At 65.8% G+C, this 53788-nt stretch carries 58 protein-coding genes, 1 tRNA gene, 1 other RNA gene and 2 pseudogenes (2 of these 62 only partly in view); 33 read left to right on the forward strand and 29 right to left on the reverse strand.

What is annotated here, in order from left to right; genetic code table 11:
* A protein-coding gene (locus ABRP28_RS18560) for an NAD(P)/FAD-dependent oxidoreductase (protein ID WP_350000884.1) crosses the window boundary here: on the reverse strand, positions 1–132 show its 5' portion. 846 nt of this gene lie to the left of the window's left edge; the window shows 132 of its 978 coding nt (coding positions 1–132); it begins with the start codon at positions 130–132; its stop codon lies beyond the left edge, outside the window.
* A 91-nt stretch (positions 133–223) separates the two neighbouring features.
* Between ABRP28_RS18560 and ABRP28_RS18565 the strand changes: the two genes are divergently transcribed.
* Both ABRP28_RS18565 and ABRP28_RS18570 read left to right on the forward strand, forming a co-directional pair.
* Positions 224–799, forward strand: a complete 576-nt coding sequence (locus ABRP28_RS18565; protein WP_374152988.1) for a helix-turn-helix domain-containing protein — start codon at positions 224–226, stop codon at positions 797–799.
* A gap of 73 nt (positions 800–872) precedes the next feature.
* A complete protein-coding gene (locus ABRP28_RS18570; protein ID WP_350000880.1) occupies positions 873–1526 on the forward strand; it encodes a DedA family protein in 654 nt (217 codons plus the stop codon).
* Positions 1527–1559: 33 nt separating this feature from the next.
* Here the strand turns inward: ABRP28_RS18570 and ABRP28_RS18575 are convergent, their stop codons facing one another.
* Positions 1560–2066 (reverse strand): MarR family transcriptional regulator, encoded by a 507-nt coding sequence (locus ABRP28_RS18575; RefSeq protein ID WP_350000879.1) that lies wholly within the window; start codon positions 2064–2066, stop codon positions 1560–1562.
* Between the two features lie 91 nt (positions 2067–2157).
* Here ABRP28_RS18575 and ABRP28_RS18580 point away from each other — a divergent pair, with 91 nt between their 5' ends.
* Positions 2158–3348 (forward strand): acyl-CoA dehydrogenase family protein, encoded by a 1191-nt coding sequence (locus tag ABRP28_RS18580; protein WP_350000877.1) that lies wholly within the window; start codon positions 2158–2160, stop codon positions 3346–3348.
* Here ABRP28_RS18580 and ABRP28_RS18585 read toward each other — a convergent pair.
* From ABRP28_RS18585 to ABRP28_RS18605, 5 genes are all read right to left on the reverse strand, one after another.
* On the reverse strand, positions 3345–4130 hold the full coding sequence (locus ABRP28_RS18585; RefSeq protein ID WP_350000876.1) for a MerR family transcriptional regulator: 786 nt from the start codon (positions 4128–4130) through the stop codon (positions 3345–3347). The genes ABRP28_RS18580 and ABRP28_RS18585 overlap by 4 nt on opposite strands.
* Positions 4131–4163: 33 nt before the next feature.
* Entirely contained in the window at positions 4164–4517 is a 354-nt protein-coding gene (locus ABRP28_RS18590; RefSeq protein WP_350000875.1) for a hypothetical protein, read from the reverse strand.
* Positions 4518–4662: 145 nt separating this feature from the next.
* A complete protein-coding gene (locus ABRP28_RS18595) occupies positions 4663–4866 on the reverse strand; it encodes a cold-shock protein (protein ID WP_013599688.1) in 204 nt (67 codons plus the stop codon).
* A 133-nt stretch (positions 4867–4999) separates the two neighbouring features.
* Positions 5000–5626, reverse strand: coding sequence for a response regulator transcription factor (locus tag ABRP28_RS18600; protein WP_350000873.1), 627 nt, complete (start codon positions 5624–5626; stop codon positions 5000–5002).
* Positions 5623–6879, reverse strand: coding sequence for a histidine kinase (locus ABRP28_RS18605; protein ID WP_350000872.1), 1257 nt, complete (start codon positions 6877–6879; stop codon positions 5623–5625). Before ABRP28_RS18605 ends, ABRP28_RS18600 begins: the two co-directional genes overlap by 4 nt.
* Positions 6880–7074: 195 nt before the next feature.
* Here ABRP28_RS18605 and ABRP28_RS18610 point away from each other — a divergent pair, with 195 nt between their 5' ends.
* Together ABRP28_RS18610 and ABRP28_RS18615 are read left to right on the forward strand one after the other, a co-directional pair.
* Positions 7075–7644: a heme-binding protein gene (locus tag ABRP28_RS18610; RefSeq protein ID WP_350000870.1), complete on the forward strand. Its 570-nt coding sequence runs from the start codon at positions 7075–7077 to the stop codon at positions 7642–7644.
* A gap of 9 nt (positions 7645–7653) precedes the next feature.
* Positions 7654–8328 carry an ankyrin repeat domain-containing protein gene (locus tag ABRP28_RS18615; RefSeq protein ID WP_350000868.1) on the forward strand — a complete coding sequence of 225 codons (675 nt, stop codon included), beginning with the start codon at positions 7654–7656 and terminating at the stop codon, positions 8326–8328.
* 68 nt (positions 8329–8396) lie between these two features.
* Here the strand turns inward: ABRP28_RS18615 and ABRP28_RS18620 are convergent, their stop codons facing one another.
* Genes ABRP28_RS18620 through ABRP28_RS18630 form a run of 3 tightly spaced genes read right to left on the reverse strand, consistent with a single transcriptional unit; the run spans position 8397 to position 11046 of the window.
* The gene (locus ABRP28_RS18620; protein ID WP_350000866.1) at positions 8397–9587 is read right to left on the reverse strand and encodes an acetyl-CoA acetyltransferase; all 1191 of its coding nucleotides are present in this window, start codon (positions 9585–9587) and stop codon (positions 8397–8399) included.
* On the reverse strand, positions 9584–10282 hold the full coding sequence (locus tag ABRP28_RS18625) for a CoA transferase subunit B (RefSeq protein ID WP_350000864.1): 699 nt from the start codon (positions 10280–10282) through the stop codon (positions 9584–9586). Before ABRP28_RS18625 ends, ABRP28_RS18620 begins: the two co-directional genes overlap by 4 nt.
* Before the next feature lie 32 nt (positions 10283–10314).
* On the reverse strand, positions 10315–11046 hold the full coding sequence (locus tag ABRP28_RS18630; RefSeq protein WP_350000862.1) for a CoA transferase subunit A: 732 nt from the start codon (positions 11044–11046) through the stop codon (positions 10315–10317).
* Positions 11047–11222: 176 nt separating this feature from the next.
* Here ABRP28_RS18630 and ABRP28_RS18635 point away from each other — a divergent pair, with 176 nt between their 5' ends.
* Complete coding sequence (locus ABRP28_RS18635) at positions 11223–12017, forward strand: IclR family transcriptional regulator (protein ID WP_350000860.1); 795 nt, start codon at positions 11223–11225, stop codon at positions 12015–12017.
* A gap of 106 nt (positions 12018–12123) precedes the next feature.
* Here the strand turns inward: ABRP28_RS18635 and nadE are convergent, their stop codons facing one another.
* On the reverse strand, positions 12124–12978 hold the full coding sequence (nadE, locus tag ABRP28_RS18640) for an ammonia-dependent NAD(+) synthetase (protein ID WP_231456935.1): 855 nt from the start codon (positions 12976–12978) through the stop codon (positions 12124–12126).
* Positions 12979–13052: 74 nt separating this feature from the next.
* On the opposite strand from nadE, the gene pyrE reads away from it, so the two are divergent.
* The 4 genes from pyrE to ABRP28_RS18660 all read left to right on the forward strand — a co-directional run bounded on the left by pyrE (position 13053) and on the right by ABRP28_RS18660 (position 16385).
* A complete protein-coding gene (gene pyrE / locus ABRP28_RS18645) occupies positions 13053–13637 on the forward strand; it encodes an orotate phosphoribosyltransferase (RefSeq protein ID WP_350000858.1) in 585 nt (194 codons plus the stop codon).
* 125 nt (positions 13638–13762) lie between these two features.
* A complete protein-coding gene (locus ABRP28_RS18650; RefSeq protein WP_350000856.1) occupies positions 13763–14530 on the forward strand; it encodes a GAF and ANTAR domain-containing protein in 768 nt (255 codons plus the stop codon).
* A 111-nt stretch (positions 14531–14641) separates the two neighbouring features.
* Positions 14642–15262, forward strand: coding sequence for a hypothetical protein (locus ABRP28_RS18655; protein ID WP_350000854.1), 621 nt, complete (start codon positions 14642–14644; stop codon positions 15260–15262).
* 82 nt (positions 15263–15344) lie between these two features.
* On the forward strand, positions 15345–16385 hold the full coding sequence (locus ABRP28_RS18660) for an alpha/beta fold hydrolase (RefSeq protein ID WP_350000852.1): 1041 nt from the start codon (positions 15345–15347) through the stop codon (positions 16383–16385).
* An 8-nt stretch (positions 16386–16393) separates the two neighbouring features.
* On the opposite strand, the gene ABRP28_RS18665 is transcribed toward ABRP28_RS18660, so the two are convergent.
* The gene (locus tag ABRP28_RS18665; RefSeq protein ID WP_350000850.1) at positions 16394–17224 is read right to left on the reverse strand and encodes an HAD-IIA family hydrolase; all 831 of its coding nucleotides are present in this window, start codon (positions 17222–17224) and stop codon (positions 16394–16396) included.
* Between the two features lie 52 nt (positions 17225–17276).
* On the opposite strand from ABRP28_RS18665, the gene ABRP28_RS18670 reads away from it, so the two are divergent.
* The 4 genes from ABRP28_RS18670 (at position 17277) to ABRP28_RS18685 (ending at position 20625) form a co-directional block, all read left to right on the forward strand.
* Entirely contained in the window at positions 17277–17951 is a 675-nt protein-coding gene (locus ABRP28_RS18670; protein ID WP_350000848.1) for a TrmH family RNA methyltransferase, read from the forward strand.
* A 129-nt stretch (positions 17952–18080) separates the two neighbouring features.
* Positions 18081–19049, forward strand: coding sequence for a hypothetical protein (locus tag ABRP28_RS18675; protein ID WP_350000846.1), 969 nt, complete (start codon positions 18081–18083; stop codon positions 19047–19049).
* Between the two features lie 133 nt (positions 19050–19182).
* Positions 19183–20202: a class II fructose-bisphosphate aldolase gene (gene fbaA, locus ABRP28_RS18680; RefSeq protein WP_350000845.1), complete on the forward strand. Its 1020-nt coding sequence runs from the start codon at positions 19183–19185 to the stop codon at positions 20200–20202.
* Complete coding sequence (locus ABRP28_RS18685) at positions 20203–20625, forward strand: DUF3151 domain-containing protein (RefSeq protein ID WP_350000844.1); 423 nt, start codon at positions 20203–20205, stop codon at positions 20623–20625.
* Between the two features lie 150 nt (positions 20626–20775).
* On the opposite strand, the gene ABRP28_RS18690 is transcribed toward ABRP28_RS18685, so the two are convergent.
* On the reverse strand, positions 20776–21408 hold the full coding sequence (locus tag ABRP28_RS18690) for a uracil-DNA glycosylase (protein ID WP_350000842.1): 633 nt from the start codon (positions 21406–21408) through the stop codon (positions 20776–20778).
* Between the two features lie 329 nt (positions 21409–21737).
* Here ABRP28_RS18690 and ABRP28_RS18695 point away from each other — a divergent pair, with 329 nt between their 5' ends.
* From ABRP28_RS18695 to ABRP28_RS18720, 6 genes are all read left to right on the forward strand, one after another.
* The gene (locus ABRP28_RS18695; RefSeq protein WP_350000840.1) at positions 21738–22799 is read left to right on the forward strand and encodes a M14 family zinc carboxypeptidase; all 1062 of its coding nucleotides are present in this window, start codon (positions 21738–21740) and stop codon (positions 22797–22799) included.
* 258 nt (positions 22800–23057) lie between these two features.
* Entirely contained in the window at positions 23058–24347 is a 1290-nt protein-coding gene (locus tag ABRP28_RS18700; protein WP_231455490.1) for an adenylosuccinate synthase, read from the forward strand.
* A 203-nt stretch (positions 24348–24550) separates the two neighbouring features.
* The gene (locus ABRP28_RS18705) at positions 24551–24913 is read left to right on the forward strand and encodes a DUF1508 domain-containing protein (protein ID WP_350000838.1); all 363 of its coding nucleotides are present in this window, start codon (positions 24551–24553) and stop codon (positions 24911–24913) included.
* Positions 24914–25205: 292 nt separating this feature from the next.
* A complete protein-coding gene (locus tag ABRP28_RS18710) occupies positions 25206–25754 on the forward strand; it encodes a sigma-70 family RNA polymerase sigma factor (RefSeq protein ID WP_350001573.1) in 549 nt (182 codons plus the stop codon).
* Entirely contained in the window at positions 25751–26626 is an 876-nt protein-coding gene (locus ABRP28_RS18715; protein ID WP_350000836.1) for a hypothetical protein, read from the forward strand. The genes ABRP28_RS18710 and ABRP28_RS18715 overlap by 4 nt, the downstream gene beginning before the upstream one ends.
* Before the next feature lie 65 nt (positions 26627–26691).
* Complete coding sequence (locus ABRP28_RS18720) at positions 26692–27117, forward strand: CoA-binding protein (protein ID WP_350000834.1); 426 nt, start codon at positions 26692–26694, stop codon at positions 27115–27117.
* A gap of 12 nt (positions 27118–27129) precedes the next feature.
* Here ABRP28_RS18720 and ABRP28_RS18725 read toward each other — a convergent pair.
* A pseudogene (locus tag ABRP28_RS18725) lies at positions 27130–28150 on the reverse strand (isopenicillin N synthase family dioxygenase).
* A 45-nt stretch (positions 28151–28195) separates the two neighbouring features.
* Here ABRP28_RS18725 and ABRP28_RS18730 point away from each other — a divergent pair.
* Genes ABRP28_RS18730 through ABRP28_RS18745 form a run of 4 tightly spaced genes read left to right on the forward strand, consistent with a single transcriptional unit; the run spans position 28196 to position 29787 of the window.
* Positions 28196–28603: an MmcQ/YjbR family DNA-binding protein gene (locus ABRP28_RS18730; protein ID WP_350000833.1), complete on the forward strand. Its 408-nt coding sequence runs from the start codon at positions 28196–28198 to the stop codon at positions 28601–28603.
* Positions 28596–29150 carry a DUF1990 domain-containing protein gene (locus ABRP28_RS18735; RefSeq protein ID WP_350000832.1) on the forward strand — a complete coding sequence of 185 codons (555 nt, stop codon included), beginning with the start codon at positions 28596–28598 and terminating at the stop codon, positions 29148–29150. The genes ABRP28_RS18730 and ABRP28_RS18735 overlap by 8 nt, the downstream gene beginning before the upstream one ends.
* Positions 29147–29464, forward strand: a complete 318-nt coding sequence (locus ABRP28_RS18740) for a putative quinol monooxygenase (RefSeq protein ID WP_231455482.1) — start codon at positions 29147–29149, stop codon at positions 29462–29464. The genes ABRP28_RS18735 and ABRP28_RS18740 overlap by 4 nt, the downstream gene beginning before the upstream one ends.
* A 29-nt stretch (positions 29465–29493) precedes the next feature.
* Positions 29494–29787, forward strand: coding sequence for a DUF503 domain-containing protein (locus ABRP28_RS18745; protein ID WP_350000830.1), 294 nt, complete (start codon positions 29494–29496; stop codon positions 29785–29787).
* Between the two features lie 95 nt (positions 29788–29882).
* Here the strand turns inward: ABRP28_RS18745 and purL are convergent, their stop codons facing one another.
* From purL to purS, 3 genes are read right to left on the reverse strand one after another with little or no spacing between them, the layout of a single operon-like run.
* Positions 29883–32192 carry a phosphoribosylformylglycinamidine synthase subunit PurL gene (purL, locus tag ABRP28_RS18750; RefSeq protein WP_350000828.1) on the reverse strand — a complete coding sequence of 770 codons (2310 nt, stop codon included), beginning with the start codon at positions 32190–32192 and terminating at the stop codon, positions 29883–29885.
* Entirely contained in the window at positions 32189–32962 is a 774-nt protein-coding gene (gene purQ, locus ABRP28_RS18755) for a phosphoribosylformylglycinamidine synthase subunit PurQ (protein WP_350000827.1), read from the reverse strand. The genes purL and purQ overlap by 4 nt, the downstream gene beginning before the upstream one ends.
* A 1-nt stretch (position 32963) precedes the next feature.
* Positions 32964–33215 carry a phosphoribosylformylglycinamidine synthase subunit PurS gene (purS, locus tag ABRP28_RS18760; protein WP_045730009.1) on the reverse strand — a complete coding sequence of 84 codons (252 nt, stop codon included), beginning with the start codon at positions 33213–33215 and terminating at the stop codon, positions 32964–32966.
* A 302-nt stretch (positions 33216–33517) separates the two neighbouring features.
* Between purS and ABRP28_RS18765 the strand changes: the two genes are divergently transcribed.
* Positions 33518–33703, forward strand: a complete 186-nt coding sequence (locus tag ABRP28_RS18765; RefSeq protein WP_231455478.1) for a hypothetical protein — start codon at positions 33518–33520, stop codon at positions 33701–33703.
* A gap of 367 nt (positions 33704–34070) precedes the next feature.
* A complete protein-coding gene (locus tag ABRP28_RS18770) occupies positions 34071–37109 on the forward strand; it encodes a S8 family serine peptidase (RefSeq protein ID WP_374152989.1) in 3039 nt (1012 codons plus the stop codon).
* 77 nt (positions 37110–37186) lie between these two features.
* On the opposite strand, the gene ABRP28_RS18775 is transcribed toward ABRP28_RS18770, so the two are convergent.
* From ABRP28_RS18775 to ABRP28_RS18790, 4 genes are read right to left on the reverse strand one after another with little or no spacing between them, the layout of a single operon-like run.
* Complete coding sequence (locus ABRP28_RS18775; RefSeq protein ID WP_350000823.1) at positions 37187–37534, reverse strand: serine protease inhibitor; 348 nt, start codon at positions 37532–37534, stop codon at positions 37187–37189.
* Complete coding sequence (locus ABRP28_RS18780; protein ID WP_350000822.1) at positions 37531–38469, reverse strand: 3-methyladenine DNA glycosylase; 939 nt, start codon at positions 38467–38469, stop codon at positions 37531–37533. The genes ABRP28_RS18775 and ABRP28_RS18780 overlap by 4 nt, the downstream gene beginning before the upstream one ends.
* Entirely contained in the window at positions 38441–39013 is a 573-nt protein-coding gene (locus ABRP28_RS18785; RefSeq protein WP_350000820.1) for an SSI family serine proteinase inhibitor, read from the reverse strand. Before ABRP28_RS18785 ends, ABRP28_RS18780 begins: the two co-directional genes overlap by 29 nt.
* A 4-nt stretch (positions 39014–39017) precedes the next feature.
* Positions 39018–39506: a MarR family transcriptional regulator gene (locus tag ABRP28_RS18790; protein ID WP_350000818.1), complete on the reverse strand. Its 489-nt coding sequence runs from the start codon at positions 39504–39506 to the stop codon at positions 39018–39020.
* A gap of 77 nt (positions 39507–39583) precedes the next feature.
* Between ABRP28_RS18790 and ABRP28_RS18795 the strand changes: the two genes are divergently transcribed.
* Together ABRP28_RS18795 and ABRP28_RS18800 are read left to right on the forward strand one after the other, a co-directional pair.
* Positions 39584–39826 (forward strand): hypothetical protein, encoded by a 243-nt coding sequence (locus ABRP28_RS18795; protein WP_350000817.1) that lies wholly within the window; start codon positions 39584–39586, stop codon positions 39824–39826.
* Between the two features lie 121 nt (positions 39827–39947).
* Entirely contained in the window at positions 39948–40163 is a 216-nt protein-coding gene (locus ABRP28_RS18800; protein ID WP_350000815.1) for a hypothetical protein, read from the forward strand.
* Between the two features lie 96 nt (positions 40164–40259).
* Here ABRP28_RS18800 and ABRP28_RS18805 read toward each other — a convergent pair whose 3' ends face one another.
* The 5 genes from ABRP28_RS18805 to ABRP28_RS18825 all read right to left on the reverse strand — a co-directional run bounded on the left by ABRP28_RS18805 (position 40260) and on the right by ABRP28_RS18825 (position 46746).
* Entirely contained in the window at positions 40260–41618 is a 1359-nt protein-coding gene (locus tag ABRP28_RS18805) for an aspartate kinase (protein WP_350000813.1), read from the reverse strand.
* 256 nt (positions 41619–41874) lie between these two features.
* On the reverse strand, positions 41875–42474 hold the full coding sequence (recR, locus tag ABRP28_RS18810) for a recombination mediator RecR (protein WP_066273645.1): 600 nt from the start codon (positions 42472–42474) through the stop codon (positions 41875–41877).
* Between the two features lie 100 nt (positions 42475–42574).
* The gene (locus tag ABRP28_RS18815; protein WP_350000811.1) at positions 42575–46228 is read right to left on the reverse strand and encodes a DNA polymerase III subunit gamma and tau; all 3654 of its coding nucleotides are present in this window, start codon (positions 46226–46228) and stop codon (positions 42575–42577) included.
* A 51-nt stretch (positions 46229–46279) separates the two neighbouring features.
* An RNA gene (gene ffs / locus ABRP28_RS18820) (signal recognition particle sRNA small type) lies at positions 46280–46376 on the reverse strand.
* A gap of 40 nt (positions 46377–46416) precedes the next feature.
* Positions 46417–46746 (reverse strand): hypothetical protein, encoded by a 330-nt coding sequence (locus ABRP28_RS18825; protein WP_350000809.1) that lies wholly within the window; start codon positions 46744–46746, stop codon positions 46417–46419.
* A gap of 336 nt (positions 46747–47082) precedes the next feature.
* Here ABRP28_RS18825 and ABRP28_RS18830 point away from each other — a divergent pair.
* A tRNA-Ser gene (locus ABRP28_RS18830) sits at positions 47083–47167 on the forward strand.
* Between the two features lie 61 nt (positions 47168–47228).
* Here ABRP28_RS18830 and ABRP28_RS18835 read toward each other — a convergent pair.
* Positions 47229–48149 carry an oxygenase MpaB family protein gene (locus tag ABRP28_RS18835; protein WP_350000806.1) on the reverse strand — a complete coding sequence of 307 codons (921 nt, stop codon included), beginning with the start codon at positions 48147–48149 and terminating at the stop codon, positions 47229–47231.
* A gap of 648 nt (positions 48150–48797) precedes the next feature.
* Here ABRP28_RS18835 and ABRP28_RS18840 point away from each other — a divergent pair.
* The 4 genes and pseudogenes from ABRP28_RS18840 to ABRP28_RS18855 all read left to right on the forward strand — a co-directional run.
* A pseudogene (locus ABRP28_RS18840) lies at positions 48798–49151 on the forward strand (M23 family metallopeptidase); the annotation flags it as partial.
* 200 nt (positions 49152–49351) lie between these two features.
* On the forward strand, positions 49352–49729 hold the full coding sequence (locus ABRP28_RS18845) for a hypothetical protein (protein ID WP_350001610.1): 378 nt from the start codon (positions 49352–49354) through the stop codon (positions 49727–49729).
* 415 nt (positions 49730–50144) lie between these two features.
* Positions 50145–50630, forward strand: coding sequence for a glutathione peroxidase (locus ABRP28_RS18850; RefSeq protein ID WP_350000805.1), 486 nt, complete (start codon positions 50145–50147; stop codon positions 50628–50630).
* Between the two features lie 164 nt (positions 50631–50794).
* A complete protein-coding gene (locus ABRP28_RS18855) occupies positions 50795–51724 on the forward strand; it encodes a phosphodiesterase (RefSeq protein ID WP_350000803.1) in 930 nt (309 codons plus the stop codon).
* An 85-nt stretch (positions 51725–51809) separates the two neighbouring features.
* Here ABRP28_RS18855 and ABRP28_RS18860 read toward each other — a convergent pair whose 3' ends face one another.
* Both ABRP28_RS18860 and ABRP28_RS18865 read right to left on the reverse strand, forming a co-directional pair.
* A complete protein-coding gene (locus ABRP28_RS18860; RefSeq protein ID WP_350000801.1) occupies positions 51810–53447 on the reverse strand; it encodes a stealth family protein in 1638 nt (545 codons plus the stop codon).
* Positions 53448–53508: 61 nt separating this feature from the next.
* On the reverse strand, positions 53509–53788 hold the end of the coding sequence (locus tag ABRP28_RS18865; protein ID WP_350000797.1) for a hypothetical protein. 650 nt of this gene lie beyond the right edge of the window; 280 of the gene's 930 nt are visible here — the last part of the coding sequence; its start codon lies off the right edge, out of view — the gene reads right to left on this strand; its stop codon occupies positions 53509–53511.

A 53788-nucleotide genomic window follows, 5' to 3' on the forward strand; every position in this document is an offset into this window, starting at 1 on the left:
ATTGCGTGGTTCCCCGCTGTCCACCACGGCTACGGAACGGCGGCTGCGGCCCAGCATCTGGGCGGCGCTCAGCCCGGCGGCGCCGCCGCCAATAATCAGGACGTCCTGAAGTGTCTCTATGTTTTCAGTCATGCCTCCAATGCTGTTGGGCTGGCTTCCTAGCTGGCAAACTTATTTGCTGGAGTGGCAAACTGGATCCATGGATATCGGAGCCGAAAACGTCATGGATGCGGGAACAGACGCGGTGCTCGCATCAGTGGGGCCGCGCCTCAAGGCGCTCCGGCTGGCCCGGGGCATCACCCTGTCCGCGCTGGCCGGCGCCACGGGCATCTCAGTGAGCACCCTGTCCAGGCTGGAGTCCGGGCAGCGCCGGCCAAACCTTGAGCTGCTGCTGCCCCTGGCGAAGGCCTACCACGTCCCGCTTGATGAGCTGGTGGGCGCGCCGGAAACGGGAGATCCCCGCGTGCACCTGCGGCCCATCACCGCGCGGGGGATGACCATCATTCCGCTCACCCGGAAGCCGGGCGGCATCCAGGCCTACAAGCACATCCTGCCGGCAGGGCCCCTGCAGCAGCCCAATCCGCAGGTGCACGAAGGCTATGAGTGGCTGTATGTCCTGAACGGAAAGCTCCGGATGGTGCTGGGCAGCCAGGACCTGGTCCTTGGGGCGGGGGAAGCCGCCGAGTTCGATACCCGCGTGCCGCACTGGTTCGGCCGCGCGGATGGAAGGCCCGTTGAATTCCTCAGCCTTTTCGGGACCCAGGGCGAGCGGGTGCACATCCGTTCCAAGCCATCCTGACCTGAGCTCCAGCTTTTTCCCAGCTGCGTAAGGTAGACAGGGCGGGACAGCCGGAAGCGGATGGGGGAGCACAATGTTGGGAATGGCGTCAGACGCTGGCGGCTCGACAGATAATTTGACCGGCCTGGTGGGCGTGGCTGCGCGGACCATCGAGCAAATGGGCGAGTGGGGCGTGGGTGCTTTTACCCTCGCCGAAACCGTGGTGCCGCCCATCCCCAGTGAAGTGATTTTGCCCTTGGCCGGCTACCTTGCCAAGCAGGGCTCCCTGCAACTGATCCTCGTATTTATCACCAGCACCCTCGGGGCATATCTCGGCGCGCTCTTCCTCTACTGGCTGGGCGCCAAACTGGGCCTTCAGCGTTCCATCCGCGGGCTGTCCAGGCTCCCCCTGGTGGACCAGGAGGACTTTGAGAAGGCCGCGGGATGGTTCCGCCGCCACGGCAGGTCCTCCATCTTCTTTGGCCGGCTGCTTCCGGGTGTCCGCAGCCTCATCTCCCTCCCGGCCGGAGCATCCGGAATGCCCCTGGCCACATTCAGCGTGTACACCCTGGCGGGCAGCGGACTGTGGAACGGGGCCCTGATCGGCCTGGGATACCTGCTGGGCACCCAATACCAGTTGATCGAGCAGTACTCCAGGTTCCTGAACTACGCGGTTTACGCTGCGCTGGGCGTGACGGTCCTCCTGCTCGTGGTGCGGCGGCTCAAGCGGGAGAAAGTCCGGCGCTGACCGGCCAAACCCCAAGGCGCCCCCACGCCTCCGTCACCCGTCAAAGTCGCCGGCGTTCCGGCGGAATGCGCCAAGGATGCGGATCAGGTGGTCCACGTCGCCGGGATCAAACCCCGGGGCGCTGAACACCTCGGCGTTGAGCGCCGCCGTCGAGCGCTTTGCCAGCGTGCGTCCCGCGGTGGTGAGCTCAATCAGCGTGGTCCTGCCGTCAGTGGGGTGCGGGGACCGGTCCACCAGGCCCGCACGCTCAAGCCGGTCCACGGCATTGGTGATGGACGTGGGGTGGACCTGGAGCAGTGCGCTCGCCTTGTTCATTGGCAGGGAGCCCTTTCTGGCGAAACTCAGCAGGGCCAGGAGTTCGTAGCGGGCAAACGTCAGTCCGAACGGCTTGAGCGTGGATTCGATCCTGGCCAGCAGGATCTGCTGCGTCCGCATAATGGCTGTGATGGCAGCCATGGGAGCGGCGACATCCGCCCAGCCCTGTTCCTCCCAGTTCCGCCGTGCTTCAGCAATGGGATCGCGGGGCAATGGGGTACCCATCGAACACCTTTCTTCCACGTGACGCGCATCACTCATGTACCAGCTGTGTGAATATACTAGGACATCCAATGGTTGGGCGACGCGGAGGTGGATGCCGGTGGGTCCCGAAGGACGCGATGAAGCACTCCCCTTTCCCGACGCCGACCTCATGTACGTCGCGGACCTCCTGGCGGGACCCGAGCGCCAGCGCTACCTCCGCATCCGTGAGTTCCTGCAGGACCACGTGCGCGGGCCCTCCATTCCATACTGGAACCGCGAAGCGTTCCCTTTTGGCCTCCTGGCCGAAATGGGCGGCTACGGCCTGGGGGCCCTCCAGGTGGACGGCAGTTCCACCCTGCTCAAGGGCCTGATCTACGTGGAGCTGGCCAGGGCGGACGTGTCCCTTTCTGCCCTCGCCGGCATCCACAATGAGCTGATCGTCGGCACCATCAACGAGCTGGGATCCCAGGAACAAAAGCACCGCTGGCTGCCGGGCCTGAAAGCCTTTGCCAGCCTGGGGGCGTTCGCGCTGACGGAACCGGACCATGGCTCCGATATCTCCGGAGGGCTGGAGACCTCCGCCAGGCTGGACGGAGGCGAGTGGGTCCTGAACGGGGCCAAGCGCTGGATCGGGGCCGGCACCATCGCCGACTTCGCCCTGGTCTGGGCACGCGATGCGGCGGACCGGCAGGTCAAGGCCTTCATTGTGGAGACGGACCGGCCAGGCTACGCTGCTGCCAAAATCTGCAACAAGATCGGCCTGCGGATCATGCAGAACGCGGACATCACGCTGCAGGACGTGCGGATTCCGGCGGCCAACCTGCTTCCCGGTGCTACGTCCTTCAGCCAGGCCAACGATTTATTGCGGGACTCCCGGGCCTGGGTGGGCTGGCAGGCTGCCGGAATCCAGCTCGCCGCGTTCGATATAGCCCGCGCCTACTCGCTGGCACGCCGGCAGTTCGGCAAGGAACTGGCGCAGTTCCAGCTGGTCCAGCAGCAGCTTGCGGACATCCTGGGAAACGCCACGGCCTCCCTGGCGCTGATGGTGCAGCTGGCGCGGATCCAGGAGGAGGGGAAGCTGGAAATGGCGCAGGCAGCCCTGGCCAAAGCCACCACCACCAGGCTGGCCCGTGCGTCGGTGGCGATGGGGCGGTCCCTCCTGGGCGGCAACGGTATCAGTGCTGACTTCGAAATGGGCAAGCTGTTTGGCGACGCTGAAATCCTGTACACCTACGAAGGCAGCTACGAGATCAACTCCCTCATCGTGGGGCGGGCCGTAACCGGAAAGTCCGCGTTCGCCTAGAGGTGCTCTTCCGCGTAGGCCAGCAGCGCGTCCCGCACAAAGCATGCGCCCGGTCCGCCGCCGTAATTGGCCGCAAACCGGGCATCGGCGACGTACATTTCCGCCAGGCCCACAACGTACCCCTTGATGGCCCCGCTATCCTCAGCCGCCGGAGTGCCGGGGATGGACTCCAGCCACTCAACGTGGCGCCGTGCAAGGTCCTGCGCATCGGCGGACACGGGGGAAACGCCGGAAGCAGCCGCGGCAATCCAGTCACTGCCCAGTTTCGCGGCGCCGGACTTCCACTCCTGCTGCCCCGCCGCACCCAACCCACGCCACCACGCATCGCTTTTCGCGTAGGCGTCCTTGCCCCAGCGCCCTTCCACCTCGTCTTTGTACTGCGTGTGGTCGAACCCGTCGAACATCTTTTCAGCCACCATGTCGCCGCCGCCTTTCACTGTTTCGATTGTTTGCCGGACGGATGCCATTTGCCGCGTGAGCCGTTCCTGCTCCTGCGCCAGCCACTCGAGATGCCGGGCCAAGGCCTGCACTGCATCTGTCTGCTGGCGGAAGACCTCGGCAATCGCCGGCAGGCCCAGGCCAAGCTCCCGAAGCAGGAGGATTCGCTGCAGCTGCAGGAGGGTGGCGCCGTCGTAATAGCGGTAGCCGTTGCTGCCCACACGGCTGGGCTTCAGCAGCCCAATCTCGTCGTAATGCCGCAGAGTGCGGCTCGTGGTGCCGGCAAACCGGGCCACGTCCTGGATGGACCAGTCAGGGGCCGGCGTCGCATCTGTTGCATCCATGATCCGAGCGTAGGGCTTGACGCTGCGTCAAGGTCAAGCAGGTTTTTCCGGGAAGCCGTGACCCTGTGGACGGCGGTGTCCGGACCGGTTCCGGGCCTGCGCCACGAGGCGCCTGAAGGCGAAAATGAACACTGCCTCGATGGCCAGCATCAGGCCCACGAGCAGCCACTGCCCCCGGGCAGCGAAGACAATGCATCCGGTCACCGCCAGGACAGTTCCCAGCGCAAGCGTGTAAACGGCAAAGCCGACGGCGACGCGCGCGCTGCGGACGCCGGTCCGGAACCCGAAGCCCAGGGGTTCACCGCCGGGGTGCCCGGGAACCCGGTCGGGCGCGCCCGGCCCCAGTCTGTCGAACTCTTCCCAAGGGTCCTGGTCCTGTCCCGTCACCCTCCAATTGTCCCAAATCCGGAACCGCAAGGGTTGGTGGTCAGGGGATACGGGCAATAAAACAGCGGCCCCTCCAGCAAAATGCTGGAGAAGCCGCTGCAGGATACGGGGTTCCGCCGGCGCAGGGCCGGCGGTCACCTAAGCCTTAGAGCGGGCGGATGTTCTCCGCCTGCGGGCCCTTGGGGCCCTGGGTCACATCGAATTCAACCTTCTGGTTCTCATCGAGTGAGCGGTATCCGCTGCTGGCGATTGCGGAGTAGTGGGCGAAAACGTCAGCGGACCCGTCATCGGGGGCAATGAAGCCAAAACCCTTTTCGGCGTTGAACCATTTAACTGTGCCTGTTGCCATGGCTGCATTCCTTCGTGTGACTCTGATTCTCTCCCCGTGCCATCGGCCCGGAGTGCGAGGAGAACGTCCCCCGCAGTCCCCAACGTACGGGGCGCAGGCCGTGCTTGCAAGGGTTAGGCAACATTTGGCGAGGTCAGCGCATCCCTTCGCGGCGGATTGCGGTTGCTATTGCGGCTGCCCTGGTCTCAACCCCGAGCTTGGCGTAGATGTGGGCAAGATGCGTTTTTACGGTGGCTTCGGAGATGAAAAGGCGCCGGCCCAGTTCGCGGTTGCTAAGCCCTTCGGTGAGGAGGCTCAACAGTTCTGCCTCGCGCGGAGTGAGGATTTCTTCGGGATTGCGCAGTTGCTGGAACAACCGCGATGCCACTGGCGGGCTCATGACGCTCTTGCCTTGTACGGCACCGCGGATGGCGGAAAAAATCTCCTCGGGCGCGGCATCCTTCAAGAGGTATCCCATGGCGCCGGCATCCACCGCCCGCACGATGTCCGCGTCCGAGTCGTACGTTGTGAAGACCAGGATCGCCTGGCCCCCGTTGCGCTCGCGGATTCTGCGGATTGCCTCGATTCCGTCCATCCCCGCACCCATGGCGAGGTCCATGACCACCACGTGGGGGGAATGCTCCTGGACCCGGTCCATGGCTTCTTCCCCGGATGCGGCCTCGGCAATGACGTGGAGGTCCGGCTGCGTTCCCAGCAGGGCCCGCAGCCCGCTTCTCACCACCAGGTGGTCGTCCACCAGCAGCACCGTGATCGAGCTCATGCCGGTGTTCCCTGTGCGCGGTGCCCGTCGGAGGGCACCGGCAGCTGTGCTGCGACGATGGTCCCTTCCCCGGGTGCGCTTTGCACGGAGAAGGTGCCGCCCAGCTGCTCCACGCGCTGCCGCATGGCGCGCAGCCCATAGCCGCCGGCGTCCGACGGCGCTGCTGCCGCCGCCGGATCGAAGCCCGCGCCGTCGTCGTAAATATCCAGGGTGACCGCCTCCGGAAGGAATCCGATTGTCACGGCGGCTGCGGCTGCGGAGGCGTGCAGCCTGATGTTGGAGGCAGCGCTCTGCACCACCCGCAGCAGGGCGTGCCGGAGTTCGGCGGGGACGGGCCGGGGCTCCCCGGTCACCAGGAGCCGGGCTTCGGGGACGTACTGCCGGGCCGCGAGGAGCAGCGCGTCAGGAAGCGGGGAGCCCTCCAGCCCGGGAGAGGCAAGCTCGTGCACCAGGGCGCGGGTTTCGGCCAGGTTGTTCCGCAGCAGCGCAGTGGCTTCAAGGAGGCCGGCCCGCGCTGAATCGTGCGGCCATGACCGCCCTGACGCTTCGAGCAGCAGCAGGCTGCTGGCAAGGCCCTGGGTCACGGTGTCGTGGATTTCCCGGGAGACCCGCTCCCGTTCGGCAATGGTGCCGGCGCGGCGTTCACTGGCGGCCAGCTGTCCCTGCGCCAGGGAAACCTCGGCGTGCAGGCGGCGCTGCTCCCCGGCGTCGTGCTGGATCCGGTCATAGATCAGCGTCAGCATGACGCCCACTGCCAGGGGCCCGAGGAGCATCGCCAGGTCCGTGCCATTGCTCATCCGGAACAGCCCGGCAGCAGTGGCTGCGGCCGTGACCCCGGCTGCGGTGTAGGCCGCCGCGCCTGCCAGGGCACTCCGGCTGAGGAAGAAGAGCGCAAACGAGCACCAGGCAAAGCTCGGCGCTGCGACCACCAGGACAGCCCAGACCGCCACCAGGGCAACCATCCACGGCACCCCTGGCCGCCCCCGCCGGGCCAGCACCGCCACGACGGCGTACAGCAGGCAGGCGGCTGCGGCCAGTCCGAGGACCATGAGGTTGTCAGCGGGGCTGTGCCGCATGACGTACCGGACCAGCGAGGCCACCAGGAGCACGGCGAACCCAAGATGTACGGCTATGTCGATGCCGGCCAAGGGGGCACGGCCCGGAGCCGTAGGGGCGGAGTCCGTGCCGGGGGATGGGGCCGGGCCCTCCACGATGGCGTCGTCAGGGGTTCGGGCGGAGGCTCGGGTAGGCATGGGATTTCCGGTTCAGGTGGGGGAAGGCTATCCACAATGCTATTGCGCCCGCCTTCCCGCGTCTCTCAGCCTTTTGGCTGATACGGCTGGCCTTGTGGCGCAGGACGTAACAGCCAAACGCCCGATGGCAGGGCTGGCCGGCGCCGGAAGGATGGAACCGTACCCGAACCGAACATTGCCCATGAAGGAAACACCATGAAGAAGTCCACAAAAGCCCTTGCCGCCGCAGCTGCCGGTGCGCTTGCCCTCACCGCCGGCGTGACGGCCGCCGCGAATGCCGGGCCCGGTCCAGCTGCGGCAGCAGTCCCTGCGGCAGACATCCAGCCCGTGCCGGAAAACGTCGTGCAGCAAAACCGCATATCGGCAGGCGCCTCTGCCCGGGCCGTGCAGGCGGCCCTTGCCAAATGCCAGGCGGACAAGCTGCCGTTCGTCACGGTGGCGCTGGTGAACCGTTTCGGGACAGTGCAGGCGCTGCTGCGCGGGGACAACGCCGCCGAACACACTATCGAGGCCGCCCGGCAGAAGGCCTACACTGCTGCGGCCTTCGGAACCCGCACCAGCGAGCTTGCCAAAAGGATCAACGGAACCGGCCCCAGCATTGCCGACCTTCCCGGCACGCTCTTCCTTGCGGGCGGCGTCCCCCTCAAGGTCAACGGGGCTTCAGTGGCCGGCATCGGCGTCGGCGGCGCTCCCGATGGGGCCTTGGATGAGGCCTGTGCTGCGGCCGGCGCGGATGCCATCACGGTGCCCGGCGCAGCCCAGTAGGCTGGGCTGATGCGGTGGTTCCTGGCCCTGTGCGTGGCCTCCTGCCTTGCCGTGTCAGTAGCGGCGTGCCAGGCGGCGCCGGGGGAGGGGCAGCAGCCGCCGGCTCCTCCGCCGTCGGCCGTTGCCGGTCCTGAAATCCCGCCGCCAGCGGTGCCGGCTCCCGCTGCACCATTGCTGTCCGCAGCGGAACAGGCGCAGATTGACCAGGAACTCGTCACGGCCGCCAAAGCCAACAATGAACTTCTGGTTGCTGAGCTGATAGGCCGTGGCGGTGACGTGAATGCCAAGGACGCCATCCAGGACTCGGCGTTCCTCTACGCAGGAGCGGAAGGTTACAACGAGGTGCTGCAGTTGACCCTGGAGGCGGGGGCGGACGTCGCCAGTACCAACCGGTACGGCGGCACCGCGCTGATACCTGCCAGCGAACACGGCCACGTAGAGACGGTGCGGATCCTGATCGACGCCGGAGTGCCGGTCAACCACGTCAACAGCCTGGGCTGGACGGCCATGCAGGAAGCCATCCTGTTGAACAGCGGCGGCCCGCGGCAGCAGGAGGTGGTCCGGCTGCTCCTCGACGCAGGCGCAGACCCGGATATCCGCGATCCCGAAGGCAGGACCGCCCTGCAGAATGCGGAACGCCTGGGTTTCGCGGAAATCGCAGCCCTGATCCGCTCCCGCGGCTAGAGTTTTTGTCCAGATATGGCGGGTTCCAGGGCGTTCAAGTCGCCATATCTGGACAAAAACTCTTCGGCCTAGACGGCTTCGAGGATGCTTACGTAGTTGGCGATGCCCACGCCGCCCATGTTCTGGACGGCGGCGCGGCGGGGGTTGGCAAGCTGCATGTCACCGGCGGTTCCGGTGAGCTGCATCGCGGAGATGACGTGCTGCGATACTCCCGTGGCGCCAACCGGATGGCCCTTGGCCTTCAGCCCGCCTGAGACGTTGACCGGCAGCTTGCCGTCCTTGTATACCCAGCCTTCTTCGATGGCCCGGGCGCCCTGGCCTGGCCCGGTCAGGCCCATAGCCTCGTACATGAGCAGTTCCGCGATAGTGAAGCAGTCGTGAACCTCGGCGAAGTCCAGATCCGACAGACTGACGCCGGCCATCGTCAATGCGCGCTGCCAGGAGACGCGGGTAGCTTCGAACGCCACGGGGTCCCGCCGGGCCGCCGGGAAGAAGTCGTTTGCCTGGCCAAAGCCGGCCAGGCGCACGGGTGCGGCGGCCCCGTTGCTGGCGGAGGTGGACAGTACGACGGCGGCCGCCCCGTCCGAGACAAGGGAACAGTCCGTGCGGCGCAGGGGGTCGGCCACCATGGGGTTCTTGTCCGAGACCGTGCGGCAGAACTCCTCGCCGAGGTCCTTGCGGAGCTGGGCGTAGGGGTTGTCCACCCCGTTGCGGTGGTTCTTCGCGGCGATGGAACCCAGGACATCCCCCAGGTTCGCATCGCCGTACCGCTTCCCGTAGTGCTTGGCCACCTCGGCGAAGAGCCCGGTGAAGCCGGTGGTGGAGGGTTTGCCAGCCATGTCGTAGTCCGCGCCCAGCAGCCCTGCCCCCACAACCTCGGCCCCGGCGTGGGTCATCTTCTCGGCGCCGATCACCAGCACCGTTTTCGCCGTGCCCGCGAGCAGCGATTTGGTGCCCTGCTGGAACGCGGCGGAGCCTGAGGCGCAGGCGTTCTCCACCCGCGTTGCTGGCACGTTGGCAAGGTGGGGCGAGACCTGCAGCGCCAGCGACGACGGGAACGCCAGCGGCATCATGCCGGAATTGAACTGGCCCAAGTAGATTTCGTCGATCTGGCCCGGCTCGATCCCGGCATTCGCGATGGCCTCGGTGGCCACGTGGACGATCAGGGACTCAAGGGTTTCGTCCGCCAGTTTGCCGAAGCGGCTGTGCCCCCAGCCGGTCAGCAGGACATCCTTGCCGAACTGTTCCTGCAGGCTCATGCCGGTGATCCTTCCAAGGCTTGTTCCGCCAGCGCCACCCTGAATTCCGCCTCCGTCTTCTCCCGGATTTCCTCAACGGTGACTCCGGGTGCAAGGCGGGTGAGCATGAGCTGTCGCCCGGCTGTTTCCTGGCCGCTGTCCGCCCCGCCCTGGACCAGGTCAAACACCGCCAAGTCGCTGATGATCCGGTCCACCACCCCGAGCCCGGTCAGGGGAAGAGTGCATTCCCGCACGATCTTGGCACTGCCGTCTTTGGCGTTGTGTTCGGTGAGGACCACCACGCGGGGCGTCCCGGCCACGAGGTCCATGGCTCCGCCCATGCCCTTGACCATCTTGCCGGGGATGGTCCAGTTGGCCAGGTCGCCGCTGCCCGAAACCTGCATGGCCCCGAGGATGGCCACCTTGACGTGGCCACCGCGGATCATGCCGAAGGACGTGGCGGAATCGAAGATACTGCCGCCGGGCAGCACGGTGACGGTCTGCTTGCCGGCGTTGATCAGGTCGGCGTCCTCCTCGCCCTCATAGGGGAAGGGCCCCATGCCCAGCAGGCCGTTCTCGCTCTGCAGCACCACCCGCACGCCGTCCGGCAGGTTATTGGCCACCAGCGTGGGAATGCCGATCCCCAGGTTCACGTAGTCGCCGTCGTTCAGTTCTTCGGCCGCGATGGCAGCCATTTCATCCCTGGTCCAGGCCATGGGGGTTCTCCTTCGGGTAAGTAGGGTAGCGGTCAGGCCGGTACGGCTTCGGGCGCGGGGCGGCCTGCGGCCGGACGCACCGTACGCTGCTCGATGTCCTTGACGCGGCCGCTGGCCTGCACCAGGCGTTGCACGTAAACGCCGGGGGTAACGACGTGGTTGGGATCCAGTTGGCCCGGTTCCACAACCACCTCGGCTTCGGCGATGGTCAGGAGGCCGGCGGTGGCAACAACGGGGTTGAAGTTCCGGGCGGTGTAGCGGTAAACGAGGTTTCCGTCCGTGTCTGCGGTGTGCGCATGGACAAGCGCGACGTCGGCACGGATGGCGCGTTCGCGGACGTACGTTTCGCCGTCGAACACCTCGTGCGGCTTGCCTTCGGCAACCAGCGTGCCCACCCCGGTCCTGGTGTAGAAGGCGGGGATACCGGCACCGCCTGCGCGGAGCCGTTCGGCGAGGGTGCCCTGCGGCGTGAACTCCACCTCCAGCCTGCCGGCCAGGTACTGCTCTGCAAACAGCTTGTTCTCGCCAACATAGCTGGCAATGACCTTCCGCACCCGGCCCGCATCGATCAGGATGCCCAGGCCTTTGCCGTCCACGCCCATGTTGTTCGAGACCACCGTCAGGTCCTTTACCCCCGAGCCGCGGACGGCCTCAATCAGGTCCGCGGGGATCCCGCTCAGGCCGAACCCGCCCACCGCGAGGGTCATGCCGTCCTGCAGCACGCCTTCCAGTGCAGCGGCGGCAGTGGATTGAAGCTTTGTCATGAAGTCTCCTCATCGAGCATCCGGGGTCATCCACTTTGTGGACAAGGGTTCTGGAAGTGGACACTATGAGGGATCCCCAAGGCTGTCAAGGAGCGGATTTATCGTTTGGAAACGCACATTTCATACTGTGGACGGTAGGATACAGCCTATCCATAATGTGGACGTCAAGGGAGAATATGAACACGTCGCCGGTACAGGGAGCCCAAGTTGTGAGCCGGATAGCAGGTCTGTTACGGCTTGTGGGCCGGAGTGCAGAGGGCATGTCCCTCGCCGGCCTCGTCAAGGAATCCGGCCTTACCCGGCCAACCGTTCACCGCCTCCTGTCGTCACTGGCGTCGGAGGGGCTGCTGGACCACGACCCCATTTCCGGCAACTGGGTGCTGGGTCCGGAGATCCTCCTGATGGGGTCGGTTGCATCGGCGCGGTTTCCCCTTGAGGAGATCGCCCGGCCCAGCCTCCGCCGGCTTGCCGAAGCCACCGGCGAGAGTGCCTTCTTTTCCATCCGCCGTGGTTCCGAAACCGTGTGCCTGCTGCGCGAGGAGGGCAGCTTCCCGGTCCGGTCCTTCGTCCTGCACGAGGGGGTGCGGTTCCCGCTGGGTGTCGCCTCGGCGGGCACCGCGATCCTGGCCTTCCTGCCGGAAACTGAGCAGGAAGAGCTGCTGGGGAACTGGCAAGGGCACGCAGGTGCTTTCGCTGCCTCACACACCAGGGAACTGGTCCGGGCCAACCTCGCCCAAACCCGGATGTCCGGCTACTCCGTGAATCCGGGCCTTGTCCTTGAAGGGAGCTGGGGAATGGGCGCGGCGGTCTTTGATGCCTCCGGCAGGCCCGCCTGGGCGCTTTCCCTGACCGGCATCGAGCCGCGTTTCAAGCCCGAACGGCAGGAGGAACTGGGCGGCCTGCTGATGGCCGAGGCACACCGCATCACCCAGCAGCTTGGCGGCGAAGGAAAGGGGGCGCGGCCCCGCTGAGCCTCCCCGCCTCTGCCGGGAAAGCACGACGGCGCGCCCACCTTTATGGTGCGGCGCGCCGTCGTACGTCCCCAGAGGCGGGAATTCAGCGGTGCTTCAACTGGTCCTACAGCCCGGTCCGCGGTTCCTCCGGTCCTTCGTGCTTCCACCAGGTGTCAAAAATGCTGACGGGGACGGTGCGCTTGTGGCGTGTCCGCAGGTATTTCTCCTCGATGGACGCAGCCACGGATTCAGGCACGTCCCGGCCTTCGAGGTAATCGTCGATCTGGTCGTAACTCAGGCCCAGCTCATCCTCATCGGTGCGTCCCGGCCTGTCGTCCAGGAGGTCCGCCGTGGGCACCTTCTCCCACACGCGGGCGGGGGCTCCCAGTTCGGCCAGCAGCGCACGGTTCTGCCGCTTGTTCAGGCCGAACAGCGGAAGGATGTCCGCGCCGCCGTCGCCGTACTTTGTGAAGAAGCCCGTCACGGACTCTGCGCCATGATCCGTGCCGATAACCAGGTAGTTGTGTTCTCCCGCCAACGCATACTGGGCGATCATGCGGGTCCGTGCCTTGGTGTTGCCTTTGTGGAAATCGGAGATTTCCGTGCCCACGGTCTTCTCGAACTCATCCTCGAAACCGTCCACCGCGGCGGAGATGTTGAAGGTCCACTCCGTCTTGGGCTTGATGAAGTCGAGGGCTGCCTGGGCGTCTTCCTCGTCATGCTGGACGCCGTAGGGCAAGCGCACCGCCACGAAATTGGCTTCCACTCCTTCGGCCTCAAGCTCCTCGACAGCCAGCTGGGCCAGCTTTCCGGCGAGGGACGAGTCGAGGCCTCCCGAGATGCCCAGGACGAAGCCCTTGGTGTGGGTGGCCTTGAGGTAGTCCTTCAGGAATGTGACGCGCTTGCGCACCTCCCCGGCGGGGTCGATCCGGGGCTGAACGCCCATTTCTTCAATGATCTTTGCCTGGAGTTCGCGCATGAGGTCCAGACTAGCCAGCTGCAGCGACAGGCCTCAAGCATCCACACCGGTCCGCCCGCACTAAACTGGAGACCATGACTTCCCCCAGTGACACTGCAGTGGATACTGCAGCCGCCCGCGCCCGACTGCTGGAACTGATCAAGGAACTCGCCGTGGTCCGCGGCAAGGTAATCCTCTCCAGCGGAGCCGAGGCTGACTACTACATCGACCTCCGCCGGATCACGCTGCACCACGAGGCTTCAAAGCTGGTGGGCCAGGTGATGCTGGCCCTGGCGGACGACGCCGGCATCGACTTTGAGTGCGCCGGCGGGCTCACCATGGGCGCGGACCCGGTAGGTACCGCGGTCATGCACGCCGCCGTGGACGCCGGGCGGGCCGTCGATGCGTTTGTGGTCCGCAAAGCCCAGAAGTCCTACGGCATGGGCCGCCAGGTGGAGGGCCCGTCCGTGGAGGGCCGCAATGTCCTGGTCCTGGAGGACACGTCCACCACCGGAGGTTCTGCGCTGACGGCCGTGGAAGGCGTCCGGAAAGCCGGAGGAAACGTGGCGGCTGTTGCCGTCATCGTGGACCGTGACACAGGCGCGAAGGAAAAGATCGAAGCGGAAACCGGTGTGCCCTACCTGTTCGCGTTCGGCAAGGACGAGCTCGGCCTGTCCTGAGCCGCTTTCGCCGCCACGGCACCCAGGTCCCGCAGGCCCGCCCCCGCAGCCGGCCTGTTGGACCGTAACGCGGGGCTGTTCTATCATGTGCGATAACCCCTTTTCCCGTACGGAGAACGTGCACCATGCTCCCCCCTGAACAACCGTTGAGCACAACCGACCAGGTCCAGAACCTCATCTTGGAAAGTGCCGACTTCGAGGACTTCCTTAACGAACTGGCACGTTTTTCCGCGCACCAGATGGCCGGCGACGGCGACGACGCCCTGTGCGGCATCACCCTGCTCCGCGACCGCAAGGCCGCGACCATTGGCTGGAGCAGCGATTCGGCCCGGGAAGTGGACGAGATCCAGTACTCCCTCTCGCAAGGACCTTGCCTCACAGCGGCCAAGGAGGAACGCGAAGTCAACGTTCCGGACCTCTTTGACGAGAACCGCTGGGGCCCTGACTACGCTGCAGCGGTGGCCTCCCACGGGCTGCGCTCGGTACTGTCCCTGCCCTTCAACCTCCAGGGGGAGGCAAAGGCGGCGCTCAACCTGTACTCCGACGCCCCGCACAAGTTCGATGAACGTGCCGTTGCCCGGGCCCGCGAATTCACCCGCGAGATCTCACAGGCGCTCCGCTTGGCGGTACGCTTTTCGCTCCACACCGACAGCGCCGCCAACCTCCGCGCCACCCTGGAGTCCCGGACCATCATCGACCTCGCCATAGGAATCGTGATGGCCCAGAACAGGTGCAGCCAAGAGGCGGCAGTTGCCATCCTCACCGAGGCCTCAAGCAACACCAACACCAAGCTCAGGGATATCGCCAAATCCCTGGTGGACTCGGTGGGAGGCGTTGGGAGCCGCACCCACTTCCAGGAGCCGGGAAAGCGGCAGGCTGACCAGAGCGCCTAGCGGGCAACCAGGACACCTCGTTGTTACTGGCGGGTTGTGCCCGGCTTCCGTAGGGGGTTACGCTTACCAAGGTTGAGCCGTCGGCCATAGACACCCTCTTTTGGAGTACCTATGGACCGCGCCTTAAATGCCTTCGTTAACCTAAATGTCCCCGCCGACGTCGTCCTGATCGACATCCGGGGAACCTTGAACCAAAGCTCCCGCCCTGAACTCGTGCACATCGTCCGGCGCGTCCGGCGGATGGGCATCCGCTCCCACATCCGCGTTGACCTCTCAGGGGCTGGGAAAGTGGAGTCTTCTGCCCTTGCCGGCCTCCGGAGCGACCTCAACGCCATCGACAGCGATACGCTGCCGGGAATTTATGGCAACGGGGTTTCATTGGCCTTTTCCCCAAGCGCCGATGTTTGGGCCACTCAGCCGAACCCAACCCAGCCGCCGCTGGCACTCATCGACGTCCTCACCGACCTGACGGAGGACGGAGAGGATTTTTCCGACGGCTACCCGCTGGTGCCCACGGGACGCCTGGAAGAGTTGTGCGGCCGTGCACTGGAGGAATACTCGGACGCTGAACTGCTGACTGCCAGCGACTGGATTTTCGGCCTGCTGGACACCCCCAGTGCCTTTGCCGGCCCGGACCTGCTGGGCCGTTACAACGATATTGGACTGGAGTTCCGGAGGCGCCGGCAGCAGGCAGCACCCCTTCCCGCCTCGGAGGACCAGGCCGCCAGCTGAGGGGCCTGCCGGTCCCGGCGTCACTCAATGGTTACACCCGGATTCTTGCGGCAGCGTCTTCGGGTGTGCCTACGGTAGAGCCGTGCCGTATGAGGGGGAGGTAAGTCCACAGGGCCGGCCCGGGGTCCCGGGTGCCCGGCTGCTGGCAGAAGGTGCTGCCCTCAAACAGTTCTCGCGGCGCGGTTTCCTGGCGGGGACCGGTGCGGCCGGCCTGCTCGCGGCAGACATGCTGCTGACCCGGCAGGTGCAGGCCCAGCGCCGCACGGACCGGATCCTCCCCGTCGCCGACGACTTCGCCGATGCCTACTACCCGGATGCCAGCTGGTTCCTGTTCCCCGGATACAAGACCAGCTGGGAGGAAGCGCAGTGGATCCTCAATTCCCTTCGGGGCGCCCTCAACAAGCGGGCACGGCTGGCGGCCGTGGGGTACTCCAACCAGGGCCTGGACATTGACAGCATCGTTATTGCTGTCATCGAGTATGTCCGTGCCCAGAAACTTACCAAGCTGTTCTTTTACGGCCACAGTTTCGGCGGGATGGTGGCCACCCAGGTTGCCGCGCGGCTCCTGGAAATCCACGGTGTGGAGGTCCAGTTCATCGTGCTGGACTCTAGCCCCTACAGCAAGCACGATGTCCTGGACCAGAGCTGGTTCGACGGCGTGGTGTTCCTCTACGAGCGGGGCTTCCGGTTCCCGTCCACCCTGCGCGGAGGGTACGAACTGGGGGAGCGGGTCATCCACAAGGACGAAAGGAGCTGGCGCCAGATCCTTGACCAGACCCTCGAGCAGCTTTCCCCGATTGCACCCTCAAGCCTGCTGATCCAGTCCGAATCTGCCTATATCTACTACTTCGACGGCAGCAGGTTCGCCGGCAGGCTGGCTGGCGCCAAGATGGCCTACATCGGCAACCCCCGGGACCGCACAGTCCGGTACCAGACGGCAGTGGAGGCATGGGCCGTGGCGTTCAAGGCCAACATGGTCTCGAGCAGCCTTCACACCGAAGGCGCCAGGCCGGCCCACGCAAGTCCCGGATGGAACCCCAACGTGTACCGGCCGGTCCTTGAACAGCTGCTGGACGAGCACTTCCCGCTTCCCCGCGGCGGATCCCGGGTAACGGTCTTCTAAGGCTCCTGCTAGATCTGGTTTTTCAGGTCCGCCACGGAGTTCAGCACCTGGTTGGGCCGGAACGGATACGCGGCGATGTCGTCTTTGTGTGTGATGCCGCTGAGGACCAGGACGGTGTGCAGCCCCGCCTCCATGCCGGCGATGATGTCTGTGTCCATCCGGTCGCCAATCATCGCGGTGGTCTCGGAGTGCGCGTCAATCTGGTTCATGGCCGAGCGGAACATCATGGGATTCGGCTTGCCCACAATGTAGGGCTCGCGGCCGGTGGCTTTGGTGATCAGGGCCGCGATGGCTCCGGTGGCCGGCATGGGGCCATCCTTCGAGGGGCCGGTGGCATCCGGGTTGGTGGCGATGAACCGTGCGCCGGCGAGGATGAGGCGGATGGCCATGGTGATCGCCTCGAAGGAATAGGTGCGCGTTTCGCCGAGCACCACAAAGTCGGGGTTCTGGTCGGTAAGGATGAAGCCTGCCTCGTGCAGCGCCGTCGTCAGCCCTGCCTCGCCGATGGTGTAGGCGCGGTTTCCGGATTCCGAACCACGGACCTGGTCCTTGAGGAACTGCGCGGTGGCCAGGGCGGAAGTCCAGATGTTCTCCTCCGGGATTTCCAGGCCCGAGGAGCGCAGCCGTGCAGCAAGGTCGCGCGGCGTGAAGATGGAGTTGTTGGTCAGCACCAGGAACCGCTTGGAGGTGTCCACCCACCGCTGTATGAGTTCCGCTGCGCCGGGGATCGGCTGGTTCTCATGGACCAGCACGCCATCCATGTCCGTCAGCCAGCACTCAATCTCCTGGCCGCTGCGGTAAACCGCGGGGTTTCCTGCTACCTGGTCTGCTTCTGCCACGTCTACCTCCACCGGTGATGAATGCTCCAGTGGTCCAGTCTAGTGTTGAGGGGTGAACCAAGCGCCCGGCCTCCCAGACGAACCCAGCCCCCAGCCTGAGGAGGCCGGCCATGAAAAGGCGGAGGTCGGCGTCGGGCCCTGGGAAGGTGAACTTCCGGAAGGGGACCACTGGGATCCCGATCTCCTCGCCGACGGCGACCGCCGCAACGTGCTGGACAAGTACCGGTACTGGAAGCACGAGGCGATCGTGGCGGAACTCGATTCGCGGCGCCACAACTTCCATGTCGCCATCGAAAACTGGCAGCACGACCTGAACATCGGCACGGTGGTGCGGACCGCCAACGCGTTCCTGGCCAAGGAAGTGCACATCATCGGACGACGCCGGTGGAACCGGCGGGGCGCCATGGTCACCGACCGCTACCAGCACGTCCGCCACCACCCCACGGTTGAGGACTTCGTGGCCTGGGCGGAGGGGGAGGGGCTGGCGATCATCGGGATCGATATCTTCCCGGATTCGGTTCCGCTGGAAACCTATGAACTGCCCAGGGACTGCGTCCTGGTGTTCGGCCAGGAAGGGCCCGGGCTGACGCCGGAGGTCCATGAGGCCGCCGTGGCCACCCTGTCCATCGAGCAGTTCGGCTCCACCCGGTCCATCAATGCGGCCTCCGCCGCCGCCATCGCCATGCATGCCTGGGTCCGCCGGCACGTGTTCAACCAGCACGTGTAGCTCCGCGAGATGGCACTTAACGGCAGTCCGGGCGGCCCGCACTGCCGTTAAGTGCCATCTCGCGCAGGGCGAGGAGGCCCAGGCTGTGGATAACTCAAACCGTGCACCACGGACGAGCCAGAATGAGGGATGCGCAGGGCCATCCTTCCGGACCATTTGAACAGTGGTTCGTTCTCCCTCCGGGCCTCGGACAAGGCTGGAGTCACACGTACCCGGACGGCGGCAAAGGACCTGGTGACCGTCTCGCGGGGGATCCGGGTGCCCGTGCAATCCGGCGCCACGGGATCAGCAGCCCTGCGTGCGTACACGGACCTTGACGACACCTCCATCCTCACGTCATTGTCGGCGGCGCACGTCTGGGGCGCGCCCTTACCGGCCCGATGGAGCGGCGACTGGCGGATCCACCTTGCCCGGCGCCGCGGCTTCAGCTTCCCACGGCGGGCCAACGTCGTTGGGCACCTGCTGACCTTCCTCCCGTGCGAGGTGGTGGAGTACGACGGCGTCCGGCTCACTTCGCCCGCGCGGACGTGGCTGGACCTTGCAGGCCTGCTGACGGTGGAGGAGTTGGTAGCCGTTGGTGATCATCTGGTTTGCTGCCATGGGCCAGAGTTTCCCCTGCCCAGGCAGGCCATGTGCAGTATCGATGAATTGCGGGACATCACCGGCCGGCACCGGGGAATGCGGGGCGTCCGAACAGCGCGGGAGGCAGTTGAGTTGATCCGCGTGGGCAGCGACTCGGACCCTGAAACCAGGATGCGTCTTGCGCTCGTTGATGCGGGGCTGCCCGAGCCGGTGCTTAACCACGTGCTGTTTGACGGCCGGGGCGTCCCGGTCCTGTGGCCGGATGCGGCTTATCCGCCCTGGGGCATTGCGTTGCAGTATGACGGCGGGCATCATGCAGCCGAGGAGCAGCACTTGCGGGACATTGACCGGCAGGACCGGACCGACATATGCGGCTGGCTGGAGGTCAGGGTTGGCAAACATCATCTCGAAGGTGACCGTCCCGCCGTCGTATCCAAGGTCCGAAGGGCGTTGCAGAGCCGGGGATGGAGGCCAGATGACACATCACAGCAATGGACGGCAGCAACATTGCTGTGAAGTGCCATCTCGGGTGTGGCGGGCGGAGCGTAACCCAGAACACGCCCGGCCCGGAAATGACTAGGATGGTGCTAGCCGTAAGCGGTACTCCAGGGTTACCAGCCCACAGACGAACCTCAGCATAGGAGTCAGCATGCCCATTGCAACCCCAGAGATCTACTCCGAGATGATCGACCGCGCAAAGGCGGGCGGCTTCGCATTCCCGGCCGTGAACGTGACGTCCTCGCAGACGCTGAACGCTGCCCTGCGCGGCTTCGCCGAAGCCGAGTCCGACGGCATCGTCCAGGTCTCCACCGGCGGTGCAGCCTACTGGTCGGGCGCCTCCACCAAGGACATGGTCGCCGGTTCCCTGGGCTTCGCCGCGTTCGCCCGCGAAGTTGCCAAGAACTACGGCGTCAACATCGCCCTGCACACGGACCACTGCCCCAAGGACAAGCTGGACGGTTTCGTCCTGCCCCTGCTGGCTGCTTCCGAGGCTGAGGTCAAGGCCGGCCGCAACCCGCTGTTCAACTCGCACATGTGGGACGGTTCCGCAGAAACCCTGCAGGAAAACCTCCGCATCGCCCGTGAGCTGCTCGAGCGCACCGCTGCCGCCAAGATGATCCTCGAGGTCGAAATCGGCACCGTGGGCGGCGAGGAAGACGGCGTCGAGAACGAAATCAACGAGAAGCTCTACACCACCGTTGAAGACGCCCTGGCCACCATCGAAGCCCTCGGCGCCGGCGAGAACGGCCGCTACATCACGGCCCTCACCTTCGGCAACGTGCACGGCGTCTACAAGCCCGGCGGCGTGAAGCTGCGCCCGGAGATCCTCAAGGACATCCAGGCCCAGGTGGGAGCGAAGATCGGCAAGGACAGCCCGTTCGACCTCGTGTTCCACGGCGGCTCCGGCTCCTCGGACCAGGAAATCGCGGACGCAGTCTCCTACGGCACCATCAAGATGAACATCGACACCGACACCCAGTACGCCTACACGCGCCCGGTTGCGGACCACATGTTCAAGAACTACGACGGCGTCCTGAAGGTCGACGGCGAAGTGGGCAACAAGAAGACCTACGATCCCCGCGTCTGGGGTGCCTCCGCCGAAGCCGGCCTGGCAGCCCGCGTGGTGGAAGCCACCAAGCAGCTCGGTTCGGCCGGAAAGACTTTCTAGATGTCGGACGAGTTCCGCCGGAACCTGATGGGCCCGGAGCCCACGCTCCTGCCTGCCGAGACCGAGGTCTACCAGCAGCTGGACGCGGGCCAGGAAGCCCTGGACCTCGTGGCCAAGCACCCCACTTCGTCGCTGTTGTGGGCCGTGCTGGCCGAGGAGGCCTGGGCTGAGGGCCGCACCATCGATTCCTACGCCTACTCCCGGGTGGGCTACCACCGGGGGCTGGACTCGCTGCGCCGCAACGGCTGGCGCGGCGTGGGGCCCATCCCCTGGGAGCATGAGCCCAACCGGGGGTTCCTGCGGGCCCTGTACTCGCTGGGCCGGGCTTCCGCCGCCATCGGCGAGGCGGAGGAACCGGAGCGGATCGAGAAGTTCCTCAACGATTCCGATCCCTTGGCCAAGGCTGCCATCGAGGCGAAGTAACAAGCGCAGGTTAAAGCGCGACGGCGGGTGGTCACCTTTTTGAAAAAGGTGGCCACCCGCCGTCGTTCGTCCGGGAGTTTTTGTCCAGATATGCAGCCTAAAACGCCATTTTGGGCTGCGTATGTGGACAAAAACTCAGAGCGGTGGGGGTTAGCTGGCTTTCTGCAGGCCCGTCCGTGCCATGGCGTCGGCGTAGGCCACGCGCATGTCCTCGAGGTACTCCTCCTGGCGGGCGGGCGAACCGGCGAACGCGCGGCCGCTGAGGGAACGCACCTTGTAGGTCTTCAGGCCGCGGCGCCAGAGCAGCGGAACTTCCGTCTTGAGCAGCAGGTTCGCGAGGCGGTTGGCCTCGGTGCCATGCGCCACAATGACTGAGGCGCGCGGGACAAGTGCCAGGAACTTGAGCAGCGGCTTCAGGCCGGCAGAGATCTGGTCCGGAGTGAACTTGCCGTTGGGCTCGCCGGGCAGGTGCCACGGGTGGACGTTCCACGGCATCACGAACTCCGGGCGCAGGCCCAGCTTCCACTGGATGCCCAGCATCCGGGTGGCGGCGTCGTGGTCCCCGGGGGTGATGAAGCCGGACTTGTCCGCCTCCCCGATGTTCGAATACAGGCTGATGATGCGGCACTCGTCCACATCGTGCATCGGGTCTACGTAGGGCACCACGGTGCCGGGCTTGGTGTCCCGCAGGGAATCGCACAGTTCATTGACGGCTGCGACGTTGGGCTCGTAGCGGCGGCTCAGGAGTTGCTCATGGAAAGATTCGGGTGCCAGGGCTGTCATGTAGTGCTTGATCTCCTGCGGGGATTGTTGTTGCTTCCGCCGGTGAAAATGGGCGCACGGCGGCACAGCTCATCAACGGCGGTTAATTGGAGTGGGCCGATTCCTGGTCGGCCTTTCCCAGTTTAGCAAGCCCCGCAAAACGAAACGCCGGGCCGGGCCACCCAATAAGGGCACATGCGCATAGTTTCGCAACGTAATAACTGACTGCAGATAACTGTCACGTCCATTGACAGCAACCGTTGAGGTTGGTTGGCTTCTGTCACAGCCTGCACATGGGGGATCACCGCCGGCTGGACACACCCCAATGCACTCGAAAGAGGTACCGCACCGTGAGAAAAACCCTGGCAACCTTCAGGACCCTGGCACTAACGGGAGTCCTGGCCCTGGCAGCAGTGACCGCCCCGGCGCCGGCCCTCGCCGTCGGCGAAGGCCCCAACTATGACGGCAACGGCCAGATCACCACGTCGAAGCTTGCCACCTACGAGCAGATGGTTGCGTTCCTCAAAGACCAGGACGCCCGCCAGCCCGCCATGGAGCTGGAAGTCATCGGCCAGACGGTCAAGGGCCGCGACATTCACCTGGTCAAATACATTTCGGACCCGGCCAAGCCCACCATCCTCTACCTGACGCAGCAGCACGGCAATGAACAGCTCACCACCGAGGGCGCCCTGGAATTCGTCAAGCACCTCGGCACCGGCAAGTCAGGGGACATCCTTGGCGGAGTTAACATCCTGGTTGTTCCCATGCTCAACGCCGACGGTGCCATGGGCGACGTGAACTTCTCGCTGGAGGACTACATCGCCAAGGGCGACCGCAACATGACCCGCTACAACGCCGAAGGCGTGGACCTCAACCGGGACCACGTGGCCAAGGTCCAGCCCGAGACCCAGGCGCTGCACAACAACGTGATGCGCAAATACCAGGTGGACTACATGATCGACCTCCACCACCAGGGCACGCGCAGCGAACGCGACGGAAAGCTGGTCTCCGGCTCCATCCTGTACCCCACCACGCCGAACGCCGATCCGGCAGTGGTGGAGAAGTCCAAGCAGCTGGGTGCCGTGGTCTTTGACAACGTTGACTCCACCGGCTGGGGCCACCTGGGCAAGTACGTGGGCGGCAGCGCCGAAACGATCAGCCGCAACGGCATTGCCGTGGAGTACGGCATTGCTACGCTGCTCTTCGAAATGCGCGGAATGTCCGACCACTACCTTGACGGCTATGCGCTGGGGCTGCGCAGCAACGGCTACCTGATCAAGCAGACGGTCACCACCCTGACCGCCACCGCCGCCGCCATCGCCGACGGTTCAATCGCCGACGCCGACACCTCCTTCTGGGACAGCCTTGCCACCCAGTCCTCCCGCCCGGGAGAGGAAGCCGACGACGAGTAGCACCACCCGCTGGCGGCCCGCCGCGGTTCCGTCCTGTACCAGCTCCCGGGCTGCAGGAAGGGGCCGCGGCGGACCAACGAGTGGACAAAGTCACTCATCGGCTAAACTTGGGTGGTAAGAGCCCCGGAACTCTTGCGTCGCTGCGCCTCCGCGGAACAGCGAAGGGCGGTACGTTCGGGGCATTCTCATGAACGGCGCTGCGCAGGACCGCCACACGTGGCCGGAACCGGGCAGCCCGAACGAATGGGGGAGGATCCCATGCCAGCAATTGTGATCGTAGGAGCCCAGTGGGGCGACGAAGGAAAAGGCAAGGCCACCGACCTTCTGGGCGGCCGTGTTGACTACGTCGTCAAGCCGAACGGCGGCAACAACGCCGGGCACACCGTCGTCGTAGGCGGTGAAAAGTACGAACTCAAACTGCTGCCGGCAGGTATTCTCAGCCCCAACGCAGTGCCCATCATCGGCAACGGCTGTGTGGTCAACCTTGAGGCCCTCTTCCAGGAAATCGACGGCCTGCAGGCCCGCGGGGCAGACACTTCAAAGCTCCGTGTCTCCGCCAACGCCCACCTGGTGGCCCCGTACCACCAGGTCCTGGACAAGGTCACCGAGCGCTTCCTGGGCAGCCGCGCCATCGGCACCACCGGCCGCGGCATCGGCCCGGCCTACATGGACAAGGTGGCCAGGCTGGGCATCCGCGTGCAGGACGTCTTTGACGAATCCATCCTGCGGCAGAAGGTGGAAGGCTCCCTCCGCCAGAAGAACGAACTCCTGGTCAAGGTCTACAACCGCCGCAGCGTGGTGGTGGACGAGATCGTGGACTACTTCCTGTCCTTCGCCGACCGGCTCCGCCCGCTGGTCATCGACAGCACCCTGGTCCTGAACACCGCCTTGGACGAGGGCAAGGTGGTCCTGATGGAGGGCGGCCAGGCGACCTTCCTCGACGTGGACCACGGCACCTACCCGTTCGTCACCTCTTCCAACCCGACCGCCGGCGGCGCGTCCGTGGGCTCGGGCATCGGGCCCACCCGCATTTCCCGCTCCATCGGCATCATCAAGGCCTACACCACGCGCGTCGGTGCCGGGCCGTTCCCCACGGAACTCTTTGACGAGATGGGAATGTACCTGCAGAAGACCGGCGGCGAGTTCGGCGTCAACACCGGCCGGCCGCGCCGCTGCGGCTGGTACGACGCCGTCCTGGCACGGCACGCCTCGCGGGTCAACGGCTTCACGGACTACTTCGTCACCAAGCTGGACGTCCTGACCGGCATCGAGCAGATCCCGGTCTGCGTGGCCTACGACGTGGACGGCGTCCGGCACGACGAAATGCCCATGACGCAGACCGAGTTCCACCACGCCGTACCCATCTTCGAGTACTTCGAAGGCTGGACCGAGGACATCACCGGCGCCCGCACCCTCGCTGACCTCCCGGAGAACGCACGCAACTACGTCCTGGCCCTTGAGAAGCTGTCCGGGACACGTTTCTCCGCCATCGGCGTGGGCCCGGACCGGGACCAGACCATCGTGGTGAACGACCTCATCAACGACTGACAGGTCCGCAACCGGCGGCCAAAAGGCCAGGCATTTTTGACGGCGGCGGGGCACTTCTGCAGGAGTGTCCCGCCGCTTCTGTCTGCCCGGGGGGGAGGGCTTGGCGGCAATTTACACAGGGTTAACGTGGTTGGTCTTGTAAGGCTGCGGGGCAGCCCGCCAGACTCGTCTGTACACCCTGTGACTGCGAGGAAGGACTTGCCATGGCCGGGAAATTCGAGGCATTTGTGGACGCTGATTCGTCTTTCAGGTTCCGGCTACTGGCCCCTGACGGCGCAGTCATGGCGGTTTCCGGCCCCTACCCGGACAAGGCCGCCCTTGCTGCTGGAATAGCCGCCGTCCGGGAGTGCGCCGGCACCGGCCTGGTCACCGATCTTTGTCCTGCCGGTGTTGCCGCCCGCCAGGCTCCTGCCCACGCCCCTGCACCGGCGGTAAAAGCGGCCAAGGCCCCGGCCCGGACGGAATGTGAGGACCAGCGCGTCCCCGTCGGCGGACACACGTTCGTTTTCGCCAAGGGATTGCGCCGCCAGGGCGCCCGGCCCCGCTGGACTGCCGCCGCCCGCTGATCCGGCCAAAAAAGTTTTCAAAGTTTTTCCGTCCACGCGTAACCCTTTGCGTGCCCCCAGCGATTACCCCTATGTAGCGCCGGCCTGGAACTTGTCCCCCATCACGTTCCAGGCCGGCTCTTTCACTTTCCGACGGCAGGGGCAGCTGCCAGGTCGGACCGGCAGCAAACGCGTGGCGGTCCGGGGCGGTGGTTACTGGGCGGTAAAGTGATGCACGGAAAAGGCGTTCCGCAGGCCGGGCTGCTTTCCTCCTCGCAGACACCCCCGATCTTTGACCGAAAGCCCCACGTCCGTGACCGATGCCCTGACAGACGAGGCCCTGGACGGCCCCGCCGGGACAGCAGCGTTCAGCGCTGTCTACCGGACGTATGCAGCACAAGTCCTGGGCTATTTGGCGGCCCGGGGAGTCGAGGACCCGGAGGCGGCCATGCAGGAAGTGTTCCTCTCCGTCCTGCCCCGCCTTGGATCGGTGCACGGGGGAGACGCCGGGCTCCGCACATTCATCTTTTCGGTAGCCCACGCCCGCATGGTGGACGATCACCGGCGCCAGAGCCGCACTCCCGCCAGGCTGCCGTTTGAACCCGAACTGGACCAGCGCGAAGATTCGTCGGCTGAAACGGAAGCGCTGGAACGGATAGCGCCGCAGGAGGTCCTTGCCCTGCTGGATGCGCTGCCGCAGGACCAGCGCGAGGTTCTGGCCCTTCGCCTCGTGGCCGGGCTTACCGTGGAGCAGTCTGCGGAAGCCATGGGCAAGAGCGAGGGAGCCGTGAAGCAGTTGCAGCGCCGGGCGCTCCTGAAACTGCGTGAACTTGCGGACGTGAAGGAATACCTGAAGCCATGACACCACAAACGCACCACACAGCGGACGCGGTGGAGGAGATGCTCCTCGACGCCGGCATGGGCCGGGACGCGGACCTGCGCCGGGCCCTCCTGGCCGTGGGCTCTTTGGCGGACCTCCCCGTGCCGGAACCCACAGGACAGCTGGCTGCCCTGCTGGCCGGTACCGGCGGGGCGTCCGGGAACGTCCCGCCGAACAGCGACGCTGTGGAGACCGTCCCGGGCGATGAGCTCGGACGGCGCCGCCGGCTGCGCGCGCACCGGACCACCGTCGTCGGGCTTGCCCTTGTGGCGGGCATGGGGATGGGTGTTGGCACCGTGGCAGCGAGCTCCCCAGGTCCTGCCCACACCGGCAGCCCCTCCGTCCAGCAGCTGCTCGAAGACTGGTCGCCGTCCTGGACCATCCGCGCCCCCCAGGCCGCCGCACCCGTACCACGCCAGGCGGACAGTAACGACGCTGCTGGCCGGCAGGAGGGCAGTGGGCTGGCAGGAAGCAGCAGTACCCCAGGCGGGGAACCGCCGGTGACGCCGCAGACCGTGGAAGGGTCCTGGCAGGCACCAGACTTCCAGCCCCCCGGCCGGGGCCGGGAAGAGCCCGGAGACGTTCCTGCGGTTGATGGACGGGACCGGACGGGGGAACCGGACAATCACGGCCACGCACCTGAGCAGGAGGTGGAGGCAATGTTGGAAGGGACAGGCGCGCCGGGTTCCGGGACCAGCAACGCCGGCGATGCGGACAAGCCACGGCAAGGCCCCGGCGGTGATCCTGGCCTGCGGGAGGAACCCGCACCGGCAGCAGAAGGGCAGGGTGCCGGCCCTGCCGCCGGAGGGAAACCGGTCCCCGGCGCCAAGTGGCTGGAAAAGTTCGTCCGCTAGCTGTTTCGCTTAATGACCCTGCGGGGGTTCACGCTGACGGCGTTCCCTCCGCGTAGGCTGAACCCATGGGCCACACGAACGATCCCGCAGTCATAGAACGCCTGATGCTCACCAAGGGACGCTGGGCCATTGTCGGCCTGAGCACCAATGAATGGCGTGCAGCCTTCGACACTTCGCTGTTCATCCGGGACCGGATGGGCATGGAAATCATCCCCGTCAACCTGCCCGGTGATCCCGTCCACGGCGAACCCGGGTACCGCAGCCTCCTGGACATCCCCGCCGCCAAGCGGCCCATCGACGTCGTGGACTGCTTTGTGAATTCCCACAAAGTGGGGGACGTCGTGGACCAGGCGATCGCGGTAGGCGCCAAAGCCGTCTGGATGCAGCTGGGAGTGGTTGATGAGGCTGCGGCCAAGCGGGCCAAAGAAGCGGGACTGGACGTGGTGATGGACAGCTGTCCCGCCCAGCAGGCCTGGAAGTTCAACCTCTGACAGCGTTCAGCCTCAGCGCTTCAGCAGCTCCGGATAGTGCCGTTCGGTGACATCCGGGTGCGCCCGCATCCTGCCTTTGAGCATGTTCATCCCAAACGAGGCCAGCAGGGGGTTCGCCGGGTCATCCGTGATTCCCCTCGCTGCTGCCTTCAGCTCCGGCGGCAGCGGCACGGGCTCGATCACCGCATCCAGCCTTGGGCACCAGAAAAACGGAACGGAGTACCGGTCCACCCCCGGCGGCGGTGCCTGCACCCGGTGGATGGTAGCCGCCAGGTAGCCTTCCGTCGCCACTTCAAGCATTTCACCCAGGTTCACCACCAGTGCCCCCGCGAGGGGTTCCACCGGAACCCACCCAGCCGCTCCGGGCGGCAGGACCTCCAGCCCGCCCACGTCGTCCTGGAGCAGCAGCGTGACGAATCCGTAGTCCGCGTGCGATCTGGTCTCCGGCGGCCTCCACCACGCCGCCCACGTAGTGAACCAGCTTGCCCATCCATGCCGGTGACCCCCGGAACGGCTCGTCGAAGTAGTCCTCCGGCAGCTGCAGGGAGACAGCAATGCCCCTGAGCAGCTCCATCCCCACCCTGGACATCAGTTCGGCCCAGGCCATGGCCACCGGGCGAAGCTCGGGGAACGATGCGTCAGGCCAGAGGTTGGGACCCTGCAGCAGCCAGAAAGGCTGGTCCTCCGGATAATCCGTAACAGGCTGCCGCTCCGGCGAGTAGTCGATCTGTTCCCGGGCATCCGCCCTTCCCTGGGTAACCTCGGTGCCCATCCGGGTGTAGCCGCGGAAATGCGGCGACAGCCGGTTATCCAGCTTCAGCCGTTCCTCGAGTGGAAGGCTGAAGAAGCGCCTGATGGTGTCCAAAAGCTGTTCAGGCTGGCCGGGGCCCGCACCATATCCAGTCACCTGGAAGAAGCCCACGTTGTGCGTGGCGTACCGCAACTGCCCGATGAAATCCGGGTTGAAGGACCCGCCGGATTGCCGGGCCGTGCCCAGGTCCAGAACAGGTATGGACCCCTGATCGCGTGCCATCCTCGCAGACTAGCACCGGAGGCGATGGCTTTATAGGCTTCGTGGATGGACCCAGACGCACTGCGGAAAGTTTGCCTCTCCTTCCCCGGCGCGTACGAGGATTATCCCTTCGGGCCGGAGACCGCCGTCTTCAAGGTAAGCGCCGGCGGTTCCCAGAACCAAGGCAAGGTCTTCGCCTTGTCATCGATGAGCCCGGACGGTTACGTGAACCTCAAGTGCGAGCCGGGCCTGGCGGTGCAGCTCCGCGCCGCACACCCGGAAATCACGGGGGCGTGGCACATGAACAAGACCCACTGGAACGGTGTCCGGCTGGACGGGGGACTTCCCGACGACATGGTCAGGGACATGGTGGAGGACTCTTACGACCTCGTGGTGGCAGGCCTGGGAAGGAAGCAGCAGGAGCAGCTGGGATGGGCGCGGCTGAGCGGATCGGCAGGTGGAGCACGTGGCTGAGAAAAGGCTGGCCGCGAGCGGGCTCAACTATCCCGGGATTGGCAGCACCGAACGGGGCACCGCCCCGGCAGGGTACCCGCGTGTCCTGGAGGAAACGTTCCTGGGCACGGGCATGGAGGTGTACCGGTGGGTGGCTGCAGGCATCCTTGGGTGGGAACTGCAGCGGCGGGCAGGGCTCCGCGTCCGTGCCGATTCACCTGTGGCGGTGCCGGGGGCGCGGGTGGTCAGCGGCTTCGGCGCGGGGCCTTTCCGGCTGAACGCACCCTGCGAGGTGGTGTGGGTCCGGGAGCCTGCGCCCGGGGGGATGCCGCAGTCATCAGGATTCGGCTACGGCACGTTGCCCGGGCATCCGGCGCGGGGGGAGGAATCCTTCGAAGTGGAGATCAACGGCCGCGGGGAGGTGCTCCTGCGGATCCAGGCGTTCAGCAAGCCAGCCAACTGGTTCTACGCTGCCGGCGGACTGGTCACCCGTGCCGCACAGCGCCACGTGACGTCCCGGTACATTGAAGGGGCACGCAGTCTCGCCTCGGAAGGAATGCCCACGTGATCTTCATTGTCGTCAAGTTCAAGGTCAAGCCCGACTGGTCGGAGCGTTGGCTCGACCTGGTGGCCGACTTCACCCAGGCCACGCGGCAGGAACCGGGAAACCTGTGGTTCGACTGGTCCCGCAGCGTGGACGATCCCAACGAGTTCGTCCTGGTGGAAGCTTTCAAGGACGACGCCGCGGGGGACCACGTCAACAGCGCGCACTTCAAGCAGGCCATGGCGGACATGCCCCAGGCCCTGGCCGAGACACCCAGGATCATCAGCCGCCAGCTCGACGGCGAAGGCTGGGACCGGATGGGCGAACTCACCATCTGAGAGCCTCGGCACATCGGTAGGCTGGTCCCATGTGGATCGGCTGGATCGAATTCGACATCCTCCTGGGCGACGTCCAAAGCTTGAAGGAAAAGCGCTCCGTGGTCAGGCCGCTGCTCGCCGAGATCAGGCGGCGGTTCGACGTCTCCGTTGCCGAGGTGGGGGACCACGACCAGTACCGGCGTTCGCAGGTGGGCGCCGGCCTGGTGGCGGCCGACCGAGCCCACCTCGTGGAGGTGCTGGACGCCGTCGAGCGTTTTGTGGCGGCCAGGCCGGAGTTCGAACTCCTTAGTGCCCGGCAGCGTGACCACCACAGCGAGGACTAACCGCGCGCCCACATGAGAAAACCGCGCCTGGTCCGGACATCCGCACCCCTGGCCTGGGGTGCACGTGTCCGAATCAGGCGCGGTTTCCCGGGGGACTAGCCGAAGTACTTCGGCAGGGTCCCTTCGTGTGCTGCGCGGAGGGCGTCCAGGGGCAGGCTCTCCACGCCGTTGATCTCCAGGGTGCCGCTGGCTGCATCCACCACGCCGATGCGGGTGTGCGCGAAGCCGCGGGCGGTGCACATGTCCGTGAAACGGATTTCTTCGGAGCGGGGCACGCCCACAATGGCACGGCCCTGGGACTCGGAGAAGAGCGCCGTGAAGAGGTCCACGCCGTCCCGGTCCAGGACATCCTGCAGCGCGATCCGGGCGCCTACGCCGTACCGCAGCGAGGACTCCACCAGGGCTGCGGCGAGGCCGCCCTCGGAGAGGTCGTGCGCCGAGTCGATCATGCCGTCGCGTGAGGCGTTGATCAGGATCTCGCCCAGGGCACGCTCGGCTTCGAGGTCGACCTTGGGCGGCTCCCCGCCGAGGTGGCCGCGCATGTTGGCCCACTCGGAACCATCCAGTTCAGCGCCGGTGGTGCCCAGCAGGTATATTGCCTGGCCATCCTCACGCCAGCCCGACGGCGTGCGGCGGGCAACGTCGTCGAGCTTGCCCAGCACTGCCACCACAGGGGAGGGGTGGATGGGCGTGGTGCCCGTCTGGTTGTACAGGGACACGTTGCCGCCCGTGACCGGGATGCCCAGCACCATGCACGCGTCGGACAGGCCGCGGATGGCTTCGGCGAGCTGCCACATGACGTCCGGATCCTCGGGGGATCCGAAGTTCAGGCAGTCACTGACGGCCATGGGCACGGCGCCGGAGGTGGCCACGTTGCGGTAGGCCTCGGCCAGGGCCAGCTGCGCGCCGTGGTACGGATCCAGGTAGGTGTAGCGGCCGTTGGCGTCGGTGGCCAGGGCAACGCCCAGGCCGGTTTCCTCGTCGACGCGGACCACGCCGGCGTCGTCGGGGAAGGCCAGGGCGGTGTTGCCGCCCACGTAGCGGTCGTACTGGTTAGTGATCCAGTCCTTGGAGCACATGTTCGGCGATGCCACCAGTTCGGTGACGGCCTTGGCCAGTTCCCCGGGCGCGGCCGGGCGGCCTGCGTCCTGGACGGAACCGGTGAAGGTGTCGGCCTGGACGGCGTCCTGCCACTCGGGCCGGGCGTACGGACGGTCGTAGACGGGGCCGTCGTGTGCCACGGTGCGGGGATCGACGTCGACAATCACGTCGCCTTCCCAGGTGATGATCAGGCGGCCGGTGTCCGTCACTTCGCCCAGCCAGGAGTACTCCACGGCCCACTTCTCCATGACGGCCTCGAACGCCTTGACGTTCTCCGGCGTGACCACGGCCATCATGCGTTCCTGCGACTCGGACATCAGGATCTCGCCCGGGGTCAGGGTGGGGTCGCGCAGCAGGACGGACGTCAGCTCAACCTGCATGCCGCCGTCGCCGTTGGAGGCCAGCTCAGACGTGGCGCAGGAGATGCCTGCGGCGCCCAGGTCCTGGATGCCCTCAACCAGGGAGCCCTTGAACAGCTCCAGGCAGCACTCGATCAGGACCTTCTCGGCGAAGGGGTCACCCACCTGGACGGCGGGCCGCTTGGACGGCTTGGTGTCGTCGAAGGACTCCGAAGCCAGCACGGACGCGCCGCCGATGCCGTCGCCGCCGGTGCGGGCACCAAAGAGGACCACCTTGTTGCCCTTGCCGGAGGCGTTGGCCAGGCGGATGTCCTCGTGGCGCATGACGCCCACGGCCAGGGCGTTGACCAGCGGGTTGCCTTGGTAGACGGAGTCGAACACCATTTCGCCGCCGATATTCGGCAGGCCCAGGGAGTTGCCGTAACCGCCGATACCCGCGACGGCGCCGTGCATGACGCGTGCGGTGTCCGGGTGGTCGATGGCGCCGAAACGCAGCGGGTCCATCACGGCAACGGGGCGGGCACCCATGGAGATGATGTCGCGGACAATGCCGCCAATGCCGGTCGCGGCACCCTGGTAGGGCTCAACGAACGACGGCGAGTTGTGCGATTCGATCTTGAAGGTTACGGCCCAGCCGTCCCCGAGGTTGGTCACGCCGGCGTTTTCGCCGATGCCCACCAGCATGTCCTTCTTCATTTCCTCGGTGACCTTCTGGCCGAACTGGCGCAGGTGGTTCTTGGAGGACTTGTAGGAGCAGTGCTCGCTCCACATGACGGAGTACATGGCCAGCTCGGCGCCGGTGGGGCGCCGGCCCAGGACCTTGACGATCTCGTCGAATTCGTTCTGCTTCAGGCCCAGCTCGGCCCAGGGAAGCTCCGTGTCCGGAGTCTTCGCAGCATGCTCGACGGTGTCGATGTTGAACTTCTTGGTGGTTTCCGTGGTCACTTGGCGCCTCCCACAATCTTGTTCAGGACGGAGGTGAAGAAGCCGAGGCCGTCGGTGTCGGACCCGCCGATCCCATCGAGGGACTGGGGGCCGAAGCCAACCTCCACTGCGTGCTCGGGGTGCGGCATGAGGCCCACCACGTTGCCGGCGGCGTTGGAGATGCCGGCGATGTCCCGGCGGGAGCCGTTCGGGTTGAAGCCCACGTAGCGGAACACCACGCGGCCCTCGGCCTCAAGGGCGTCCAGGGTCTTGTCATCGGCGATGTACTGGCCGTCCTGGTTCTTCAGCGGGATAGTGATCTCCTGGCCCGCCTCGTAGTCCAGCGTCCAGGCGGTGTTGCTGTTCTCGACGCGGAGGACCTGGTCGCGGCACATGAATTTCAGGTGGTCGTTCTTGATCATGGACCCCGGCAGCAGGTGCGATTCCGTGAGGATCTGGAAGCCGTTGCAGATACCGAGCACCGGCAGCTTGGCATCCGAGTTGGCGGCGTCGATAATTTTGGTCATCAGCGGGGCGAAGCGTGCGATGGCGCCGGCGCGGAGGTAGTCCCCGTAGGAGAACCCGCCGGGAATCACCACGGCGTCCACGTCGCCGAGCCCGGTGTCTGCGTGCCAGAGTTCGACGGCGGTGCCGCCGGCGAGGCGGACGGCGCGGGCGGCGTCGCGGTCATCAAGGGTGCCGGGGAAGGTGACGACGCCGATCCGGGCGCCGGCGAGCCTGGCGCCGGAGGCGTCGGCAGGTGCTTCGCCGATCAGGGGAAGTTCAGTCATGTCAGGCCTCGACGACCTCGACGTTGACGACGTCCTCGATTACCGGGTTGGACAGGAGGGTTTCCGCGGCATTCCGTGCCTGGGCCAGAATTTCCTCGGTCACCTCGCCGTCGACCGTCAGTTCGAAACGCTTGCCCTGGCGGACAGAGCTGAAGCTGGTGAAGCCCAGGCGGGGGAGAGCGCCGACGATCGCCTTCCCCTGCGGGTCCAGAATCTCGGGCTTGGGCATGACGTCAACAACGATCCGGGGCATCCGGTAACTCCTGTGCGTGAGCTTGGGTAAGGGCGCAGCGGAGTGGTGCCGTCTCACGCCGTTCCGGGCCTGGGACACGTTGACTTAAACAGTTCAGGCCGTGAGTTCAGACAATGCGTTCAGACATGAGGACGGGCGCTCCGCGAGCTTGCTCGTCCATTCTACCGGCCGAACGGCCACAGCCTGTATTCGGGTGGTTCCGGCAGGACAGCCGCAGGAAGCCGGGTTGCCGTACATGTGGCAGCGGCGCTTTCCGGCCCCGTGCTGTGGAGTTGGACGTGCGGCTTCACTAGGATTGCTGAATGGCTGAAAATTCGAAATCCGTGCTGTTGCCCATGGTCGCCGCAGCAGTGTTCGCGGGCCTGGGCCGCATGGTGTTCCAAAAGATCAAAGCCGACCGTTTCGCCCGGGAGAACAGGGTGGCAGGGCCGGTGGACGAAAAGACCCGGCAGTGGATCAGCGACGTCGTCCGCACACCACGCCAGTAGCGACGGGCCCCGGCCTTTCCGCGGTTCCAGGGCGTCTTTCCGGGCGCCCTTTTTCGTGCCCGTTTGCCGGCCTCCCGGCTGCCGGCCGGCGCCAGGAGGGCTGATGTATGACTGGCGGAATTTTCCGGTTTGTGTCCTATGTCATATTCAGCTATCAGTCTGTACTCTGTGAATCGGCTGGTCTCACGAAATGACAAGATCTGTAACTTCGCGTGCCATGCCAAGTCGTTTCGGGCCCCCACCCTGGCTGGGCCGGTACATCGTGAAAGGTTTGCATGTGAGATCTACTGGAAAGAGCCCCACGCGGGGCGGGGGATTCCGGAAGGCAGCGGCGCTCGCCGTCGGCTTGCCGCTAATCCTCACCTCGATGGCCATAACGCCCGCCACCGCGGCGCCGGACGGGCAGGACACGGCAGTAAGTGCCGCGGAAAATGCACCCGCCGAGTTCAAGGACGGCCGCTACATTGTTGTCCTGGCGGGGGCAGCAGCGGCCGCCTACGAAGGGGAAACGCCCGGACTGGGAGCAACAAAGCCCGGCAATGGCAGGAAACTTGATGCCGGCAGCGCCAATTACAGGGCCTACGACGCACACCTCCGCAAGCAGCAGCGGGAGGTCGCTGCCAGCAAGGGGGTAACCCCGGCCAAGCAGTACACCGCCGCACTGAACGGCTTCACGGCAGAACTCACTGCCGCCCAGGCGATGGAGCTGTCCAAAGACGATCGCGTGCTGGTTGTAGCCCCGGACGTGGAGAACGCCCCGGATTACACCACCACCGACTTCCTCAAACTGACCGGCCCCGACGGGGTCTGGGCCACGCAGTTCGGCGGCGAAGCGAACGCCGGCAAGGGCGTGGTCGTGGGCGTCATCGACTCCGGCTACGCCCCGGACAACCCGTTCCTGCAGGGCGAGCCGGTCCAGCCGCTGAGCGGGCCCGCCCAGGTAGGCGTTCCCTACCGTACCGCGGAGGGCCGGATTGCCATGCTCAAGGCTGACGGCACCACCTTCGAAGGTGAATGCCAGAAGGGCCAGGGAACGGGGGCTTCCTTCGACGGCTCCCTGTGCAACTCCAAGGTCATCGGAGCCCGGTACTTCGCCGACACCTTCCTGCAGTATGTCGCCCCGGGGAACCGGGCGCCCGAGGAACTCATCTCACCGGTCGACGTCGGAAGCCACGGAACGCACACTGCCACCACGGCCGCCGGCAACGCCAACGTGGAGCAGGTGATCGACGGCTCAAGCTTCGGCAAGAGCTCAGGCGTCGCCCCTGCTGCCAAGGTCTCGGTGTACAAAGTCTGCTGGGAAGACACCAACCCCGACACCGGAGGCTGCTACTCCTCGGCCTCCGTCGAGGCAGTGGAAGCCGCCATCAAAGACGGCGTGGACGTCCTGAACTACTCCATCTCGGGCAATAACAACAACACCACCGACCCCGTAGCCCTGGCGTTCCTCAATGCAGCAGCTGCAGGCGTGTTCGTCTCCGCATCAGCCGGCAACTCGGGTCCCACCGCGTCCACTGTCAACCATGCCTCGCCCTGGCTGACCACGGTTGCCGCATCGACGTTCCCCAGCGACCTGCTGGGCACCGTCAAGGTTTCGGACGGATCGCTGTACCGCGGAGCTTCCATCATGAAGTCGGAAGTGGCTGATACCCCTGTTGTGGTTGCGGCTGCGGCCGCAGCGGCGGGAGTAACCAATGCCAACCTTTGCGGCCCCGGCAGCCTGGATGCGGCCAAGGTGGCAGGCAAGGTTGTTGTCTGCGACCGCGGCGTGGTGGACAGGACGGCCAAGAGCCAGGAAGTCCAGGACAAGGGCGGCGTCGGCATGGTCCTGGTGAACCTCACCAGCAGCTCCGAAGACGCCGACAACCATGTGCTGCCCACCGTCCACGTCAATGCGCCCAAGAGCCTGGAACTGAAGTCAAAGCTGGAAGCGAACCCGGCTTTGACCGTCAGCCTGGTCAAGGGCGACCTGACCGGTGAACCGCCGGCCCCGGCGCCGCAGATCGCCGGCTTCTCCTCCCGCGGCCCCACCCTCGCCGCCGGCGGAGACCTGCTGAAACCGGACATCGCCGCACCGGGCGTCAACGTCCTGGCGGGTGTATCCACCATCGGCAACAACGGCGACCAGTTCGGTTTCATGTCGGGCACCTCCATGGCGGCCCCGCATATTGCAGGATTCGGCGCCCTGGTCCTCAGCAAGCAGCCCAGCTGGTCTCCCGCCATGGTGAAATCAGCCATGATGACCACCGCCTACCCGCTGGTCAACGCCGACGGCTCGCCCAACGCCGACCCGTTCCAGGGCGGCGCCGGCCACATCGACTCAACCCGGGTCCTGGATCCGGGCCTGGTCTACAACTCCGGCATCAAGGACTGGCTGGGCTTCCTCAACGGCCAGGGTGTGGACACGGGTGCACCGCAGGCCGGCACCATCGCCGCCCGTGACCTGAACGTGCCCTCCGTTGCGCTTGGCAGCCTGGTGGGAGAAGTCCAGGTCAAGCGCCAGCTGACGGCACTGGTTCCGGGTATGTACCGCCCGGAGGTCAGCATGCCCGGCTTCAACATCCAGGTGGAGCCGAAAGCACTGAACTTCGCCAAAGCCGGACAGACCCGCGAGGTCACCCTGACCATCCGGAACGCCAGTGCTCCGGTGGGCAAGTTCAGCACGGGCACCCTCACCTGGAAGGGGCCCCGCACTGTCAGCTCGCCGATCGCCATCCGGCCCGTGGATGCACAGATCGCTCCGTCCTTCTCCTTCAGCTCGGCCACGGGCAGCGGGAGCGGCACGATGGAACTGGTGTCAGGTTCGGACAGCCCGATCAACGTGGGTGTGGAGGGCCTGGCGCCGCTGAGCCAGACCGCCATCACCAAGACTCCCGGTGAGTACGCACCCCGGAACGACGAGCACAACGCGCTCCTGCGGGTGACGGTTCCGGAAGGGGCGTCCTTTGCCCGCCTGGGCGTCCAGGCGGCGTCGGACGACGTCGACTGGGACATGGTGGTCTACGCGCCCAACGGTTCGGGCGGTCTGACAGCCACCCAGGTGGCGACGGCTTCCGCGAGCGAGTTCCTGGACCTGGAGTCTCCGCGCGCGGGAACGTACTACCTCGCCGTCAACCTGTATTCCACTCCGGACAACGGGCCGGCCAGCGCTTCCGTGCAGGCGGTGACGTTCGCTGGGGACGCGGGTAACCTCACTGTGGAACCCAACCCGATCGTGGCTCCCAACGGAACCGCCACCTCGGCCACTGTGTCCTGGACCGGCCTGTCCGAGGGCGCCTACCTGTCCCGGCTAAGCCTGGGCGGCAACGGCATCAGGACCTGGGTCAACGTCCAGGTGGGTGCTGCGCCTGTTGCCCCGTCCGGGGCCCCGCAGGTGGCGCTCGCAGACGCCGTACCCGCGGTGTAGCAGCCTGACGAAATAAGAAAAAAGACAGGATCCCGGGCGGTTGAAGCGCCTGGGATCCTGTCTTTTGCTCTCAGGGCTCAGGTGGCGCCGGATGCCCCGCCCCTGCCGCCGAGCAAAGGGGCCATGGCATTCCAGCGCGAGATTTCGCAGCCATCCGTGCGCGAGAACATGGAATCGACGGTGCGCCCATGGAAAGCGCCCGTGACCACAGCCACCTGGGGCCCGCCGTACTGCTGGGTGCAGAGCCGGGGTGGCCCAGGCTTGGGAAAGAAAACGTTCTCGCCGTACTTTTCCACGGCTGCCAGGGCCGCATCAGGGTCCGGCAGGGTGGTGGAGGGCTGGACGCGGCCGCCGTCGGCTACCAGCCGGAAGACGTGTTCGACGGCGTCAGGATCTTCCCGGAGCCTGACGGTCAGGTCGATCATGCCGGAACCGTCCTGGACAATACGTCCAGCTCAACGGCCAATCTCTCCCTGAGTGCTGCAGCTTCGGCGGCGAAGGAGCGCTGGTGCTCCACATACTCGGCCTTGCCCCGCGGCGTCTCGATGGGAATGGCGGGATAGCCCCACTCGGCGAGATCGTAGGGCGATGCCTGCATGTCCATGGCGCGGATCCGCCAGGACAGCTCGAAGCAGTCCATCACCAGGTCGCTGGGCAGGGCCGGCAGCAGCTTGTAGGCCCACTTGTACAGATCCATGTTGGCGTGGAGGCAGCCGGGCTGTTCTAGGTGGCGCTGGCTCTCCCGGCTCGGCGCCAATTCATTCAGCGGGACGGCGTCCGGCGTGTAGAAGCGGAACGCGTCGAAGTGGGTGCAGCGGATCCGGTTGTCCTCCACCACCTTGTCCGTGCCGGCTGATCCCAACCGCAGCTGCAGGTACTCGTGGCGGAGGTCGAACCTGTCCTGGTGGTACACCATGGCCCATTCGTGGAGCCCGAAGCAACCGAACTGGGCGGGGCGGGCCGCAGTTCCGCGCAGGATGATCTCCGCGAAGGTGAGTGCCTCGCTCCGGTCGGCAAGAAAGGCATCCCGGTCAAAGGTGACCGCGGTGCTCCCTTCCGGGAGCCCCAGGAAGGCAAGTTCGCCGTCGTCGAGCATCCGGTAGTGCTTCCAGCCTTGGCGCCCGGCCGCTTCCGCACCCAGCAGGACATGCCCGGCGCCGGGGTGCCACCGGCGCAGCTGGCCCGGCTTCTGGGTGTAGTAGGTGAAGAGGAAGTCTTCCACCGGATGTTTCTTGCCGGCTGACCTTCGCGCCAGGTAGGGGTCCGCGTAGCGGCTGACGCGCAGCTGGTGGGCCTTTTCCAGCTCCTGCCATTCGTCCGCCGCGAGGAGCCTAAGCTCCACCGGCAACACCCAGGACATCCCTCGCAGCATCCCAGGCACTTATTTCACAGCCATTAGTGCGCGAAAACGCCGTGTCAACGGAGACGCCGTCCACAACTCCCGTCACCGTGGCTTCCTGCGGGCCGCCCCACTGCTGTGTGCAGGCTTGTGCGGTTCCCGGAGTGTGCGGACCCAGCATCCCTGCGTTTTCCTTCAACGCCGAGCAGGCTGCATCCGCGCCGGGATGCACGCTCTCGGCGGCAGGGACCCCATCAACGCAGACCAGGGTGTAGCTCGCTTCGGGTTCTCCCTCGGCTGCGGTGACGATGATGGACAGTTCGGCATTGCCCTGGCCGGGACCGGAGGGTGCAGGCGAAGTTTCGGGAGCCGGTGCGGGGACGGAGGTTTCGGCGTCGGCGGACGGGCTGGCGGTGGGATCGGCGGTGGCGGAGGCTGTGGGCGTTGCGGAAGGTTCGCCGGAAGGGCTCCCGCCGCCCTGTTCGGGGGAGCACGCCGGGAGCAGCGTTGCCGCCAGCAGCAGGGCGAGCGCCGTCTTCCTCATGGACCGTGGCCTGTCCGTCATCCCATCATTCTACTGCTGGTATTGGATCTGTCTCCTGGCCGGAGGTGACCGCAATCAGCCCCATCATGGAGGTATGCAGTTCGGCCACCTGTGCGCGGGTCAACCCCAGGCGTTCCATCATGGTTCCCGGGACTTTGAGCGCCTCCTGCCGCAGCGCGGCGCCTTCGGCGGTCAACTCGACGGCCAGCGCGCGCTCGTTGCCGTCCACCCGCCGTCGCGTAATCAGGCCGGCAGCCTCAAGCCGGCGGAGCAGCGGCGAGATGGTGGCCGGTTCCTGCGCGAGGGCATCACTGATGTTCCGGACGGTGCGAGGACTCGCTTCCCACAGACACAGCATAACCAGGTACTGCGGATGGGTGAGGTTGAGTTTTTCGAGGACGGGCTTGTAGGCGCCCACAACGCTGCGGGCAGCCACTGTAAGGGCGAAGCACAGCTGATGCTCCAGGAGCAGGTCTTCCTCCTGCCCGGTGTCGATACCGGCTGCCGTGGCCATGTCTCCTCCAATTGTTAGTGCACTAACTATTAGCGTAAACTTCAAGGAGTAATCATGTCAGATAAGGAGCCGGTTTCATGGGTAAGGGCAACTCAGCGGGCGAGGAGAACGCCTCGCAGCGTTTCATGCGGGCCACCGGCAGGCTTCGGGCAATTTTTGGTCCGGCCAACCGCTCTTCCCTGGCCCACGACATGACTGAGGAAAACCGGAGGCTGCTGGCCCAGCGCGAAGCGGAGACCCAGCAGTGGGAGACCGTTACCCGGCCTGACGGCAGCACCTATGTCGTGCCCCGTAACCCGGAAGACAAGTCGCTGCGCTGAGCCTGCCAAAGTCGGGTACGGGCGGGAGCCTTTTCCTGCCCGCAGGCATAAAATAAGGGCACTGGCTCCAGCAGGAGGCAGGAGCTCTTTCCCCCGGACAGCCGGGAAGGGGGTGGAAACAGTGGCACATGTAGTCGACAGGTTCATGAGCCTGACCGACAGGCTCCGGTTCTTCTTCGGGCCGGCCACGCGGCTGGACTCCGAGTCGCCGGTGGTACATAAACACGACGCTTTCGAACAGGCCTCAGAAGAGGAACTCTCGCACTTCGTTGTGGAAACCGATGCTGCCGGCCATCACTACGCCGTACGCCGTGAAGACCTCGAAAAGCAAGGCTGATGGGGCTCCGGTCCCACCGGCATTCCCCTAGGTAGCACCAAAAAAGCCGGGCCCTTTTCCGGATGGACGGAAAAGGGCCCGGCTTTTCGCTGTCTCCTAGCGGCCGGTGCCGCCGTAGACGGTGGCTTCGTTTTCGCTGTCCAGGTCGAAGGCCTTGTGGATGACGCGGACGGCCTCATCCAGCAGGTCCGCGTGGGTTACAACGGAGATACGGATCTCGGAGGTGGAGATCATGTTGATGTTGATGCCGGCGTCGGAGAGGGCTTTGAAGAACGTCGCTGATACACCCGGGTGGGAGCGCATGCCCGCCCCGATCAGGGACAGCTTGCCGATCTGCTCGTTGTACTCAATGCTCTCGAACCCGATCTGGTCCTGCGCTGCATGGAGGGCCGCCAGCGCGTCGGCGCCTTCCACGATGGGAAGCGTGAAGGAAATGTCAGTCCGGCCCGTGCCGTGGGTGGAGACGTTCTGCACGATCATGTCGATGTTCGAGTGTGCGTCGGCGATGACCTGGAAGATCGCTGCGGCCTTGCCGGGAATGTCCGGAACGCCCACAACGGTGACCTTGGCTTCGGAACGGTCGTGCGCAACGCCGGAGATGATTGGCTGCTCCAAGGCAACTCCCTCTTGTGTGGTGATCTTGTCTTCGGCGCTGGGGATGACCCAGGTGCCTTCGTGCTGGCTGAATGAGGAACGGACGTGCAGGGGAACGCCGAACCGGCGGGCGTACTCCACGCAGCGCAGGTGGAGGATCTTGGCGCCCGACGCTGCGAGCTCGAGCATTTCCTCGCTGGAAATCCGCTCGATCTTCTGGGCGGAGGGAACAACGCGGGGATCAGCGGTGTAGATGCCGTCCACGTCGGTGTAGATCTCGCAGACGTCCGCTTCCAGCGCAGCGGCCAGGGCCACGGCAGTGGTGTCTGAACCGCCGCGGCCCAGGGTGGTGATCTCATTGGTGGTGCGGCTCATGCCCTGGAAGCCGGCAACGATTGCGATATTGCCCTTGTCCAGTGCGGTGCGGATCCGGTGGGGGTCGACGTCGATGATCCGGGCCTTGCCGTGGATGCCATCGGTGATCATGCCGGCCTGGGATCCGGTGAAGGACTGTGCGGAGGCGCCCAGCTTGTTGATGGCCATGGCCAGGAGCGCCATGGAGATGCGCTCGCCCGCGGACAGCAGCATGTCCATCTCGCGGGCCGGGGCGGAGTCCGTCACCTGCCCCGCAAGGTCCAGGAGTTCGTCGGTGGTATCACCCATGGCCGAGACAACAACCACAACTTCATTGCCCGCCGTCTGGGCGTCCACCACGCGTTTGGCAACCCGCTTGATGCCGTCAGCGTCCGCTACGGAAGATCCGCCGAATTTCTGCACGATGAGCTGCTTGGTTACGGCACGGCCGGTAGGCGGCTCCTGCTGCTGCGTTGCGTTGTGCACTTCGGTAGTGGGCGTACTCATGCGCGTACCTTCACTGAATCAATTGGAATACGGCCAGACAGCCTTAACGCTGTGCTGGCCCTGACGCTGGGAACTAACGCCGTCCATGGCGCGACTTCTTCCCCCAGTTTATCGCCGCCCGCTGCCCGGGGTTGAATTGTGACCATTTTCAGCCCGGGATGCAGCTTCTGGAAGGCACAGGCGTGCGTGGGCCGCGCGGCCAGGGGCGCGAAATGGTGGTGCAGGGTCAGCCCGTGGTGTGCAGTGGTGTGCCCGGTCAGGTCAAGGCGTTGCGGCGGCCCTCGAAGGCGCGTCCCAGGGTGACTTCGTCCGCGTACTCCAGGTCCCCGCCAACGGGCAGGCCCGAGGCGAGGCGGGTCACTGTGATCCCGATTGTCTTGAGCATGCGCGCCAGGTACGTGGCGGTGGCTTCACCCTCAAGGTTGGGGTCCGTGGCGATGATGACTTCCTGGATGGCGCCGTCGTTGAGCCGGGTAAGCAGCTCGCGGATCCGCAGCTGTTCAGGTCCGACGCCCGCGATGGGATTGATGGCACCGCCCAGCACGTGGTAGCGGCCCCGGAACGACCGTGTCCGCTCCACGGCCAGCACATCCTTGGACTCTTCCACGACGCAAATAACGGCCGGATCCCGGCGCGGATCACGGCAAATATTGCAGAGTTCCTGCTCGGTGACGTTGCCGCAGACCGAGCAGAACTTGACCCGTTCCTTGACGGTGGTGATCGCCTCAACAAGCCGCTTCATATCCTGGGGGTCCGCCTCAAGGATGTGGAACGCGAGCCGCTGGGCGGACTTGGGGCCCACCCCCGGAAGGCGTCCGAGCTCGTCAATCAGCTCCTGGACAGCACCTTCGTACACGTTTCCCTCTTTAGCTTGGTGTGGTTTTCGGTTCTAGCTTGGTGTGGTTTGCGGGTAGAGCGGAGACGTGCAGGTGCGCCCCGCCTTGGCCGGTCCGCGGTCAGTACCGCGGCGTGATGGGGCTTCCGTCCGGGGAGCGCTCCTCAATCAGCTTCCCGCCCAGAATACGCTCCACGGCGGCACGACCGAACACGCCAGACTCTTCGATCGTCTCGTCGTCGGCGCTGGGTATGTCCTGGACGTAGGTGGCAGCAGCAGCAACCGCCCTGGCCGGAGCCTTGGCACGCCCGGCCTCTGCTTCAGGGCTGTTGGACAGGCGCTGGTACAGACTCTGCCGCGCTTCTGCTGCCGCAGCGGAAACCGACTGCGCAGGCGTAGCCGTGTCGGCCAATTTTGGAGCCGCCTGCGCAGGAGCAGACGACACCGAAACTGCCGGGGGCACTGGTGCCGTTAGTGACGGCACAGCGGGCGTCGGTGCTGACGGGGCATACGCAGCGTGTGCCGACGAGTCTGCAGCAGCAGGGGAGGCTGACGCCATGGCGTACTCAGGCTCCCGCACGGGGTGCGTCGACGCAGGAGCCTCCCCGGAGTCACCGTTGCCGGAACCATCGTCGCCGGGCCGTCCACTGCCCGGAGGGGGTGTGGAAGGCCCGAGTCCCCAGTCCGGTCCAGGGCCGGAGCCGGCCTTGGTGACCGGGATGGAGGGCGGCACCTGGGCGGCGGCAGGTTCGTAGTGCGGCGTCGGAGCCGGGTTGGGCGTCTCTTCGGGCCCGACAGCGGAGACACTTCTGCCCACGTTGCTTTTCTCGCCGACCACCCAGACCCCAGGTGCCTGTTCGACTGCACGGGTCCAAGGATCGTGGGGACTTCCGGGAACCGGCGCCGGATCGGCGTCGGGCCGGCCGTTGCTGTGGGCACCGGTACCGGCACCGGCGCCGGCCGGGGAAGAGCTGACCAGTGACGAACCGGCCAGTGGGGAACCGGCCCTGCTGGACCTGGCACTGGCTCCCGAACCCCGTGAACTGGTACTTGCCGAATTAGTGCCGGCCGGATCGGTGCCGGCTGAAGGTGCCGGGGGCCGGGACTGGGCGGAAGGGTCCCAGTCCATGGGAGGTTCCTCATCCAGCGGGGGAGCGTCTTCGTCCCTGGCCGGTCCCCAGTCGTCGTCCGAATACGAGTAGTCGCCTGCCGGGGCAGCGTGCGGAACCGGAGCAGCAGGGGTATCTACGGCACCCGGGACCTGCCCGGGCGTGTGCCCGGGCGCTGGCCGGTCCGCTGCCTTCTCCGCAACCTGCTTTGCAGGGTTCTGCGGGGCGGCCGCGGGTTCTGTCGCGGGTTCCTGGGCAGCGGCTGTATTCCAGGTGTTATCCGATGCGGGCGCGGGGACCCTGTGCTGCTGTTGTGCGTCCTGAACCGGGGCCTGCGGGGCCGTACTGTTCCGGCCAGCCTGACCCGGCAGCCCGCTCTCCTGGGCCACGGCACTGGTGCTGCCTGCCCTTTCCGGCTGCGGTGCTGAGTCATTGGGCGACGGCGACGGTGCAGGGGCCAGCCCCCAGGCGACGTCAGCCGACGTTGCCGGGGCCGCCCGGGTGGCGGGCGCTTTTGGGTTTGGGTCAGAGCTCGCCTGCGCGCCGCCGCCGGCTGACGCAGTGATCTGGCAGTCGATGCCCACGGTCTTGTGGATGGCCTGCCGCAAATTCTCTGAGTGGTCCGCCCGGCCGAACGCGCCCGCAAGCCCGGACGTGGTGAAGGCAAGGGTAAGGAGATGGCCGTCGAAAGCGGCAACCTGCGCGTTGGGCTCGACGAGCGCCCAGGTGCTGCGCTTGATCTTGGACAGTGTTTGCAGGACATCCGGCCAGGCGCGGCGCAAAACCTCCACATCACCCATGGATCCAGCAGTTGCGGAAGCCGCTGGTGCAGGGGCCGGCTGATCCTTGGCGGCAGGAGCAGGAGCAGGAGTACGAGAGGGCGTGGGCTGCGGCCCGGAGCCGGGTGCTGGCCGGTGACCAGCTTCCTCTACTGCGTCCCGGCCCGGACCGGAAGCCGGCGCGGAGCCGTGACCCTGTGCCTGGCCGGGAGCAGCGGACGCAGCCTGTGCCGTATTGGCGCGGGGCGCATCGTCGCTGCGCTCACGGCGAATTGGCGCGTTGGATGAGGGGCCGCTCCCTGTCGCGTCCTCTACGGGCCAGTCATTGGTGCTGACGCGCGGAGCTGTCACGCCGCGGGCTGGGCCAGCGGGGGAAGAAGCGCCCGCGCGGTCGGCAGCAGGCGCTGCCGACGCGGCTGGAGCCACCGGATCCGGAGCCGCTGGAACCCCTGGAGCTGCCGTGGTGGTGGCGGCTGACGCCGGGACCGGCGTCGAAGGCGAAGCCGACAGCGCTGATGGTGCCGGAGCGGTACCCGACGCGGCCGGCGCCGCAGCCGTTGACGGGCCAGCAGGCGTGCCGGAAGCCGCCTGCGCTGGGGCAGGAGGAGCCGGTTCCGCTGCGGGGGCGTGGCCCGGAAGCGCCGCGGTGGGGGGCGCGGGGGAGTCAGCTGCGGTGCGGGGCGCACCCGTGGCGGCGGGAGCGCCGACGTCGTTACCGGCGTAGTTCAGCCTGCGTTCCACACGGTCTATCCGTGCCGCCATGCCGCGTTCGTTCTGTTCGGAGCTGGGCAGCAGGATCCTGGCGCACAGCAGCTCAAGGTGCAGCCGCGGGGAGGTGGCGCCGGTCATCTCGGTCAACGCCGTGTTGGTAACGTCCGCGGCCCGGGACAGCTCGGCCGCGCCCAGGTTGTGGGCCTGGTTCTTCAACCGGGAAATCTGGTCCGCGGGCATGCCGCGAAGGATGGTCTGGGCGCTTTCCGGCATGGCCTGGACAATGATGAGGTCCCGGAACCGCTCCAGCAGGTCTTCCACGAACCGGCGGGGATCGTGGCCGGTTTGGATCACCCGGTCCACTGCCCGGAAAACGGTGGCGGCATCGGATGCGGCCACGGCTTCAACCACGTCATCGAGAAGCGAAGCGTGCGTGTAGCCGAGGAGGGCGACGGCGAGTTCGTAGTCCAGGCCGTTGGGGCCTGCACCTGCCATCAGCTGGTCCAGGACGGAGAGCGAATCACGGACGGAACCGCCGCCGGCGCGGATCACCAGCGACAGCACGCCGGGGGCAACCGGGACGTTCTCCTGGTTGCACAGCAGCTCCAGGTAAGCCATCAGCGGTTCCGGCGGCACCAGCCGGAAAGGGTAGTGGTGGGTGCGGGAGCGGATAGTCCCGATGACCTTGTCCGGTTCCGTGGTGGCGAAGATGAACTTGATGTGTTCCGGCGGTTCTTCAACGATCTTCAGCAGGGCGTTGAAGCCCGCTGACGTGACCATGTGGGCCTCGTCAATGATGAAGATCTTGTAGCGGTCACGCACCGGGGCGTAGGTGGCGCGCTCGCGGAGGTCACGGGCGTCGTCCACGCCACCGTGGCTCGCGGCGTCGATCTCGATGACGTCCAGTGAACCTGAGCCGCCGCGGGCAAGCTCAACGCAGCTGGGGCAGGTGCCGCAGGGGGTGTCCGTCGGGCCCTGGGCACAGTTGAGGCAGCGTGCCAGGATTCGTGCGGAGGTGGTCTTGCCGCAGCCCCTGGGGCCGGAGAAAAGGTAGGCGTGGTTGACCCGGTTCTTCCGTAAAGCGGTCATCAACGGCTCGGTGACATGTTCCTGGCCGATAACGTCAGCGAACGAATCCGGACGGTATCTGCGGTAGAGGGCGGTAGTAACTGTCACAGAGAAAACCCTACCAATCCGGGCCGACATCCTGCCGCCCTGTGGGGGAATAGTAAAGACCCCCCATGCACCCGCCAGAGCCCGTTTACCCTTGCTACCTTCCGGTCCTGGGGGAGTTCAACAGGATGACGCCACATGAGGGGCCGTCAGATACTTTACCCGAACTTGCTGCCCGACTCGAATCGGCCTTATGGGCGGCGCCAGCCTTCCACGGGCCAGCTCATGAAGGCAGGCTCCTCGTAAGGGTGAGTTGCGTGCAGTGCGTCGATGACCGCGCCCAGGAGGGGCTGTTCAACGACGCATTCGATCCTGTCCTCGGCGGCTTCCTCCGGCTTGCCGATCAGCCCAAGGTAGGGTTTGGCGCCCTCTTGCGGGGTGAAGCGGCCTGTTCCCGGCGTGACAAAGGAGCAGTGGGAGTACTTTCCGATCCTGCCTGCGCCGGCATCGCCGAGGGCGGCGAGGAGCGGTTCCGTATGTGAGCGCGGGACGTAAACCACCAGGGCGTGCAGCTCGTTCATGGTTCCATCCTGCGGGAACCGGACGGGGAAGCAGGGCGAAAGCCGTTGCTTATCCCGACGGCGCCCTTGATCATTGATATATACACCGAATGGGGCAATCTCAAGATTGTGAGCTGCGTGGCCTGGCTGAACGGGGCCGGACCCGGCAGCTCAACGGTGTCCGGGGAATGGACGCGTTGGGGGCGTCCATTTCGTGGTTAAGGGACGGTGCCCCAGGTGCGAAGCTGCCCGTCTGGGTGTCCTCGCGGCTGTATCTGCAGCCGGGCGGGAGGGGTCAATTGGGCGATGCGGAAAACATCAGGTAACCTAGTATCTGCTTTTGATTCAGAAGCAGCTGGAGAATTCGCCTAGCGGCCTATGGCGCACGCCTGGAACGCGTGTTGGGTTAACGCCCTCGGGGGTTCAAATCCCCCATTCTCCGCCGGTTAAGAACCCGGCTCCGGCATTTGCCGGGGCCGGGTTCTTTCGTTTAACAGTTCAGGTCACGCGTCCGCGCCGGGCACGCCCAGCCGGCGGAGGCGTTCCCTGGCGGCCAGTTCACTGGGACCCCTGGGTCCCAGTGCGAGGCGTACGACGCCGAGCACCAGCTTGGTGGCGAGCCTCACCGGCAGCGTCACGGGGCCCAGCCGTGGAACAGCCAGTCCGAGCATCTGGCGGTACCTTGGCTCCAGGCTGTAGACCGCACCGGCAAACAGGATGCGGTAGCCCGGCCGCAGCATCCGGTTCAGGGGCGGGTTCCGGATGAACTCCACCGTCTCCGCCACCCGGGCATCGACGCGAAGCTCACCGCTGTTGTACCAGCGGTCCAGTTCCCTGTGCATGTCCGCCTCGCTCAGCGGCGGGTCCCCTACTCCCATCAGGCGGCCCGCCTGCCCCCACTCCCGAACGTAGGCGTCCGGGCCTCCGGGTATGGCGCCACCCCAGATTTTGTGGGCGGTCAGGAACGCGTCCGTGAAAGCGAGATGGATCCAGCTGGCAAGTTCCGGATCATTGGCACTGTAGCCGCGTTGCGTACCAAGGTTGTCGCTGTAACTGCCCTGGACTGCCTCGTGCAGCCGGCGCACCCTGTGTGAGGCATTCTCGGCAGCTTCGGTGGAACCGTAGGTCACGGTGAAAATCCAGCGGATCGTATTAGCCAGCCTGCCCAGCGGATCCTCGCGGAAGTTGGAATGTTCGTGGACGCCGGCAAGTGCACCGGGGTGCAGGGACTGCATCAGCAGCGTGCGGATACCGGCCACAATCGGCGACATGGAACCGTGCACTGCCCACACCGCGGAACCGGGCAGGTGGTAGCCGGGGTCGTCCCCCTTTGCGAGATCGAGCTGCCATTGCGGAACGCCCTCGTGGCTGTTGCTGAACGTGCGGACGAGGCGTTTCTTGAGGGGACTCAGGATGTTCTTCATGGTGGCACGCTTCCTGTGGGAAACCCTGCTTTTGGGCTAATCGTAAGCACAACCAGACTGTCCAGGTGCTGCACGGACGGACTGGTGGCAGTGACCGGACAGCGGGCATCCACAAAAAAACCGCAGTGTCCCGCTGCAGGGTTCCCAGGGTCCCGGCACGTATGGTCCCATGGGAGATACCGTCATGACAGGGGCGGCCAGTCACGTCCTGGAGTCAGGCTCATGGGCAATCACGCGGTATCCGGGAAGGACGCCACAAGCCCCAGAGGACTGTGCCTGCCCGCTGTGCGGGCTGCGGCCGCCGGCGGGGTGTTGGCCATGGCTGTCTGGGCTGTGAACCCTTCCACCCCGGCACCCGAAGCTGGGACCATCGCGGCCTCCGTCAGCCGTTCCGGCGCAGGCATGGGTGCCGTGGGGATTCCGGCTGGTACCAATACTGGCAACACTCCGGACAGGAACGAAGGCACGGAGGCTGCCGGGCCAACCTTGGACGGCCTTGTTGCCGGCCCGCTGACCGCGGCGATCCTGAGCGATCCTGAGGTTGAGATCGCTTTTCCGCGTCCGCTGGTCAGTGGCCCCGGTGAGGAAGGCCCGTCGCCCCTGGACGTGGAGCCGGCAGGGGTGAGCAGGCCGCCGTCGGGTTTCCTGATGGCTCCCCTCAAGCAGCTGGCTGCGTCCTCGTCCTTTGGCTTCCGGGTCAGTCCGCTGTTTGGAACAGCAGGTGATTTCCACCTCGGCCAGGACTTTGCGGCGCCTTGCGGCACGCAGGTGTTCGCGGCTGACTCGGGCGTGGTCCGTGCCGCGGGCTGGCATCCCTGGGGCGGCGGCAACCGGGTCGAGATCGATCACGGCAACGGGCTCGTCACCACGTACAACCATTTGGCGTCCATTGCCGTCCGCAGCGGGGATTCCGTCGTGGCCGGCGAAGCCGTTGCCTGGGTAGGATCCACCGGGTGGTCCACCGGCTGCCACCTGCATTTCGAAACGATCCTGGACGGGCGCCACGTCGATCCACAGAAGTGGCGCCTGCTCCCGGTCCGGCCAGTCAGTGCCGGAGCGGCTGGCCTGCGGTCGTACCTGCCCCGTCCTGATGCTCCGTCCACCGGACCGGTACCCTGGACTATCCCCGTGGGCCAGGGCAACGAGCCTCCGCCGGTTCCCCGCTGGGTTAAAAAACCGACGACGGCGACCTCCTCGCCTTTTTGGCCGGCATCGTCGCCTTCGCCATACTGGTCCGCGGATCCTGGCACGCCGTCGCCGACCGCATGGGCTGGGCAGGGAACGCCGTCGCCGTCCCCGACCTGGACGGAAACGGGTACGCCGACGCCGTCTCCAACGGAGACGGGTACTGGTACGCCGACGCCGTCCCCGACGGAGACGGGTACTGGTACGCCGACGCCGTCCCCGACGGAGACGGGTACGGGTACGCCGACGCCGTCCCCGACGGAGACGGGTACGGGTACGCCGACGCCGTCCCCGACGGAGACGGGTACGGGCACGCCGACGCCGTCCCCGACGGAGACAGTAACGCCGACGCCGACGGAACCTGCGCCGGCACCCATCGAGCCCTCACCGGTTGAACCGGCACCGACAGAACCAGCGCCCGTGCCGGTGGAGCCTGCGCCGGTGGAACCGCCGCCTGCACCGGTCGAGCCTGCACCTGTTCCTGTTGAACCCGCACCGATAGAACCCGCACCCGTGCCGGTGGAGCCTGCCCCGGTGGAACCGCCGCCTGCACCGGTCGAGCCTGCGCCCGCGCCAGTGGAACCTTCCCCGATTGAGCCTGCCCCGGCACCCACTTCGACCTACTCAGTAGAGCCGAGCCCGGCACCGACCGGGACGGCCGAACCTGAGCCGCTGCCAACCGGAACGTACGCAACCCCGCAGCCTTAGGACCCGGCCGGACGTTCACCCAGGAAACTCCAAGCCCGGACCAGTACAGTTGTCCGCCAGTAACGAATTCCAGGCATGAACAACTCTCCGAGGACGCAACCGGTGACACCCCTGTACCCCATCCCGCTGACCCTGAACGACGGTACCGCCACTGATTTCGGCATCTTCAAGGGAAAAGTGGTGATGGTGGTGAACGTTGCCTCCAACTGCGGTTTCACGCCCCAGTACGCCGGGCTGGAGACGCTCTACGAGAAGTTCCGGGACCGCGGATTCGAGATCCTCGGCGTCCCCTGCAACCAGTTCGCCGGGCAGGAACCTGGCAGTGACAGCGAAATCGCCGAGTTCTGCCAGCGGAACTTCGGAGTGAGCTTCCCGTTGACTGCCAAAGCAGATGTCCGTGGCAGGGGACAGCACCCGCTGTACGCGGAGCTCACCAAGTTCAAGACCGGGCTGCTGCCCGGCCTGGTGAAATGGAACTTCGAGAAGTTCCTCGTCAACCGGGAAGGCGAGATCGTGGGCCGCTTCGCTCCGACCGTGGAACCAGACTCCGCGGAAGTGATCGACGCCATCGAGAACGCCCTCGGTTAAAAAACCGCCGCTGCGCCGAACGCAGCCACGCAAAAGCGCAGTTCTTTCATCTTTTTCCACATCGGCCACGGCGATTTACCCAAAGTTTGCCAAATGTCTGATTGGATAAACCTTACTGAAGGGTACAAGGGAAGCGCCGTTTCCCACCGACCACAGAGGCAGCAATGGAGCACATCGAGGCCGAACATCCCCGGCCACGCCACTTCCTTCTCCACCTGAGCGATCCCCATTTGATGGGAGGTCCGGACCCCCTTTACGGCGTCGTAGACAGCGAAGCCCGGCTTATCCAGCTCTTCGAAGAGGTCAAGGCCTCCGGTGCCCGGCCCGAGGCCGTCATCTTCACGGGTGACCTTGCCGACAAGGGCGATCCTGAAGCCTACGTCAAACTCCGGGCCATCGTTGATCCCGCCTGCGAAGAGCTTGGTGCCAAAGTCATTTGGGCGATGGGCAACCACGATAACCGGGCCAACTTCAGGACAGGCCTGCTGGACGAGCCTGCCGATGACGGCCCGGTGGACAAGAGCTACTTCATCAACGGGCTCCGCGTCATCACCATGGACACCACCGTGCCCGGTTACCACCACGGTGAACTCAGCACCTCCCAGCTTGAGTGGCTCACACGGCAACTGGATACTCCGGCCCCTGACGGCACCATCCTGGCGCTGCACCACCCGCCGGTCCCGTCAGTCCTGGATCTCTCCGTGCTGGTGGAGCTGCGGGACCAGGCGTCGCTGGAGGCAGTGGTCCGGAACTCGGATGTCCGCACCATCCTTGCCGGCCACCTGCATTATTCGACGACGGCGAGCTTTGCCGGCATTCCCGTCTCCGTGGCTTCAGCCAGCTGCTACACCCAGGACCTGAACGTCCCCGTGGGGGGCACCAGGGGCCAGGACGGCGGCCAGGCGTTCAACCTGGTCCACGTATACGAGCACACCATCGTGCACTCGGTGGTACCCATGGGGCGTTCGACGACGGTAGGGGAGTACGTCTCCCCGGAAGAGACAAAGCGGCGCCTGGACGCCGCCGGGGTCCGGATTCCGGAGAGCGCCAAACAGCGGAGCAGCGGGAAGCTCGGCCTGCCCACGAGCCGCTAGGGGAATAAGGATGGGTCCGTGCCGCAGGCGGCACGGACCCTCTTTCATGGACATTCACCCACTGCCAGGGCAGCGGCCGCTTGGCCTACTTTTCCCAGGGCGCCTTGATGGGGAAGTACTTGTCCAGGAAGTCGGTGACCAGCGCGGCGCGCTCGTCGGCAGGCACTTCCGGGAAGCTGCCGTCATTCAGGCAGAAGAAGTCCATATTCCGCTTGGCCAGGAGCTTGGGCAGGTACTTCAGCCCCGACTTCATGGTGGTGTCAACGTAACGGACCTTCGCCGCCGTCTGGGTTACTGCGCGGCCGGTGAGCAACGCGTAGTAGTGGTAGAACGAGTTGGTTACGGAGATGTTGTCCGCAGCCCGGAAACGGCTGGCAGCGGTCTTCCGGAACTCTTCGGGGAACTCACGCTCCATTTTCGCCACCACGCTGCGGCGCAGCGGGGCAGCACAATGCTCCAGATGGCGGGTGGTGATCCGCCCGAACCGGTTCCACAGCAGCTTCCGGTTAACGCGGGCTGCGTTCTCGAAGCCGCTCCGCTCAACCGCGTTCTCACCAAGGCCGATGCGGGTTTCCGCCTCGACGAACTTAGTGATGCCACCCGGCGTGAAGAACAAGTCCGGGCTGACCGGCCGGCCGAAGAACATGTCGTCGTTCGAATACAGGAAGTGCTCCGAGAGCCCTTCGATGTTGTGGAGCTGGCACTCCACCGCCTGTGAATTGTGCGTGGGAAGCACGGAGGGGTCCGAAAAGAACTCCTCGCTGCGGACAATCGTCACCGAGGGATGGTCCGCCAGCCACTCAGGGGCAGGCGAATCCGTGGCGATGAAGATGCGGCGGATCCAGGGCGCGAACATGTACACGGAGCGGAGGGCGTACTTGAGTTCGTTGATCTGCCGGAAGCGGGCCTCGTGGTCGTCGCCTTCGCCCAGGACAACGTCCTTCTGCTGGGCACGCCGGGCGGCAATGTATTCGGGGGAGCTTCCGTCCACCCAGGAAAACACCAGGTCGATGTCGAAGCTGATGTCGCTGGCGTGGTCGGCGAACATGTTCTCGATGGTGGGCCAGGTATGGCCGTACCGCTCCACGGTGCCGCGGACGGCGTCCTGGCGGAGCAGGGTCCTGCGGGTGAGGGAGTTCTCGATCGGCAGGCTGATTTCGTTGGCTTTGAAGGACCACAGCTCAATCTGCACGCCAGCCGAAGATCCGAACTCGAAACCGCCGCTGGGCTCCACGCGGGGGCGGTACAGGCGGAAGATGCGCGCCTGCCGGTTGGAGGAAAGCTCGCCGTCCGCAACCAGCAGCGAGGTCTTCTTCTTGGCATCCACGGTCATGGAGTAGAACGGTTCGTCCCTGCAGGCTTCCACCAGGGCAGTCCGCAGTTTCTTCCGGTCCTTCCAGTCAAGGGCAATGACGGGACGGTCGTTGTTGCCCCTGACCAGCAGGTACGCCAGGCCCGCGTTAGCCAGTACGTTGCGCACGAACAGCAGGTCTTCCACCATGGCCTGGTAAGGGGTCCTGGTCTGGTTGATCAGCGCAATGCGGCCCTTGTGCGTGATGACATCAGGGCGGGGGTTAAGCCGTTCTTCGGCTTCGGCGGACGTGATCTCCGCGTGAAATTGTTCCTCTACGGATGCCTGGCCTCCGTAGTAGACCTCGTCTTGAACCGGTGCTTCTGTAATGGTCGTCTCCGTGCTCGTCAAAGTAAGCGTTCCTACCTGCATGATAGCCGGGCGGCCTAAACGGCAGGTTTCGGGCGTATTGCCCGGGGCCGGGGGAACCGGCCTAGGCGCCCAGCGCCTCCCGCCAGCTGCGCAGGAAAGCCCCGCCGGCGTCGTCGTGGATAACGGACGCCTCAAGCCCCAGGTCCCCGGCTGTGAGGACCGGGTACGGTTTCTCCGGAATGCCGTCGGCGGGGCGGACATCCACGTGCTTGACCGGGTGGTCGTTGTGGTGGAGCCAGTCGGCCATGGCGTAGTCGGTGCGCGAATCGCCCACTGTCCGCCAGGCTGCGGGGGTGATGCCCTGCGCGGCCAGCAGTTCCACTGCCCGGCTGGCGCCCAGG

The sequence above is a fragment of the Pseudarthrobacter sp. WHRI 8279 genome (genome assembly GCF_040224115.2).
Taxonomy (GTDB): Bacteria; Actinomycetota; Actinomycetes; order Actinomycetales; family Micrococcaceae; genus Arthrobacter.

Bases quoted from the DNA above. Each gene is read 5' to 3' on its own strand.
- ABRP28_RS18565 (WP_374152988.1), top strand. From the start codon at position 224: ATGGATGCGGGAACAGACGCGGTGCTCGCATCAGTGGGGCCGCGCCTC.
- ABRP28_RS18570 (WP_350000880.1), top strand. From the start codon at position 873: ATGTTGGGAATGGCGTCAGACGCTGGCGGCTCGACAGATAATTTGACC.
- ABRP28_RS18575 (WP_350000879.1), bottom strand. From the start codon at position 2,066: ATGGGTACCCCATTGCCCCGCGATCCCATTGCTGAAGCACGGCGGAAC.
- ABRP28_RS18580 (WP_350000877.1), top strand. From the start codon at position 2,158: ATGCCGGTGGGTCCCGAAGGACGCGATGAAGCACTCCCCTTTCCCGAC.
- ABRP28_RS18585 (WP_350000876.1), bottom strand. From the start codon at position 4,130: ATGGATGCAACAGATGCGACGCCGGCCCCTGACTGGTCCATCCAGGAC.
- ABRP28_RS18595 (WP_013599688.1), bottom strand. From the start codon at position 4,866: ATGGCAACAGGCACAGTTAAATGGTTCAACGCCGAAAAGGGTTTTGGC.
- ABRP28_RS18600 (WP_350000873.1), bottom strand. From the start codon at position 5,626: ATGAGCTCGATCACGGTGCTGCTGGTGGACGACCACCTGGTGGTGAGA.
- ABRP28_RS18605 (WP_350000872.1), bottom strand. From the start codon at position 6,879: ATGCCTACCCGAGCCTCCGCCCGAACCCCTGACGACGCCATCGTGGAG.
- ABRP28_RS18610 (WP_350000870.1), top strand. From the start codon at position 7,075: ATGAAGAAGTCCACAAAAGCCCTTGCCGCCGCAGCTGCCGGTGCGCTT.
- ABRP28_RS18615 (WP_350000868.1), top strand. From the start codon at position 7,654: ATGCGGTGGTTCCTGGCCCTGTGCGTGGCCTCCTGCCTTGCCGTGTCA.
- ABRP28_RS18620 (WP_350000866.1), bottom strand. From the start codon at position 9,587: ATGAGCCTGCAGGAACAGTTCGGCAAGGATGTCCTGCTGACCGGCTGG.
- ABRP28_RS18625 (WP_350000864.1), bottom strand. From the start codon at position 10,282: ATGGCCTGGACCAGGGATGAAATGGCTGCCATCGCGGCCGAAGAACTG.
- ABRP28_RS18630 (WP_350000862.1), bottom strand. From the start codon at position 11,046: ATGACAAAGCTTCAATCCACTGCCGCCGCTGCACTGGAAGGCGTGCTG.
- ABRP28_RS18635 (WP_350000860.1), top strand. From the start codon at position 11,223: ATGAACACGTCGCCGGTACAGGGAGCCCAAGTTGTGAGCCGGATAGCA.
- nadE (WP_231456935.1), bottom strand. From the start codon at position 12,978: ATGCGCGAACTCCAGGCAAAGATCATTGAAGAAATGGGCGTTCAGCCC.
- pyrE (WP_350000858.1), top strand. From the start codon at position 13,053: ATGACTTCCCCCAGTGACACTGCAGTGGATACTGCAGCCGCCCGCGCC.
- ABRP28_RS18650 (WP_350000856.1), top strand. From the start codon at position 13,763: ATGCTCCCCCCTGAACAACCGTTGAGCACAACCGACCAGGTCCAGAAC.
- ABRP28_RS18655 (WP_350000854.1), top strand. From the start codon at position 14,642: ATGGACCGCGCCTTAAATGCCTTCGTTAACCTAAATGTCCCCGCCGAC.
- ABRP28_RS18675 (WP_350000846.1), top strand. From the start codon at position 18,081: ATGCGCAGGGCCATCCTTCCGGACCATTTGAACAGTGGTTCGTTCTCC.
- fbaA (WP_350000845.1), top strand. From the start codon at position 19,183: ATGCCCATTGCAACCCCAGAGATCTACTCCGAGATGATCGACCGCGCA.
- ABRP28_RS18685 (WP_350000844.1), top strand. From the start codon at position 20,203: ATGTCGGACGAGTTCCGCCGGAACCTGATGGGCCCGGAGCCCACGCTC.
- ABRP28_RS18690 (WP_350000842.1), bottom strand. From the start codon at position 21,408: ATGACAGCCCTGGCACCCGAATCTTTCCATGAGCAACTCCTGAGCCGC.
- ABRP28_RS18700 (WP_231455490.1), top strand. From the start codon at position 23,058: ATGCCAGCAATTGTGATCGTAGGAGCCCAGTGGGGCGACGAAGGAAAA.
- ABRP28_RS18705 (WP_350000838.1), top strand. From the start codon at position 24,551: ATGGCCGGGAAATTCGAGGCATTTGTGGACGCTGATTCGTCTTTCAGG.
- ABRP28_RS18715 (WP_350000836.1), top strand. From the start codon at position 25,751: ATGACACCACAAACGCACCACACAGCGGACGCGGTGGAGGAGATGCTC.
- ABRP28_RS18720 (WP_350000834.1), top strand. From the start codon at position 26,692: ATGGGCCACACGAACGATCCCGCAGTCATAGAACGCCTGATGCTCACC.
- ABRP28_RS18730 (WP_350000833.1), top strand. From the start codon at position 28,196: ATGGACCCAGACGCACTGCGGAAAGTTTGCCTCTCCTTCCCCGGCGCG.
- ABRP28_RS18745 (WP_350000830.1), top strand. From the start codon at position 29,494: ATGTGGATCGGCTGGATCGAATTCGACATCCTCCTGGGCGACGTCCAA.
- purQ (WP_350000827.1), bottom strand. From the start codon at position 32,962: ATGACTGAACTTCCCCTGATCGGCGAAGCACCTGCCGACGCCTCCGGC.
- purS (WP_045730009.1), bottom strand. From the start codon at position 33,215: ATGCCCCGGATCGTTGTTGACGTCATGCCCAAGCCCGAGATTCTGGAC.
- ABRP28_RS18765 (WP_231455478.1), top strand. From the start codon at position 33,518: ATGGCTGAAAATTCGAAATCCGTGCTGTTGCCCATGGTCGCCGCAGCA.
- ABRP28_RS18770 (WP_374152989.1), top strand. From the start codon at position 34,071: ATGGCCATAACGCCCGCCACCGCGGCGCCGGACGGGCAGGACACGGCA.
- ABRP28_RS18775 (WP_350000823.1), bottom strand. From the start codon at position 37,534: ATGATCGACCTGACCGTCAGGCTCCGGGAAGATCCTGACGCCGTCGAA.
- ABRP28_RS18780 (WP_350000822.1), bottom strand. From the start codon at position 38,469: ATGTCCTGGGTGTTGCCGGTGGAGCTTAGGCTCCTCGCGGCGGACGAA.
- ABRP28_RS18785 (WP_350000820.1), bottom strand. From the start codon at position 39,013: ATGACGGACAGGCCACGGTCCATGAGGAAGACGGCGCTCGCCCTGCTG.
- ABRP28_RS18790 (WP_350000818.1), bottom strand. From the start codon at position 39,506: ATGGCCACGGCAGCCGGTATCGACACCGGGCAGGAGGAAGACCTGCTC.
- ABRP28_RS18795 (WP_350000817.1), top strand. From the start codon at position 39,584: ATGGGTAAGGGCAACTCAGCGGGCGAGGAGAACGCCTCGCAGCGTTTC.
- ABRP28_RS18805 (WP_350000813.1), bottom strand. From the start codon at position 41,618: ATGAGTACGCCCACTACCGAAGTGCACAACGCAACGCAGCAGCAGGAG.
- ABRP28_RS18825 (WP_350000809.1), bottom strand. From the start codon at position 46,746: ATGAACGAGCTGCACGCCCTGGTGGTTTACGTCCCGCGCTCACATACG.
- ABRP28_RS18835 (WP_350000806.1), bottom strand. From the start codon at position 48,149: ATGAAGAACATCCTGAGTCCCCTCAAGAAACGCCTCGTCCGCACGTTC.
- ABRP28_RS18855 (WP_350000803.1), top strand. From the start codon at position 50,795: ATGGAGCACATCGAGGCCGAACATCCCCGGCCACGCCACTTCCTTCTC.
- ABRP28_RS18860 (WP_350000801.1), bottom strand. From the start codon at position 53,447: ATGCAGGTAGGAACGCTTACTTTGACGAGCACGGAGACGACCATTACA.